Origin of the sequence: Acidibrevibacterium sp., assembly GCF_049965395.1 — a bacterium.
In the GTDB taxonomy this organism is placed as follows: Bacteria; Pseudomonadota; Alphaproteobacteria; order Acetobacterales; family Acetobacteraceae; genus Acidibrevibacterium; species Acidibrevibacterium fodinaquatile.
This window is the reverse complement of sequence record NZ_JBMFWJ010000019.1, coordinates 1-50,169: the sequence shown is the minus strand read 5'-3', so window position 1 is coordinate 50,169 and position 50,169 is coordinate 1. Positions and strand designations below refer to the sequence as shown.

48 protein-coding genes are annotated in these 50,169 nt (G+C 68.3%); 22 read left to right on the top strand and 26 right to left on the bottom strand.

Annotated elements, in window-relative coordinates; translation table 11 throughout:
- Positions 1 to 78: 78 nt before the first annotated feature.
- Together ACP5M5_RS07895 and ACP5M5_RS07890 are read right to left on the bottom strand one after the other, a co-directional pair.
- Positions 79 to 420, bottom strand: a complete 342-nt coding sequence (locus ACP5M5_RS07895) for a BrnA antitoxin family protein (protein WP_427936585.1) — start codon at positions 418 to 420, stop codon at positions 79 to 81.
- Entirely contained in the window at positions 347 to 754 is a 408-nt protein-coding gene (locus ACP5M5_RS07890) for a BrnT family toxin (protein WP_427936584.1), read from the bottom strand. Before ACP5M5_RS07890 ends, ACP5M5_RS07895 begins: the two co-directional genes overlap by 74 nt.
- A gap of 223 nt (positions 755 to 977) precedes the next feature.
- On the opposite strand from ACP5M5_RS07890, the gene nudC reads away from it, so the two are divergent.
- From nudC to ACP5M5_RS07870, 4 genes are read left to right on the top strand one after another with little or no spacing between them, the layout of a single operon-like run.
- Complete coding sequence (gene nudC / locus ACP5M5_RS07885) at positions 978 to 1,907, top strand: NAD(+) diphosphatase (protein ID WP_427936583.1); 930 nt, start codon at positions 978 to 980, stop codon at positions 1,905 to 1,907.
- A 24-nt stretch (positions 1,908 to 1,931) separates the two neighbouring features.
- Positions 1,932 to 3,671 carry a hypothetical protein gene (locus ACP5M5_RS07880; RefSeq protein ID WP_427936582.1) on the top strand — a complete coding sequence of 580 codons (1,740 nt, stop codon included), beginning with the start codon at positions 1,932 to 1,934 and terminating at the stop codon, positions 3,669 to 3,671.
- The gene (locus tag ACP5M5_RS07875; RefSeq protein WP_427936581.1) at positions 3,662 to 4,540 is read left to right on the top strand and encodes a hypothetical protein; all 879 of its coding nucleotides are present in this window, start codon (positions 3,662 to 3,664) and stop codon (positions 4,538 to 4,540) included. Before ACP5M5_RS07880 ends, ACP5M5_RS07875 begins: the two co-directional genes overlap by 10 nt.
- Positions 4,537 to 5,985 carry a hypothetical protein gene (locus ACP5M5_RS07870; protein ID WP_427936580.1) on the top strand — a complete coding sequence of 483 codons (1,449 nt, stop codon included), beginning with the start codon at positions 4,537 to 4,539 and terminating at the stop codon, positions 5,983 to 5,985. The genes ACP5M5_RS07875 and ACP5M5_RS07870 overlap by 4 nt, the downstream gene beginning before the upstream one ends.
- A 112-nt stretch (positions 5,986 to 6,097) precedes the next feature.
- On the opposite strand, the gene ACP5M5_RS07865 is transcribed toward ACP5M5_RS07870, so the two are convergent.
- Positions 6,098 to 7,735: an electron transfer flavoprotein-ubiquinone oxidoreductase gene (locus ACP5M5_RS07865; RefSeq protein ID WP_427936579.1), complete on the bottom strand. Its 1,638-nt coding sequence runs from the start codon at positions 7,733 to 7,735 to the stop codon at positions 6,098 to 6,100.
- Positions 7,736 to 7,799: 64 nt separating this feature from the next.
- On the opposite strand from ACP5M5_RS07865, the gene ACP5M5_RS07860 reads away from it, so the two are divergent.
- Positions 7,800 to 8,573 carry a uracil-DNA glycosylase gene (locus ACP5M5_RS07860; RefSeq protein ID WP_427936578.1) on the top strand — a complete coding sequence of 258 codons (774 nt, stop codon included), beginning with the start codon at positions 7,800 to 7,802 and terminating at the stop codon, positions 8,571 to 8,573.
- Here the strand turns inward: ACP5M5_RS07860 and ACP5M5_RS07855 are convergent.
- Genes ACP5M5_RS07855 through ACP5M5_RS07845 form a run of 3 tightly spaced genes read right to left on the bottom strand, consistent with a single transcriptional unit; the run spans position 8,542 to position 10,519 of the window.
- The gene (locus ACP5M5_RS07855) at positions 8,542 to 9,750 is read right to left on the bottom strand and encodes a 5-(carboxyamino)imidazole ribonucleotide synthase (RefSeq protein WP_427936577.1); all 1,209 of its coding nucleotides are present in this window, start codon (positions 9,748 to 9,750) and stop codon (positions 8,542 to 8,544) included. The genes ACP5M5_RS07860 and ACP5M5_RS07855 overlap by 32 nt on opposite strands.
- A gap of 9 nt (positions 9,751 to 9,759) precedes the next feature.
- A complete protein-coding gene (gene purE / locus ACP5M5_RS07850) occupies positions 9,760 to 10,302 on the bottom strand; it encodes a 5-(carboxyamino)imidazole ribonucleotide mutase (protein WP_427936576.1) in 543 nt (180 codons plus the stop codon).
- Between the two features lie 13 nt (positions 10,303 to 10,315).
- Entirely contained in the window at positions 10,316 to 10,519 is a 204-nt protein-coding gene (locus ACP5M5_RS07845) for a YdcH family protein (RefSeq protein WP_114911654.1), read from the bottom strand.
- 282 nt (positions 10,520 to 10,801) lie between these two features.
- On the opposite strand from ACP5M5_RS07845, the gene ACP5M5_RS07840 reads away from it, so the two are divergent.
- On the top strand, positions 10,802 to 10,975 hold the full coding sequence (locus ACP5M5_RS07840; RefSeq protein WP_114911653.1) for a DUF465 domain-containing protein: 174 nt from the start codon (positions 10,802 to 10,804) through the stop codon (positions 10,973 to 10,975).
- A gap of 56 nt (positions 10,976 to 11,031) precedes the next feature.
- On the opposite strand, the gene ACP5M5_RS07835 is transcribed toward ACP5M5_RS07840, so the two are convergent.
- Both ACP5M5_RS07835 and ACP5M5_RS07830 read right to left on the bottom strand, forming a co-directional pair.
- Positions 11,032 to 11,622: a DUF1013 domain-containing protein gene (locus tag ACP5M5_RS07835; RefSeq protein WP_427936575.1), complete on the bottom strand. Its 591-nt coding sequence runs from the start codon at positions 11,620 to 11,622 to the stop codon at positions 11,032 to 11,034.
- A 194-nt stretch (positions 11,623 to 11,816) separates the two neighbouring features.
- Positions 11,817 to 13,952 carry an acetate--CoA ligase family protein gene (locus ACP5M5_RS07830; RefSeq protein ID WP_427936574.1) on the bottom strand — a complete coding sequence of 712 codons (2,136 nt, stop codon included), beginning with the start codon at positions 13,950 to 13,952 and terminating at the stop codon, positions 11,817 to 11,819.
- Between the two features lie 138 nt (positions 13,953 to 14,090).
- On the opposite strand from ACP5M5_RS07830, the gene ACP5M5_RS07825 reads away from it, so the two are divergent.
- The gene (locus ACP5M5_RS07825; protein ID WP_427936573.1) at positions 14,091 to 14,723 is read left to right on the top strand and encodes a TetR/AcrR family transcriptional regulator; all 633 of its coding nucleotides are present in this window, start codon (positions 14,091 to 14,093) and stop codon (positions 14,721 to 14,723) included.
- Positions 14,724 to 14,835: 112 nt separating this feature from the next.
- Here the strand turns inward: ACP5M5_RS07825 and ACP5M5_RS07820 are convergent, their stop codons facing one another.
- The gene (locus ACP5M5_RS07820; protein WP_427936572.1) at positions 14,836 to 15,483 is read right to left on the bottom strand and encodes a histidine phosphotransferase family protein; all 648 of its coding nucleotides are present in this window, start codon (positions 15,481 to 15,483) and stop codon (positions 14,836 to 14,838) included.
- Positions 15,484 to 15,547: 64 nt separating this feature from the next.
- Here ACP5M5_RS07820 and ACP5M5_RS07815 point away from each other — a divergent pair, with 64 nt between their 5' ends.
- Together ACP5M5_RS07815 and moaA are read left to right on the top strand one after the other, a co-directional pair.
- On the top strand, positions 15,548 to 15,739 hold the full coding sequence (locus tag ACP5M5_RS07815) for a DUF3553 domain-containing protein (protein ID WP_427936571.1): 192 nt from the start codon (positions 15,548 to 15,550) through the stop codon (positions 15,737 to 15,739).
- 121 nt (positions 15,740 to 15,860) lie between these two features.
- On the top strand, positions 15,861 to 16,847 hold the full coding sequence (moaA, locus tag ACP5M5_RS07810; protein WP_427936570.1) for a GTP 3',8-cyclase MoaA: 987 nt from the start codon (positions 15,861 to 15,863) through the stop codon (positions 16,845 to 16,847).
- Positions 16,848 to 16,857: 10 nt separating this feature from the next.
- Here the strand turns inward: moaA and ACP5M5_RS07805 are convergent, their stop codons facing one another.
- Positions 16,858 to 17,388 carry a DUF2244 domain-containing protein gene (locus tag ACP5M5_RS07805; RefSeq protein WP_427936569.1) on the bottom strand — a complete coding sequence of 177 codons (531 nt, stop codon included), beginning with the start codon at positions 17,386 to 17,388 and terminating at the stop codon, positions 16,858 to 16,860.
- An 87-nt stretch (positions 17,389 to 17,475) separates the two neighbouring features.
- Between ACP5M5_RS07805 and nth the strand changes: the two genes are divergently transcribed.
- Entirely contained in the window at positions 17,476 to 18,174 is a 699-nt protein-coding gene (gene nth, locus ACP5M5_RS07800) for an endonuclease III (RefSeq protein ID WP_427936568.1), read from the top strand.
- 149 nt (positions 18,175 to 18,323) lie between these two features.
- Complete coding sequence (gene putA / locus ACP5M5_RS07795) at positions 18,324 to 21,965, top strand: trifunctional transcriptional regulator/proline dehydrogenase/L-glutamate gamma-semialdehyde dehydrogenase (protein WP_427936567.1); 3,642 nt, start codon at positions 18,324 to 18,326, stop codon at positions 21,963 to 21,965.
- A 226-nt stretch (positions 21,966 to 22,191) separates the two neighbouring features.
- Here putA and ACP5M5_RS07790 read toward each other — a convergent pair whose 3' ends face one another.
- The 8 genes from ACP5M5_RS07790 to wrbA form a co-directional block, all read right to left on the bottom strand.
- Positions 22,192 to 23,568: a class-II fumarase/aspartase family protein gene (locus tag ACP5M5_RS07790; protein ID WP_427936566.1), complete on the bottom strand. Its 1,377-nt coding sequence runs from the start codon at positions 23,566 to 23,568 to the stop codon at positions 22,192 to 22,194.
- Positions 23,569 to 23,644: 76 nt separating this feature from the next.
- Positions 23,645 to 24,166 carry a protocatechuate 3,4-dioxygenase subunit alpha gene (gene pcaG / locus ACP5M5_RS07785; RefSeq protein WP_427936565.1) on the bottom strand — a complete coding sequence of 174 codons (522 nt, stop codon included), beginning with the start codon at positions 24,164 to 24,166 and terminating at the stop codon, positions 23,645 to 23,647.
- On the bottom strand, positions 24,166 to 24,870 hold the full coding sequence (gene pcaH / locus ACP5M5_RS07780; RefSeq protein ID WP_427936564.1) for a protocatechuate 3,4-dioxygenase subunit beta: 705 nt from the start codon (positions 24,868 to 24,870) through the stop codon (positions 24,166 to 24,168). Before pcaH ends, pcaG begins: the two co-directional genes overlap by 1 nt.
- Positions 24,867 to 26,021 (bottom strand): 3-oxoadipate enol-lactonase, encoded by a 1,155-nt coding sequence (gene pcaD, locus ACP5M5_RS07775; RefSeq protein ID WP_427936563.1) that lies wholly within the window; start codon positions 26,019 to 26,021, stop codon positions 24,867 to 24,869. The genes pcaH and pcaD overlap by 4 nt, the downstream gene beginning before the upstream one ends.
- A gap of 83 nt (positions 26,022 to 26,104) precedes the next feature.
- Complete coding sequence (gene pheT, locus ACP5M5_RS07770) at positions 26,105 to 28,564, bottom strand: phenylalanine--tRNA ligase subunit beta (RefSeq protein WP_427936562.1); 2,460 nt, start codon at positions 28,562 to 28,564, stop codon at positions 26,105 to 26,107.
- A 3-nt stretch (positions 28,565 to 28,567) separates the two neighbouring features.
- Positions 28,568 to 29,638 carry a phenylalanine--tRNA ligase subunit alpha gene (pheS, locus tag ACP5M5_RS07765; protein WP_427936561.1) on the bottom strand — a complete coding sequence of 357 codons (1,071 nt, stop codon included), beginning with the start codon at positions 29,636 to 29,638 and terminating at the stop codon, positions 28,568 to 28,570.
- Between the two features lie 157 nt (positions 29,639 to 29,795).
- A complete protein-coding gene (locus ACP5M5_RS07760) occupies positions 29,796 to 30,902 on the bottom strand; it encodes a glycosyltransferase family 4 protein (RefSeq protein WP_427936560.1) in 1,107 nt (368 codons plus the stop codon).
- 91 nt (positions 30,903 to 30,993) lie between these two features.
- A complete protein-coding gene (wrbA, locus tag ACP5M5_RS07755) occupies positions 30,994 to 31,596 on the bottom strand; it encodes an NAD(P)H:quinone oxidoreductase (RefSeq protein ID WP_427936559.1) in 603 nt (200 codons plus the stop codon).
- 142 nt (positions 31,597 to 31,738) lie between these two features.
- On the opposite strand from wrbA, the gene ACP5M5_RS07750 reads away from it, so the two are divergent.
- From ACP5M5_RS07750 to glpK, 8 genes are all read left to right on the top strand, one after another.
- A complete protein-coding gene (locus ACP5M5_RS07750; protein WP_427936558.1) occupies positions 31,739 to 32,056 on the top strand; it encodes a hypothetical protein in 318 nt (105 codons plus the stop codon).
- A 161-nt stretch (positions 32,057 to 32,217) separates the two neighbouring features.
- On the top strand, positions 32,218 to 33,291 hold the full coding sequence (locus ACP5M5_RS07745) for an ABC transporter substrate-binding protein (RefSeq protein WP_427936557.1): 1,074 nt from the start codon (positions 32,218 to 32,220) through the stop codon (positions 33,289 to 33,291).
- A gap of 27 nt (positions 33,292 to 33,318) precedes the next feature.
- Positions 33,319 to 34,845: a sugar ABC transporter ATP-binding protein gene (locus tag ACP5M5_RS07740; protein WP_427936556.1), complete on the top strand. Its 1,527-nt coding sequence runs from the start codon at positions 33,319 to 33,321 to the stop codon at positions 34,843 to 34,845.
- Entirely contained in the window at positions 34,842 to 35,771 is a 930-nt protein-coding gene (locus ACP5M5_RS07735) for an ABC transporter permease (protein ID WP_427936555.1), read from the top strand. The genes ACP5M5_RS07740 and ACP5M5_RS07735 overlap by 4 nt, the downstream gene beginning before the upstream one ends.
- Positions 35,768 to 36,748 (top strand): ABC transporter permease, encoded by a 981-nt coding sequence (locus ACP5M5_RS07730; RefSeq protein WP_427936554.1) that lies wholly within the window; start codon positions 35,768 to 35,770, stop codon positions 36,746 to 36,748. The genes ACP5M5_RS07735 and ACP5M5_RS07730 overlap by 4 nt, the downstream gene beginning before the upstream one ends.
- A 12-nt stretch (positions 36,749 to 36,760) precedes the next feature.
- On the top strand, positions 36,761 to 37,516 hold the full coding sequence (locus ACP5M5_RS07725) for an alpha/beta hydrolase (protein ID WP_427936553.1): 756 nt from the start codon (positions 36,761 to 36,763) through the stop codon (positions 37,514 to 37,516).
- Positions 37,517 to 37,544: 28 nt separating this feature from the next.
- A complete protein-coding gene (gene glpD, locus ACP5M5_RS07720; protein WP_427936552.1) occupies positions 37,545 to 39,080 on the top strand; it encodes a glycerol-3-phosphate dehydrogenase in 1,536 nt (511 codons plus the stop codon).
- Complete coding sequence (glpK, locus tag ACP5M5_RS07715; protein ID WP_427936551.1) at positions 39,077 to 40,555, top strand: glycerol kinase GlpK; 1,479 nt, start codon at positions 39,077 to 39,079, stop codon at positions 40,553 to 40,555. Before glpD ends, glpK begins: the two co-directional genes overlap by 4 nt.
- Positions 40,556 to 40,589: 34 nt before the next feature.
- Here glpK and ACP5M5_RS07710 read toward each other — a convergent pair whose 3' ends face one another.
- Genes ACP5M5_RS07710 through ACP5M5_RS07685 form a run of 6 tightly spaced genes read right to left on the bottom strand, consistent with a single transcriptional unit; the run spans position 40,590 to position 45,029 of the window.
- Positions 40,590 to 41,135: a hypothetical protein gene (locus tag ACP5M5_RS07710; RefSeq protein WP_427936550.1), complete on the bottom strand. Its 546-nt coding sequence runs from the start codon at positions 41,133 to 41,135 to the stop codon at positions 40,590 to 40,592.
- Positions 41,132 to 42,160 (bottom strand): SAM-dependent methyltransferase, encoded by a 1,029-nt coding sequence (locus ACP5M5_RS07705; RefSeq protein ID WP_427936549.1) that lies wholly within the window; start codon positions 42,158 to 42,160, stop codon positions 41,132 to 41,134. Before ACP5M5_RS07705 ends, ACP5M5_RS07710 begins: the two co-directional genes overlap by 4 nt.
- Entirely contained in the window at positions 42,157 to 42,933 is a 777-nt protein-coding gene (locus tag ACP5M5_RS07700) for a DUF1295 domain-containing protein (RefSeq protein ID WP_427936548.1), read from the bottom strand. The genes ACP5M5_RS07705 and ACP5M5_RS07700 overlap by 4 nt, the downstream gene beginning before the upstream one ends.
- Positions 42,930 to 43,781 carry an alpha/beta hydrolase gene (locus ACP5M5_RS07695; RefSeq protein WP_427936547.1) on the bottom strand — a complete coding sequence of 284 codons (852 nt, stop codon included), beginning with the start codon at positions 43,779 to 43,781 and terminating at the stop codon, positions 42,930 to 42,932. Before ACP5M5_RS07695 ends, ACP5M5_RS07700 begins: the two co-directional genes overlap by 4 nt.
- Before the next feature lie 4 nt (positions 43,782 to 43,785).
- Positions 43,786 to 44,400: a ChrR family anti-sigma-E factor gene (locus ACP5M5_RS07690; RefSeq protein ID WP_427936546.1), complete on the bottom strand. Its 615-nt coding sequence runs from the start codon at positions 44,398 to 44,400 to the stop codon at positions 43,786 to 43,788.
- Entirely contained in the window at positions 44,397 to 45,029 is a 633-nt protein-coding gene (locus tag ACP5M5_RS07685) for a sigma-70 family RNA polymerase sigma factor (protein WP_427936545.1), read from the bottom strand. The genes ACP5M5_RS07690 and ACP5M5_RS07685 overlap by 4 nt, the downstream gene beginning before the upstream one ends.
- A 104-nt stretch (positions 45,030 to 45,133) precedes the next feature.
- Between ACP5M5_RS07685 and ACP5M5_RS07680 the strand changes: the two genes are divergently transcribed.
- Genes ACP5M5_RS07680 through ACP5M5_RS07670 form a run of 3 tightly spaced genes read left to right on the top strand, consistent with a single transcriptional unit; the run spans position 45,134 to position 48,455 of the window.
- On the top strand, positions 45,134 to 46,462 hold the full coding sequence (locus ACP5M5_RS07680; protein ID WP_427936544.1) for an NAD(P)/FAD-dependent oxidoreductase: 1,329 nt from the start codon (positions 45,134 to 45,136) through the stop codon (positions 46,460 to 46,462).
- Positions 46,459 to 47,238 carry a DUF1365 domain-containing protein gene (locus tag ACP5M5_RS07675; protein ID WP_427936543.1) on the top strand — a complete coding sequence of 260 codons (780 nt, stop codon included), beginning with the start codon at positions 46,459 to 46,461 and terminating at the stop codon, positions 47,236 to 47,238. The genes ACP5M5_RS07680 and ACP5M5_RS07675 overlap by 4 nt, the downstream gene beginning before the upstream one ends.
- Positions 47,235 to 48,455, top strand: coding sequence for a class I SAM-dependent methyltransferase (locus tag ACP5M5_RS07670; RefSeq protein WP_427936542.1), 1,221 nt, complete (start codon positions 47,235 to 47,237; stop codon positions 48,453 to 48,455). Before ACP5M5_RS07675 ends, ACP5M5_RS07670 begins: the two co-directional genes overlap by 4 nt.
- Here the strand turns inward: ACP5M5_RS07670 and ACP5M5_RS07665 are convergent.
- Both ACP5M5_RS07665 and ACP5M5_RS07660 read right to left on the bottom strand, forming a co-directional pair.
- Complete coding sequence (locus tag ACP5M5_RS07665; protein ID WP_427936541.1) at positions 48,389 to 49,321, bottom strand: SDR family NAD(P)-dependent oxidoreductase; 933 nt, start codon at positions 49,319 to 49,321, stop codon at positions 48,389 to 48,391. The two genes, ACP5M5_RS07670 and ACP5M5_RS07665, sit on opposite strands and share 67 nt — an antisense overlap.
- Positions 49,318 to 50,109 carry an SDR family NAD(P)-dependent oxidoreductase gene (locus tag ACP5M5_RS07660; protein WP_427936540.1) on the bottom strand — a complete coding sequence of 264 codons (792 nt, stop codon included), beginning with the start codon at positions 50,107 to 50,109 and terminating at the stop codon, positions 49,318 to 49,320. Before ACP5M5_RS07660 ends, ACP5M5_RS07665 begins: the two co-directional genes overlap by 4 nt.
- Positions 50,110 to 50,169 lie beyond the last annotated feature (60 nt).

The window sequence follows — 50,169 nt, the reverse complement described above, 5'->3', positions numbered from 1 at the left end:
CCGCGAATTCTTCGCCATGCTCCAGACCAGCCCGCAAAGCGGCTGCGAGGGGTGATCGGCGGCCTTCGTTCCCGGCTATCACCGCGAACGGCCGCCCGCGCCCCGCTTCTTTTCCTCGTCCATGAACGACCGCAGAACGGCGTTCATGCGCGTCTGATAACCCCTGCCCAGGCTTTTGAACCACGCGAGCAGATCGGCATCCAGCCGCACGGACACCAGTTTTTTCGGCGTCGGCATCACCGCTTGCGCCTTCAGATACCAATCCTGCGGAACCCGGTTCCAATCGGGATCGCTGGCGATGGCCTCTTCGAGTTCGCTCTCCGTCATACGACGGAGACGTTCGATTTCAGTCCGGCTTTCGCCGCGATCCGCTTTGCGCAGCGCATTGGCCGATATGCGTGTCGTAGTGTTTTCTTTCATTTTTCCGTGCTTTTCGCATTGAGATGACACGGAGTACACGCTCTCGCATGGTATAAACGATGGCAACAACAATGTCATCGAGCGCACCGATGGCTATCCAACGCTGCTCTCCGTTAATTTCTTTGGGTGGATATTCAAGATACGGATTATCGAGAACCCGAACGACATCTAGAAAATCAAGCCCATGCTTCCCAATATTGGCATTCCGCTTATTTTCATCCCACTCGAAATCGTCAAACTCCATGATAATGTCCCTTTTTATGAAATTACGCTGGATTTCATAAAGAGATGAACCAAGGCCATCGGGAATTCTAAATTCCGAATGACGGGTCATAGCCACCCCGAAAGGGGAAACGCGCCTAATCGATGGATCAATAATGCCAATCTGTGATTTCTCATGCATCCGTTTGCGAGCAGCGAGCGCTCCGCTATTATTGATACAAAGCGTAGCTACGTGTACCACACATCCCACGTGCTGCGCAAGGAGAAATTTACCAGCGGGTTGCCGCGCCGCTGGGAGCGTGGCACGCTTTGCCGGCCATCGACCGTGAGGAAACGTGATCCCGATCCGCGCCCGCCGCCCCAACCCCTACAGTGCGAGCCCGCTCGACCGCGCGAGCGCGCGGCGGGAGGATGCCGCGTTTCTCGCCGCCGCGCGCGAATCGCCGGACAGTCTCTTCGTCCCGGTCTGGCGCGGCCAGAGCCTGCTTGCCGGCGAGGCGGAGGCGGTGCGCGGGGTTTTTCTTGCTGGCGCCGAAGCCGATCCCTGGCGCGTCGACGCCCCCTGGGCGTTTCTTGGCCTATGGCAGGGGCGACCGGTCTTCGCGATCGATTGCGGCGCCGCCGAAGCGCCGCCCGCCTTTGCCGCGCCCGCGTTCGGCGAAACTACGCGCTTTGCCGATCTCCGCGCCGCCGCCGGCGCGTTACCCGAAGCCGAGGCGGCGATTCTCGCCCATGCCCGCGGCCTCCTGCACTGGCGCGCGCGGCATCGTTTTTGTGGCGTCTGCGGTGCAGCGTGCGAGGCGCGAAGCGGTGGCAACACCCTCGTCTGCACGCGCTGCGAGACGCCGCATTTCCCCCGCACCGATCCCGCCGTGATCATGCTGGTGGTGCAGGGCGATGCGGCGTTGCTCGGCCATTCGCCGCGCTTTCCGGTGCCCGAGATGTATTCGACGCTCGCCGGCTTCGTCGAGCCCGGCGAAAGCCTCGAGGAAGCGGTGGCGCGCGAGGTGTTCGAGGAAACCGGCGTGCGCGTCGGCGCCGTGACCTATCATTCCAGCCAGCCCTGGCCGTTTCCCGCCTCCCTCATGCTCGGTTTTTATGCCGAGGCGCAAAGCACCGAGATCGTGCTCGACCCCGCCGAGCTGAGCGATGCACGGTGGTTCTCCCGCGCCGACATCCGCAACCACAAGGCGCTCGGCTTTCGCCTGCCACGCGGCGACAGTATCGCGCGGCGGCTGATCGAGGACTGGCTGGAAAGCGGCTGACAACCGGGAGGAAAACACCGTCGGATGCTGGCGCTGGGTTTTTTCACGCTCCTCATGGCGCCGCTCATCGCGGGATCGGGGCTGGCGGCGTTGCCCCGGCTGCGCGCGCCACTGGCGGCGCGGCTCTGGCTGGTTCCGCTCGCCGGCGCCGTGGTCGCGCTTCTCTCTCTCCTGCTCGGAGAGCCGGCGGGCGCGCTGGCGCTGCCGTTCGGCCTGCCGGGGTTTCACCCGCTGCTGCGGCTCGACGGGCTTTCCCGGCTGTTTCTGCTCGCGCTCTGCCTCCCCTTCGCCACAGCCCTGCGCGTCGCGGCGCCGGCGCGGCCGGCAGCGGCGGGGCTGCTGTTCGCCGGGCTGTTGAACGTCATCCTCGCCGGCGACGCTTATGCCCTGCTCGTCGGTCTTGCGCTCGCGCTCGGCGCGGCTGCGCGCCTCATCGCAACGTCGCGCTTTTTCCCGATGGCGGCGTGGCTCGCGTGGCTGCTCGTGCTCGCCGCCCTCGCGCCACCCCTTCCCGATGGCACGCCTAACCCCGCCTTCGTCGCCATGCGCGCGCTCGCCTTGCCGGCGGCGGCGAGTGGCCCGGTCGCCGGGCTCGTGCTGCTCGGCGCCGGGCTTCTCGGAGCCCCCCTTTTTCGTCCGCGTGTTCTGGCGGCGGCGGAAAACGGCGCTGTGCTCGCCGCCGCCCTGGCGCCGGCGGTGGCCTATCTCGCGGCGCGTTTCCTTGGTGATCTTCTCGCGCTCGGCGCCGCCGGCCCGATCGCGGCGCTGGCGCTCGGGCTTGGGCTTGCCGGTGCGCTGAGCGCCGCCGCTGCTGCGGCATGGGCCGAAGATATCGCCGTCATCGTCGCCGCTTTCGTGCCGTTACTGCTCGGCGAGAGTTTGTTCGCGCTCGGCATCGCCATTTGGGCGCGGCGCGCCGATCTCGCGGCGCCGGGGCGGGATGCGGTCGCCGCCTTTCTCGCGCTCGCGCTGCTGAGCGCACTCGCGGGGCCGCTGTTGCTGCTGCTCGCGCGCGCGGTGACGCGTGAGGCCGGCAGCCGGCAGCTTGCGCGGCTCGGCGGCCTCCTCGCGCCGATGCCACGCGCGGCGGCGCTGGCCGGCCTCGCTCTGAGCGTGGCGCTGCCGTTTGGCCCCGGGCTTCTCGGCGGGCCACTGGCGATGACCGCGCTGCTCCGCCTGCCCGCGAACGGACTTGGCAGCGTCTTTCTCGCCGCCTTGGTCGCGCTTGCTGGGCTTCTTTTCGCGCTCGGCGGCTTCGCCGCGCTCCGGCTCTTCGGCTTGGGCTTTCTCGGCCCGCCGCGAAGCCCGCGAGCCTCGGCGGCGGCCGATCTCGCCGGGCGGGAGCGGTCATCGCTCGCCGTGCTCGCGGCCGCGCTCGCGCTGTTCGGGTTGGTTCCGGGGATTGCCGCGCGGCTGATCGCCTCGGCGATGCCGACCCTGGTTGCCGGCGATGCCGCAACGCCGACCTCGATGATCGCCGCTCCCGCCTGCGCGGCGTTGCTGCTTTTCCTCACGGCCCTGCTTTGGGCAGCCACCGGCCGGGGCGCGCGGCTCGTCGCGCGGGTGTGGGAGGAGGGGTATGGGCCGTTGCCGGGCTGGCTCCCGTTCGGTGACCCGGTGACGACGATCGCCCCCGGCGCGTTCGGCGCCGAACTGCGCGCCGCCGCCAAACTCGGCCTGGCGATACTGGCGCGCCGGCTGCGGCGGCCGCGCGCGGCATGGCGGGCGGCGCGGGACGCCTGGCGGGCGCCGCCATGCGGCTGATCGCGACGGCGCTCAATCTCGCGCTGATGCTGGCCGCGGCACCCGGTTTCGCGTGGCTTCTGGCGATGGCGGCAGCGCTTCGTGATCGCGCGCCAATGCCGGCGCCGCTGGCGATCTGGCGGCTCTGGTGGGCGCTCTGGCGGGCCGAGCAGGTGCGTCCCGCCGGGGTTTCCGGGTTTGCTGATGCTGCCATCGCCGCCGGCCTCGCCGCCGCCCTCCTCGCCGCCACCTTCATCCCGACCTTCACCACCGCCCTCGCGACCGCGCCCTTCGCCTCCGTGCCGCTGGTGGTCGCGCTGCTCGCGTTGGCGGCGATCCTGCCGCTGCTTTCGCTTATGGCGGCGGGGACGATGGCGGGAGGGATCGCGGCCGGGCGGATCCTCGGGTTTTTCTGCGCAGCCAGCCCCGCGCTTTTCCTCACCTTTTGGGCGTTGGCGCAACTTGGCGGCGGCGTCATGCTGAACGCCATCGCAACACCGGGCGGTGTGGCTTCGCCACTCGCGCCGCGCCTGTTGGCCGCAATCGCGCTCGCCGCCATCGCACGGGCGGCGCCGACGGCGGCGGCGGCGGAGAGCGGCGGCCGGGCACGGACGATGGCGCTCGCCACCACCGCCCTCACCCGGCTCGGGGCGCTGAGCCTGGTCGCGGCCCTCCTGGTGCCCTTCGGCATCGCCGGCGAAGGACAGGGTCTCCTCGCCGCCGGGATCGGGCTCCTCCTCTGGCTCGTGAAAATGGCAGTGGCCGCCGGGCTGCTCGCCTGGCTCCGCCCGGCCCGGCCAGCGGCGTCGCGGCTGCTTTCGCCAGCGCTCACGGTCGCGACACTCTGCGCGGCGCTCGCCGCCCTGCTCGCGCAAGCGCCGCTGATATGAGCCGCGCCCTTCTGGACGCGGCGCCGCGCGATGCAGCACTCCGTCCCTGGCCGTGGCGGCGCTTGGATGCCGCCGGCTGGCGGTCTCTCGCGGCAGGACCGGGCGATCTCACGCTGCTCGCGCTTTGGGGCGAGGCGGAGGGCGTGCGGGCGGTGTTTCGTGACGATGACGGCACGATCCTGCCAGTCGCCGTCCCCCTGACGGACGGGCGTTATGCGACGCTCAGCCGGCGCTGGCCGGAGGCGGCAGGGTTCGAGGCCGCCATCGCCGATCTCTGGGGATATCAGGCGGAGAGCGTGGCGGGCACGGAAAAGCGGCTCGATCACGGGGTTTGGCCGCTCACAACGCCACTCGCGCCGACCCCTGGGCCGGCGCCGATGGCGGCCGACTGGCCGGAATTTTTCGCCGCGGCCGCCGGCGAGCAATGGCCGAACGGGCCCGCCGGACCACCCTTCGCCCCGCTCGAGCATTGGCGTTTCCGTCTCGACGGCATTCGCATCGCCGCGGCAGCGCGCCGCGCCGGCTATGGCCATAAAGGCCAGATCACCTTGATGCGCGGCAAGCCGGCACGCGTCGCGGCGCGTTTTGCGGCACGATTGGCGGGGGAGGCGACGGTTGCGCATAGTCTCGCCTTTGCCGCCGCCGCCGAGGCCGCGCTCGGGCTCACCATTCCGCCCCGCGCCACCGCTCTCCGCGCCGTCATGGCGGAACTCGAGCGGATCGGAACCCATCTCTCAGACCTCGCCGATCTCCTCCGCGAAGCCGGTGCGATGCGGCGGGCGGCGGCGACGTGCGATGCGCTCGCAGCACTCCGCTCCGCGCTCGCCGCGGCGTTCGGGCATCGGTTGATGATGGATGTCGTCGTGCCGGGTGGGGTCGCCGCCGACCTCGATCCCGCGCGGAGCGAGACGCTGCGTGCCGCACTCGCCGGGATCGAGGCCTGGCGGGCGCGGTTTTCGCTGCCCGAGGCGGCGCTCGCCGGGCGCGGCGTGGTGCGTGGCGCCGGCGCCGGACTGGTCGCACGCGCCGGCGGCCGCAGCGAGGACGCGCGGCGCAGCCCGGGTTATCCACCCTATGAGCGGCTCGATTTTGTGACCCCGGAAAGCCCTGCCGGCGATGCCTTGGCACGCGCGGCGCTAAGGGTCGCCGAAATCTGGCTCAGCGTCACGCTCGTCCGGCATCTCCTCGCGACACTGCCCGCCGGCGCGATCAGCGTTGCGCTCGCGCATGGCAGCGGCGAAGGGCTCGGCGTCGCCGAGGGGCCGGCGGGTGAAATCTGGCATTTTCTCGCGATCCGCGGCGGGTTGATCGCCGAGGCCTTCCCCTGCGATCCGTTCTGGCGAAACGAGGCGACACTGATTGCCGCGTTTTCCGGCGCCGAGCGCGGCGATTGGCGCATGATCCGCGCCTCTTTCGGCGCCGGCGGCGCAGGCGCCGATCTCTGAGCCGGCTCAGAACATAACCACGGTGCGCAGGCCGAACACCGCATCGTTGCCAATGCGCCGTGTCGGGCTGAGCGGATTCGGGATGCCGCCGCCAGGCATAGAAGCGCCCGCGCTACATCCCGCTCGGATAATTCGGGCCGCCGCCACCCTCTGGCGTGCACCAGTCGATGTTCTGGGTGGGATCCTTGATGTCGCAGGTCTTGCAGTGGACGCAGTTTTGGGCGTTGATCTGAAGGCGTGGCGCGCCCTCCTCGACCCCGACCGCTTCATAGACGCCGGCCGGGCAATAGCGGCTCTCGGGTGCAGCAAAGCGCTGCCAATTGACGGCTTGCCAACGCTCTGGCTCACGAAGCTTGAGATGCGCCGGCTGGTCTTCCTCGTGATTGGTGTTACTGATGAAAACCGAAGCTAGGCGGTCAAAGGTGAGCTTTCCGTCCGGCTTCGGATAAGCGATGCGCGGCGCCTGATCGGCGGGGAGCAGCGTTGCGTGGTCGGGGTGGGGGTGGTGCAGCGTCCATGGCGCCCGGCCGCGCAGCACGTAGGTATCGAGCGCCGCGTTGACGAGCCCACCCCAGAGGCCGAAGCGGGCGAAACCGGGGCGGATATTGCGGGCTCCCCGCAATTCTTCCCAAAGCCAGCTCGCGCGGAGCCGCTCAGGGTAGCGCGTGAGCGCCGCCGGGCGGTCGCCTGCCAGTGCCTCGGCCAGCGCCTCGGCTGCCACCATGCCGGATTTCATCGCCATATGCGTGCCCTTGATCTTGGGCACGTTGAGGAAGCCGGCACTGTCGCCGATCAGGATCCCGCCGGGAAAAACGAGCTTGGGCAGGGATTGCAGCCCCCCCTCGACCAGTGCGCGCGCGCCATAGCTGATCCGCCGCCCGCCGGCGAAATGCCCGACCATCGCCGGATGGGTTTTGAGCCGCTGCATCTCCTCGAACGGCGAGAGCCAGGGATTGCGATAATCGAGCCCGACGACGAAGCCATAGGAGATGAGATTGGCACCGAAATGATAGAGGAACGAGCCGCCATAGCTGCTTCGGTCAAGCGGCCAGCCGATGGTGTGGGTGATCTCGCCGGGGCGGTGATTTTCCGCCGGCACCTCCCATAATTCCTTGACCCCGATCGCGAAGGTCGGCGGATCGGCGCCCTCGGCGAGCCCGAACCGCGCGATCGCCTGTTTGCTGAGCGAGCCGCGGCAACCTTCGGCGAGCACGGTGTAGGCCGCGCGCAACTCCATCCCCGGCTGATAATTCGGCCCTTTTTCGCCGGATTTGGTTACACCCATGTCGCCGGTGATGACCCCGGCGATGCGCCCCTCCTCCTCGATCAGGGCGGCGGCGGGAAAGCCGGGATAGATCTCGACCCCGAGCGCCTCGGCGCGCGCCGCGAGCCAGCGGCAGAGATCACCGAGGCTCGCGACGAAATTGCCACTATTGTGCATTTGCGGCGGGGTCGGCAGACGGAGCGCACGGCGAGCGGTCAGAAACAGAAACCGGTCATCGCCGGCTGGGGTGGAAAGCGGCGCGCCCTCTGCCTGCCAGTCTGGGATCAGCTCGGCGAGCGCCCGCGGCTCGATCACCGCGCCGGAGAGGATATGGGCGCCGATTTCGCTGCCTTTTTCGACCACGCAAATCGCCGTCTCGGGAGCAAGCTGCTTGAGGCGGATCGCCGCCGCCAATCCGGCGGGGCCGCCGCCGGCGATGACGACATCGAAATCCATTCTCTCACGCGCGATATCTCCCTCACCCATACGTAATCTTCCTTTCTGCTTGGGAAAGTGTAGCCGATCGGCGCTGGCTGTGCAAAATGCCGGCATGGATCTTCGAACGGCGCTCACCGCTGCGCTGCGGCTGCAACTCGAATGGGGCGCCGATGAGGCGCTGGTCGAGACGCCCCGCGATCATTTCGCACCCTCCCCGGCCGCGCCCGAGCCCGCGTCGCCGGCAATTCCCCGACGGGCAGCACCCGCGAGCGGCGTTCTGCCGCCGGCGGCCGCGCGGGCCGCCGCGCTCGCCGCCGCGTGTCACTCGCTCGATGAATTGCGCGCCGCGCTCGCCGCGTTCGATGGCTGCAGCCTCAGTGAAACCGCGACCAACCTGGTGTTCAATGACGGCAACCCCGCCGCCGGCTTGATGCTGATCGGTGAAGCCCCGGGCGCCGAGGAAGACCGCATCGGCAAGCCCTTTGTCGGCCCCTCCGGCCAGTTGCTCGACCGCATGCTGGCGAGCATCGGGCTCGACCGCGACCATTATCTGATCACCAACCTGATCCCCTGGCGCCCGCCCGGTAACCGCAGCCCGACCGATGCCGAGGTGATGCTGTGTCTTCCCTTCCTCCATCGCCAGATCGCGCTGGTAAGGCCCAAGCTTTTGCTTCTGCTCGGCGGGCTTGCGGCGAAAGCGCTGCTCGGCGGCAGCGCCGGCATCACCCGGCTGCGTGGCACCTGGCGCGAGATCGAAATCCCCGGCCTTCTCGCCCCCATCCCCGCGCTCGCGACCTACCATCCGGCTTATCTGCTGCGCTCGCCGGGTGCGAAGCGCGACGCCTGGGCGGATCTCATTTCGCTGCGGCGGAGGCTCGAGTCATAAAATTCTGGCGGCCGAGCGGCCCCAAGGCCAAGGCGATCCCCGCCTCGCCGGGCAGCGCGCCCTTGGCAAAAAGCCGGGTCACGTGGCCCATTTTTCGCCCCGGCCGGGCCTCTTTCTTCCCATAGAGATGCGGGATCAGGCCTTGGGTCGCGAGAATCTGCGGCCAGAGCGCGGTTTCCTCGGCGCCGACGAGATTTTTCATCACCGCGTCCGAATGCCGCGCCGCCAGCGGCAGAGGGAGGCCGGCGACCGCGCGAATATGCATCTCAAACTGGCTCGCGGGGCAGGCATCGATGGTCCAATGGCCGGAATTATGCGGCCGCGGCGCGATTTCATTGACGAGCACGCGCCCGTCGCGGTCAACGAACATCTCGACCGCGAGCAGCCCGACGAGATCGAGCGCATCTGCGACCCGGAGCGCGATTTCTCTCGCGGCGGCGGCGGTTTGAGGTGCGATCGGCGCCGGGGCGAGGGTGAGGTCGAGGATATGGTCGCGATGGCGGTTTTCCACCACGTCGAAAGCGCGGCTGTCACCGTTGCCCCCGCGCGCGACGATGACGCTGATTTCGCATTCGAAATCAACGAACCCCTCGAAAATCAGCGGTTTTGGCGAAAGCCGCGCGAAAGCCGGGGCGAGATCCACCTCGCTGGCGAGCCGCGCCTGCCCCTTGCCGTCATAGCCTAGCCTCGTCGTCTTCAAAATCGCCGGCAGGCCGAGTCGGGCGGCGGCGGCGCGGAGATCGTCCAGCGTCTCGATCGGCGCGAAGGGCGCGGTCGCCGCACCAGCCTCGGCATTGAGAAAGGTTTTTTCCGCGATCCTGTCCTGGCTGATCCGCAAGACGTGCGGGCCGGGGCGCACCGGCTTGCATGATGTCAGCAATTCGAGCCCGGCGGCGCTGACATTCTCGAATTCGAAGGTGATGACATCGACGGCGCTGGCGAAGGCGCGGAGCGCCGCCGGATCCTCGTAATCGCCGATCGTCGCCGCCGCCGAAACCTGCGCTGCCGGGCTGTCCTCCTCCGGCGTTAGGATATGGCAACGATAGCCGAGCCGGGCGGCGGCGAGCGCGCTCATCCGCCCAAGCTGGCCGCCGCCGACGATGCCGATAATGGCGTTGGGCGGCAGCGGGACAAAAGTTTTTTGGTTCTTTTTGTCAAAAAAGAACTCGTCTTCCATGATTTATCTTTAAGTCCCTTCTGGCGTGTCGACCGGCGCGGTCGCGACGCTTTCGGTTTGCGCGGCGCGGAACGCGGCGAGCCTTGCCGCGAGCCCAGCATCGCCGAGCGCGAGGATAGCAGCGGCAAGCAGCGCCGCGTTCACCGCCCCGGCGCGGCCGATGGCGAGGGTTCCGACCGGGATTCCGGCCGGCATTTGGACGATCGAGAGCAGGCTATCGAGCCCCTTCAGCGCCTGCGATTCCATCGGCACGCCGAGGACCGGGAGCCCCGTCCAGGCGGCGGCCATGCCGGGCAGATGCGCCGCCCCGCCGGCGCCGGCGATGATCACCCGCAGGCCGCGCGCGTTTGCCGTGCGCGCATATTCGGCGAGCCGGTCCGGGGTGCGGTGGGCGGAGACGATGCGGCATTCATGGGCGATGCCGAGCGCGGCCAAGGTGTCGCTCGCGTGGTGGAGTGTCGGCCAGTCCGACTGGCTCCCCATAATCACCCCAACGAGCGCGCCGCTCGGGGCGAGGCCGGCGGGCGTTGGGCCGGGACTATCGATCATCATGTTCTCGCGTTTGTTACGCCGTCTGGTCGGGAATGAGGCGGCTTTCAAGGCGGGTGATTTCGTCTTTTAGAAGCAGCTTGCGTTTTTTCAACCGCAGCAGATGGAGTTGGTCGGTCGCCGTCTGGCTGACCAGAAGGGCGATGACGGTGTCGAGATCACGATGTTCGCTGCGCAGTTCATGCAGTTGGCGCAACAGGGAATCGCGGTCGTTCATCATCGGCTCATATTCACCTGTTCACCTCGAATCGACGGGCGGTGCAAACGCCGCGCCGGTCAGGCAGCCCCGCTTAGAAAGCCCTTTTATCATGCTTTGCCGCCCGCTCGCCACGCCCTTGCCGCGCGCCGCCGCTGCCCGGCCGCCGCCCGCGTCATGCAATCAGGGGTGGAATCGGCCACCCGATGGCGCTATGATTAATTGGTCGCGGCGGCGGCTGCCCGAGCCCCCTCACTGCGGCTTGGAAGCATGCGGCTTGGAAGCATGAAGCATAAGGAGTGCGACATGAGTCTGGATGGACGCCTCGGTGCCCTCAAGGAGCGCCACGCTGATCTTGAGTTGCGTATCGTCGAAGAAGATCATCGTCCACGACCCGATAGCGATGCCCTGTTGCGTCTGAAGCTCGAGAAATTACGAATCAAGGAGCAGATCGAGCGCTTGCGCGAGACGCTCGACTAAAATCCCCGACAAGAAACATCAATCAAACTCGCCCTCGAGAGATGCGCGCGCGTCTCTCAGGCGGCTTCGTCTTCCTCTCTCATCTGCTCGGGGCTGGGCGGCGGCGGCACCGCTTGCCCTTCCCGCGCCAAGCGCTCATTGGCCTGCGTCACCATGGCGTGCAGATCGGTCTGGCTACAAAGGCCAAGGATCACCGGATCGCGCGGCTTGATATTGGCGCTGTTCCAATGGGCGCGGTCGCGCACCTTGTGGATGGTCTCCTTGGTGGTGCCGAGCAGCTTGCTGATCTGCGCGTCGCTGAGTTGCGGGAAATTGCGCAAGAGGAAGGCGATCGCGTCCGGACGATCATTGCGCTTGGCAACCGGCGTGTAACGGGCACCGCGGGCGCGGCGCGGCACCGGGTTGCTGACCGGCAAAAGCGTCAGCCGCGCCGTAGGATCGGCCTCGCAGCGGCGGATCTCCTCGAGCGTGACTTGGTGATTGGCAACCGGATCGTAACCGACGATCCCCTGCGCGACCTCGCCATCGGCGATCGCCTGCACTTCGAGCGGGTGGAGGCCGCAGAAATCGGCGATCTGCTCAAAGGTCAGGGCGGTTTTTTCGATCAGCCACACGGCGGTGGCTTTCGGCATCAGGGGGAGGGGCATGGCATGGCACTTTCATATCCCGGTGACCGAGGCGCGACCGATATCAGAGGATCGATCGAAATGTCGATCTTTTCGGCCCGGGCCCGGTCCGCAGCTGCGGGCGATCATGGAGAAAGCCTCGATATGACCGTGGCACGCGGTGCGGTCAAGGCCGCGCACGGCGATGCTGCGGAAAAATCCGCGCCCCATTCGGCTCACCCGCCCGCTTTCGCGACGATCAGCGCATCGACCGCGACGATCTCGCCCCCGGCGGCGATCAGCGGGTTGAGATCGATTTCGCGATAATGCGCGGCGTGGTCGGCGGCGAATTCGGAAAACCGCGCGATGATCGCAGCCAGCCGGTCGCGATCGATTGCCGGCGCGCCGCGAAACCCATCGAGCAGCCGCGCCCCACGCAGCCGCTCGAGCATCGCGCGCGCGCCGGCCGGTGAGACCGGCGCGAGATCGACGGCGCTATCGTGCAGCAATTCGACGAACACACCCCCGAGCCCGACCACGACCAGCGGTCCGAACAGCGGATCGACGCGCGCCCCGAGCATGATTTCGAGCCCGGCCGGGATCATCCGCTGCACCAGGAGCCCGGCGCCACCAACCCCCGCCCGCTTTGCCGCCGCCAGCACCTCGGCCGCCGCTTCGCGCACCGCCTCAGCATCGCGAAGACCAAGCCGCACCCCACCGATCTCGGTCTTGTGCGCAAGATCGGGCGCCGCAAGCTTGAGGGCGACCGGAAAGCCGAGCCGCTCGGCCGCCGCCACCGCGCCCTCGGCGTCATCAGCGCCCACTTCGCCGACCACCGGAATGCCATAGCGCGCGAGCAGCGCCTTGGCCGGCGCCTCGCCGATGATTGCACCCCCCTCCTTGGCCAGCGCGGTCGCGACCTCATCGCGCACCGCGGCCGCAACCAAGCGCTCAGCCGGGGCGAGCCCATGCGGCGCCGCCGGCCGCGCGAGCCAGGCGGCGAGGGCGGCGAAGCAGCGATCGGTCGAGCGAAACAGCGCGGTATGAGCGGCGGTCTCTGCTTCGCGCGCGCCGGGGCCTTCGAGATGCTCGTTGACCCAGATCGTGCAGGCGAATTTCCCCGCCGCCGCCGCCAAGGCATCGAACGCCAGAATGCGCCGCACCACCGGCTCATAGGCATAGACCGAGGGCACCACGAGCGCGGCATAGGCGGGGTCGTCGAGCAGCGCCTTGGCGCAGGCGTTGAGGCTTTCGGGATCGGTCAGCACCTGCGCGGTGACGTCACACGGGTTACGCGGCGAGCCGAATTCGGGAATGCGCGCTTCGAGAACGGCGCGGGTGGCGGGCGCTGGCTGTGGCAGCGGAACGCCATGGATTTCGGCCTTGTCGGCGGCCATGATCGCGGCCCCGCCAGAGGCCGCAACGACGGCGATGCCGGCGCCGCGCGGGGCCGGCGCTTTCGCGAAGAAGGCTGCGGTTTCCATCAAAGCCTCGAACTGATCGACGACGACGATGCCGGCGCGGGCGAAGGCGGCGCGATAGGCGGCATCCGAGCCGGCGAGCGAGCCGGTATGAGAAAGCGCCGCCGCGGCACCGCTTTCGCCGACCGCGATCTTGTGCGCGACCACCACCTTGCCACGCTCGGCGGCGCGGAGTGCTGCGTCAAGCAGCCGGCGCGGTGAGGCCATCCCCTCGAAGAGACAGGCGATGGCGCGGCAAGCCGGGTCGTCGGCGAGATAGGCGACGTAATCGGCCATATCGACGTCACAGGAATTGCCCGAGGTCAGGACATGGCTCACCGCAGTGCCGTGGGCGACGGCGAGCGCGAGCGCGAAGCCGAGCGCGCCCGACTGGCTGATGATCCCGACCGCGTGCGGCGCGACCTGGTCCTGGCGCGGCAGCGCCGAAAACGTCATCGCCGCGCCGGAGAGATAATTGACGATGCCGAGACAATTGGGGCCAATAATCGGCATCGCGCGCGTGCGCGCCAGCGCCTGAAGCCGCGCCTGCTCGGCGGCGCGCCCGGGTTTCGCGGTCTCGGCGTAGCCAGACGCGAAGACGACGGCGCCGCCGACGCCGAGCGACGCGGCCTCTTCGAGCACCGGCTCAACCGCCTCACGCGCGACCGCGCTCACGACGCAATCCGGCACCTCGGGCAGGGCGGCGAGCGAGGGATAGCAGGGCTTGCCGCCGATCTCCTGATAGCGGGCATTCACCAGATGGAGGCGGCCGCGAAACCCAGCCATATTGCTCGCCACCCGGTCGCCGAATGACCCCGCGCGCTCGCTCGCGCCGACCAGGGCGACGCTTTGCGGGTCAAGCAGCCGGCGAAGCTGGGCGTGGGTGTAGAGCGGCCGTGCGGCATCGGTCATGGATTGGCGTTCCCTCGCTGGTTTCGTGACGGCGGCGTTTCTTGGCAGGTGCGGTAAGCATAGGCGCGGAAAACCCACCCCTTCAACCACCCGCTTGCCCCCGCTTGCGAGAGATCGGCCGTCGCGTAATGATTGCTCATGCTCGACCGCGACATGCCCCCCCTCGATCACCGCCTGCCGAGCCGCCGCGCCCCCGGCTTTGACGCCCGCCGCGCGGTGATCCGCGAGCAGGCGGCGGCGCTGTTCGCGCGCGATGGCTATCAGCGCGCCTCCCTCGCCGGCCTCGCCCGCTCGCTCGGCGTGACCGCCAATGGCATCAGCAATTATTATTCCTCCAAGGAAGATCTGCTTTATGCCATCCTCGATTCGCATCTCGTGGCGCTGCTCGCCGCCGTCGAGCGGGCCGATGACGAAGCCCTGGCGCCGCGCCCGCGGCTCGAGGCGCTCGCCGGTGGCTATCTCGCGACCATCGCCGGGCCGGGTGCCAACGGCCATCGTCTGTTGCGCGAGGCGGCGCGGTTTCTCCCCGCGGCCCGACGCGAGGATCTCCGTACCCGCGAACGCTGGCTGCTCGCACTGTTCAGCGCGGCGCTGGCCGCCGCCGCGCCGCGGCGCGCTAGCGCCCTGCTGTCGCCGCTGACCTTGTCGCTATTTGCGATGCTGAACGAGGCACCCCGCTGGCTCCAGCCTCGAGACGAGGCGGCAGAGGCGCTGAGCCTTGCGGCTTACGCGTCGCTCGCCACCCGCGCCGTGCTCGCCGCCGCGCGCTGAGCCCGCCTTTAGAGCGCGATCGGTTTAAGTCGATCACGCTCTACACTTATTTTGGCGAGCAAGTTGGCCGGTTTTGATTGAACAGGGTGGTTCAATCAAAACCTACCTTGCTCTAGACGCCGGCCAGGCGGATCAACAGTGGCGCCGGACCACCGCCAGGGCCCGTTGCAAACAAAAGCGAGAGGCTCGCGCCACTGGCGCGGGCGATCAGGGCGGTGAGCACCCCTTGGATCGCGCGCGGCTGATCACACGCGGCCAGGGCCGCCACGTCATCGGCGAGCCAAGCGGCGAGACCCGGCGGCCAGGTCGCCGCCCGGCCCTCAAGCATGACGGCGAGATCGCCGTCCGGCTGCCCGGCAAGCAGAACCCCGCCACCCTCGCCGGCGGATTCCGCGGCTAGGATCAGAACATTGAGGATCACCCGCGCATCCTCGGGCGCGAAAGCGACGTCTTCGGGGATGCCGGCGCTCTCCAGCCGCACCCGGCGCGCCGCCGGCAAGGCCGCGAGCAAAGCGAAGAGATCGGGGATGGTCATCTCTTCGCTCATCCCCGTCCACGCCCCCCGCCAGAGGCGCAGCCGCAAGCCGAGCGCCGCCGCCGCCTCGCGCGCCATCTCGAGCGCCTCGTCATCCTCGGCCGTCGCCCCGCCCTCGACGCTTTCCAAAGCGCCGCCCAGCGTCCCGGTCAAGCCACTGAAATCATGGCAGAGCCGGGCCGCCACCAATTCCGCCAATAGCAGGGACGACGCATTCGCTGTCATATCACGCCTCCTCAACACCCACGCCTCGACAGGTCCACCCGGCGCGCGCATAACCCGCGCCACCATGGCGCCCCACCCGACCTCACCGATCGAACCCGGCCAATGGGTCCGCAATCCTACCCGGCCGGAATGGGGGGTCGGCCAGGTGCAATCCGCGATCGGCGATCGGGTCACGGTCAATTTCGAGCACATTGGCAAAATTCTGGTGAACATTGCCAGCGTGCCGCTCGACGTCATCGCCGAGGACGAGCACTAATTTTCGCGATATCCCGCGCCCCCTCTTGCACGGCGCCGCGTCACGGCCGAATTTGAGGAAACCGGATGCCGCCCGGCGAGGTCCGTGGCGGGGCGGGCGTTATATAAGGATTTGGCGATACATGCGCGATCCGTTCGGCCGCAATATCACCTATCTCCGCGTATCGGTCACCGACCGCTGCGACTTTCGCTGCGTCTATTGCATGGCGGAGGATATGACCTTCCTGCCGAAGGCGGACATCCTCTCGCTCGAGGAGCTGGAGCGGCTGTGCGGCGCCTTCATCGCGCTCGGTGTCACCAAACTCCGCATCACCGGCGGCGAGCCGCTGGTCCGGCGCGATGTCATGCGCCTCATCGACGCGCTCGGCGCGCGGCTCGGCCACGGCCTCGAGGAGCTGACCCTCACCACCAACGCAAGCCAACTCGCCCGCTTCGCCGAGCCGCTCCGCGCCGCCGGGGTGCGGCGGATCAATGTCAGCCTCGATACGCTGAACGCCGCGACCTTCACCGCCATCACCCGCTGGGGCCGGATCGAGCGGACGCTGGATGGCATCTTTGCCGCCAAGGCCGCCGGTCTCGCGGTCAAGATCAACATGGTCGCGCTCAAGGGGGTAAACGAGGACGAAATCGATACCATGATCGCTTGGTGCGGCGAGCACGGCTTCGACCTCTGCCTGATTGAGACCATGCCGCTCGGCGAGATCGAGGGCGACCGCACGGCGCAATATCTGCCGCTGTCGCTGGTGCGGGCACGGCTTGCCCGGCGCTGGACGCTGACGCCGAGCGAGTATCGCACCGGCGGGCCGGCGCGTTATGAGACGATCGGCGAAACCGGCCGGCGGATCGGCTTCATCACGCCGCTGACACATAATTTCTGCGAATCCTGCAACCGCGTGCGCCTGACCTGCACCGGCACGCTGTTCATGTGTCTCGGCCAGGAGGATGCCGCCGATCTCCGCGCCGTCTTACGCCGCGAGACGGGCGATGACGCGCTTTTGGATGCGATCCAAGCGGCGATCGCGCGCAAGCCCAAGGGCCATGATTTCATTATCGACCGCGATCATCGCCGCCCGGCGCTCGCCCGCCATATGAGCATGACCGGCGGCTGAGCGGCTCAGATCACGGCAGTGATTCGGGGAAATCCGGCTCGCGGAGCTGCGGATTGTCGAAACGCGGGTTGCGCCAGGCGTGCAGCGCTTCGGCCAGCGCCGCGGCGAGGTCGCGTTTTTCCGCCTCCCCCAGCCGTGCCGCGATTTCATGCCGCCGCCGCCCGCCGACGAGCAAAAGCGCCGGCACCCGCCCCGGGCGTTCCTGCAACTCGGCGCGGAGCCAGGAGGGATCGAGCGCCATCTCGCGCCGCCCGCCTTTACGGTCGGTGTGGATCACGCGCAACCGACGCTCGGAGAGCAGCACCACCTCGCTCTCGCGCGCAACCCGGGCATGGGCGCGGATCAGGATGACGGCAAGGAGAATTTCGGCGCCGCTAAATCCCGCAACCGGCCACGCCCCGAGCAGAAAGAACAGCAACGCCGTCAGCCCGCTGGCGACGGCGACGGCGACGATCAGCCCGGCAAGACCGCGCCGCGACAGGCTGCGATGCGGCACGATCACCGCTTCGAACATCGGCGCGTCCGTGACCCTCTCACTCATCTCGCCGCTCCGAAACCACAAACTTCCTCAAGACATAGACATTCCGCCGCGCTTGTCATCCCGCTTTGCCAGCGCGACAAGCAGCGAATGCCGAAGATCACGCCCAAGCCGCCAAAATCCGCGCCCGCGCGCGCGATCAAACCGCTTTCCGCCGATGAGGTGCGGCACTTCATCGGCGCCATCGCCAGCGCCAATCCCAACCCGCGCACCGAACTCCAGTATCGTGATCCCTTCACCCTCCTGGTCGCCGTCGTGCTCTCGGCGCAGACGACGGACGCCGCCGTCAACCGCGCAACCCCTGCCCTATTCGCCGCCGCCCCCGATGCGCGCGCGATGGCGGCCCTTGGCGCGGACGAGATCGGCCGCTTCATCCGCTCGATCGGGCTGTGGCAGGCCAAGGCGCGCCACCTCGCCGAACTCGCGCGCCTCCTCGTCGAGCGCCATGGCGGGCAGGTGCCGGCCGATCGCGCCGCCCTCGAGGCGCTGCCCGGGGTTGGGCGCAAGACCGCCAATGTCGTCCTCAATGTCGCCTTCGGCCAACCGACGATGGCGGTCGACACCCATATTTTCCGGGTGAGCAACCGCACCGGCCTTGCCCCCGGCAAGACGCCGCGGGCGGTCGAGGACGCACTGCTCAAGCGCCTGCCGCCGGAGATGCTGGCCGACGCCCATCATTGGCTGATCCTGCACGGGCGCTATGTCTGCCGCGCCCGCAAGCCAGAATGCTGGCGCTGCGTCGCCGCCACCTGGTGCCATTTCTCTCCGAAAACGCCGGCGCCGGGTTAGTCAGCCACAAACGACCAAGCCTCTCATGGCAGGTTTGCTCGGCGCTTCAGGTCTCGCTCATCCTTGCGCTCGCCATTCGATCTCGTCATGCTCGGGCGGCGGAGATTTCGATCAGACAATTCCCATGTGCCCCGAGGCGCGACGCTGCCATGTCTGCTGACCACATCGCCCCATCCCCTTTCGCGGCCTATGCCGCCGATGTGCACGAGCAAGCGCCGCTGCGGGCGGCGATGACCGCGGCCCATCGCCGCGCCGAGGAGGACTGCCTCGGACCGCTCCTCGCAGCCGCAGCGCTCACGCCGACCCAGGACGCCGCAGCAAGCGCTCTCGCCCGGCGTCTCATCACGGCGCTCCGCGCCCATCGCCGCGGCGGCGGGGTGGAAGCGCTGGTGCAGGAGTTTTCGCTCTCCTCACAAGAGGGTGTTGCGCTGATGTGTCTCGCTGAGGCGCTACTGCGTATCCCAGACACGGCGACGCGTGACGCGCTGATCCGCGACAAGATTGGCGGCGGCGATTGGCGTGCACATCTCGGCCACTCACCCTCGCTTTTCGTCAACGCGGCGACCTGGGGCTTGGTGGTGAGCGGCCGGCTATCGGCCACCCACAGCGAGGCCGGCCTCGGCACCGCGCTGACCCGGCTGATCGCACGCGCGGGCGAGCCGGTGATCCGGCGCGGGGTCGATCTCGCCATGCGCATGATGGGTGAGCAGTTCGTCACCGGCCAGACCATCGCGCAGGCGCTGGCCAGGAGCCGCGCTCTGGAGGCCAAGGGCTTCCGCTATTCCTATGACATGCTCGGCGAGGCGGCGATCACAGCGGCGGATGCGGCGCGCTATCTCGACGCCTATGAGAACGCCATCCACGCCATTGGCCAGGCGGCGGCCGGCCGCGGACTCCTTGCGGGGCCGGGCATCTCGGTCAAGCTTTCGGCCTTGCACCCGCGATACATGCGCGCCCAGCGCGCGCGGGTGATGGCGGAATTGCTGCCGCGCTTGGCAGCGCTTGCCGCCCTCGCCCGCCGCTACGATATCGGGCTCAATATCGACGCGGAAGAGGCCGACCGTCTCGACCTTTCGCTCGATCTCTTGGAAGCGCTTTGCCATGACGCGCGGCTCAACGGCTGGGGCGGCGTCGGCTTCGTCATTCAGGCCTATCAGCGCCGCGCGCCGTTCGTGATCGATTTCGTGGTCGATCTCGCCCGCCGCACCGGGCGGCGCATGATGGTGCGCCTGGTCAAGGGGGCCTATTGGGACAGCGAAATCAAGCGGGCGCAGCAAGAGGGGCTGGAGGGCTTTCCGGTCTTTACGCGCAAAGTCCACACCGACGTCTCCTATCTCGCCTGTGCGCGTAAGCTGCTGGCCGCACCCGAGGCGGTGTTCCCGCAATTTGCGACGCACAACGCGCAAACCGTCGCCGCCATCTACACCATGGCGGATCCCGCGGCGTGGCGGCCCGGCCAATACGAGTTCCAGTGCCTGCATGGCATGGGCGAGCCGCTCTATGAGACAGTGGTCGACCCGCAGGGCCTCGCCCGGCCATGCCGCATCTATGCGCCGGTCGGCACCTATGAGACCCTGCTCGCCTATCTCGTGCGCCGCCTGTTGGAGAACGGCGCGAATTCTTCCTTCGTCAACCGCGTCAACGACCCCGCGGTGCCGGTCGAGACCTTGGTGCGCAACCCGGTCGAGGAAGCCCGCGCCCTCTCGCCGCTCGGCCGGCCGCATGACCGCATCGCAGCGCCACCCGACCTGTTTGGACCAGTGCGCCGCAACTCGGCGGGGCTCGACCTTACGAACGAGCAGCATCTCGCTGCGCTCGCGGTCGCATTGAAGGAGGGTGCGGCGCCGCTGCGCGCCGTGCCGCGCCTCGGCGCGTGCGCGGCCGCGGGCCCGGCGCGCGAGGTTCGTAATCCCGCCGATCGGCGGGATGTGGTGGGCGAGGTCGTGGAGGCGACAGAGGCGGTCATTGCCGCGGCGCTGGCCGAAGCCGAGGCCGCCGCCAGCCCCTGGGCCGCAACGCCCCCCCGCGAGCGCGCCGCGATTCTCGACCGCGCCGCTGATCTCATGGAAGCGCGCATGGGCGCGCTGATGGCGCCGATTGTGCGCGAAGCCGGCAAATCCCTGCCCAACGCGATCGGCGAGGTGCGCGAGGCCGTGGATTTTCTGCGCTACTACGCCGCAGGCGCCCGCGACCTCGGCGCCGCGCACCGCCCCCTCGGCCCGGTTGCCTGCATCTCGCCGTGGAATTTTCCGCTCGCCATCTTCACCGGCCAAGTGGCGGCCGCGCTCGCGGCGGGCAACCCGGTGCTGGCCAAACCGGCGGAGGAGGCGCCGCTGATCGCCTCCCTTGCCGTCGGGCTGCTGCACGCGGCCGGGGTGCCGCGCGACGTCCTCCACTACCTCCCGGGTGACGGCGCGGTCGGCGCGCGGCTGGTCGCCGATCCGCGCACGCAGGGCGTGATGTTCACCGGCTCGACCGAAGTGGCACGGCGCATCCAGCGCGACCTCGCCGGCCGGCTGGGCAGCCATGGCGAGCCCATTCCGCTGATCGCCGAAACCGGGGGGCAGAACGCCTTGGTCGTCGACAGCTCCGCCCTCGCCGAGCAGGTGGTAATGGACGTGCTCGCCTCGGCTTTCGATAGCGCTGGCCAGCGCTGTTCGGCGCTCCGCGTTCTTTGCCTGCAGGAGGACATCGCCGACCGCGTCCTTTCCATGCTCAAGGGGGCGCTCGCGGAATTGTCGGTCGGGAATCCCGATCGTCTCGCGACCGATATTGGCCCGGTGATTTCCGAGCAAGCGCGCGATGGCATTCTGCGGCACATCATGGCAATGCGCGACGCCGGCCGGCCGGTGCATTCCTTACCGCTGCCCGATATGTGCTCTCATGGCACCTTCGTTCCCCCGACGATCATCGAGATCACCGGCATGGCGCAGCTCACGCGCGAGGTCTTCGGGCCGGTGCTCCATGTCCTGCGCTTCCGGCGCGATGCGATCGACGCCTTGATGCGCGACATCAACGCCACCGGCTACGCCCTCACGTTCGGCGTCCACTCACGCCTCGACGAGGTGGTGACGCGGCTTTCTGCGCAGGCGAAGGCGGGCAATATCTACGTCAACCGCAACCTGATCGGCGCGGTTGTCGGCGTGCAACCGTTTGGCGGCCACGGCCTCTCCGGCACCGGGCCGAAGGCGGGCGGGCCGCTTTATCTGCGCCGTCTTCTCTCCGCCTGCGCGCTTGAGACGGGGCTCCCGGCCACTTCGCCGGCGCCCGCCGTCACCGCGCTGATCGACTGGCTCCGCGCCCAGGGGCGAGAGGCAGCGGCGGCGTTGTGTTTGGCGCAAGCGCGTCCGGCGCGTTTCGGTTTGCAGATCGACCTTCCTGGCCCGGTCGGGGAGCAGAACCGTTATCGCCTCGATCCGCGTGGCAGCGTGTTTTGCGACGCCGACGAGCCGGACGGCGCCTTGCGCCAGCTCGCGGCCTGCCTCGCCACCGGCAATCGGGCGCGGGTCAAGCGCCCGGAGCTGTTGCCCCCGGGCCTGCCCGCGTCGATCGTCGCCGAGATCGCGCCCGCCGGCGAGGACGCGATCGCAGACTGCGACGCGCTGCTGTTTGAGGGCTCGCAAGACACCCTCCGGCGCCTCGCGCGAGCGGTTGCGGAGACGGAGGGGCCCATCCGCCCGATCATCGTGCCGCGCGACGGGCTCTATCCCCTCGATATGTTGGTGAGCGAACGCGCGATCAGCATCAACACCGCCGCTGCCGGCGGCAATGCGAGCCTGATGAGCCTGTAGACCGCCGGCAGCGACCAGCCCTCGCCTTGCGCCGCGGCGGCGATTGCGCAAAAAAAATGGCGGCCGGAAAGGCCGCCAAGTTTAGGGAGGAAACGTCCAAGAAAGCGTGAGGCCAAGCCTCGCGCAGGTCGAGATATAACGCCGCCAGGCCTGGCTTCAAATGAAATTTGTGCAATGCAACAAAATACCACTCGACGTGTTGCGTTTTTGCCACACTCGCGTCCCGTCACGGCGGTGACGTTGATGACGCGCCGAGCGCCCTTGCCGCCGTCAGCACGCGGTCGATGAAATCTGCGGTGCTGCCGAGATAATTCGCGGGATCGGTCAATTTTTCGAGCGCCGCGGCATCGAGCCGCGCGGCGATTTCGGGGAAAGCGGCGAGCGCCTTGGCGAGCGGGATTTTTTCCTCCCGCGCGCGATCGCAGGCGGCTTGCACGGCGTGATGGGCGGCTTCCCGCCCAAGCAGCGGCGCGAGCCCCATCATCACCGCCTCCGCGACGATCAGCCCGCCGGTGGCGTCGAGATTCTGGCGCATACGTGCGGGATCGACCACCATGCCTTCCGCGATGAAGAGCGCATGGCGAACGGCGCCGTGGGTGAGAACGAAAGCCTGCGGCAGCGCCAAAGGCTCGGCCTGCCAGGGGCCGGTCGCGCGCTCGAAATCCTGCGCCATCGCGCCCTGCATCAGCGGCACCAGCGCCTGCACCGCGCGCATCGCGGCGAGCACATATTCGGCGGCGATCGGGTTGCGCTTTTGCGGCATGGTGGAAGACGAGCCACGCCCCGGCGCATGCGGCTCGGCGACCTCGGCGAGTTCGGTTTGCGCGAGCAGGATGATATCGGTTGCGAATTTGCCGAGGCTGCCGCAGAGAAGGCCGAGGAACGACACCGCCTCGGCCAAGCCCTCGCGACGTACATGCCAAGGAAGCGGCGGCACGCCGAGCGCCAGCTCCTCGGCCAGGCCCGCCATCACCGCGAGCCCCTCACCGCCGAGCGAGGCCAGCGTTCCCGCCGCGCCACCGAGTTCCACCAACTCGACACGCGGGCGGAGCTGGTCCAGCCGTTCGACATGGGCGATGAGCGGCGCGAGCCAGACCGCGCATTTGAGCCCGAACGTGATCGGCAGCGCGTGTTGCAAATGGGTGCGCCCGGCCATCACCGTCGCGCGATGCGCTTGCGCCTGCTCGGCAAGGGCGGCGATCAGGTGAAGCAGATCGGACCGCAGCAGGGCTAGGCCCGCCTTGACCTGAAGGGCGACGGCGGTATCGAGAATGTCCTGCGTCGTCGCCCCCCAATGCGTCCAGCGCCCGGCCTCGGCGCCGGCAGCGCGCGAGAGGGCTGCAACCAGCCCAACCACGGGATAGCCGACATTGCGCGTGCTCGCCGGCAGGCCCGAGAGGTCGAGCGCTTCGACGCGAGCGACGCGGGTGATCGCTGCCGCCGCCGCTTCCGGGATCAGCCCGAGCCGGGCTTCGACGCGGGCCAGCGCCGCCTCGGCATCGAGCATGCGCTGGAGTAGTGCGTGCTCATCAAACACCGCCCGCATCGTCTCGGCGCCATAAAGCGTGCCGAAAATCGGGCTGTCGGCGGGGTTCACCGCCATGGCGACGGGGCCTGTGGCACCACCCAACAGACAAAAGTTTTTTGGTTCTTTTTTTCAAAAAAGAACATTTTTTCCCCTAAAGCTCGAGAAACACCGTCTCGCCGGGACCTTGGAGGCGGATGTCGAGATGCCAATGCGCAGCCGCGATCTCGTGCGCGAGCAAGGTTTCGCGGCGCGCGGGATCGGTGATGGCGGTGAGCAGCGGGTCGCTCTCGTTGCGCGGATCGCCGGCGAAATAGAGGCGCGAGAATAGCGGCTTGAGCACGCCGCGGGCATGCAGCGCGAGCGCCAGATGCGGCGCCTGCCAGGCGTTGCCGCGGCCGCGGACGGGGCCGGGTTTGAGGGTGCGGAACTGAAACCGCCCGTCTTCATCGCAGCGCGCGCGGCCAAAGCCGGGGAAGGTTGCATCCGCCGGCGGGTCGGCCTGCCAGATCTCGATGGCGGCGTCGGCCACCGGCACGCCGTCGCCGTCGACGACGCGCCCGGTCACGGTGATCACCGCGCCGCCCGCGCCAAAGCGGGTGAGATCGGCCCATTCCGGATGTTCGATCAGATGCCAGTAAGGGCCGATGGTCTGGTTCGCGGTCGCCGCCGGCATCAGGCAGTCTCCATCGGGGTCGCGCCGCGCCCGCGCAGCACGATGTCGAAACGATAACCGAGCGCCCGCTCCGGCTCGGTCAACGCGATGTCAAAGCGCGCGATCAGCCGTTCGCGCGCGCAACGATCGGCGACCGCGTGAAAGATCGGATCGAGGTCGAGCAGCGGGTCGCCGGGGAAATACATCTGGGTGATCAGGCGCTGGGCGAAGCCGCTGCCAAAGAGCGAGAAATGGATATGGTTCGGCCGCCAGGCATTGGGGTGGTTGCGCCAGGGATAGGCGCCGGGCTTGATGGTGACGAAGCGATAGCGCCCCTCCGCGTCGGTAAAAACCCGCCCCTCGCCGTGGAAATTGGGATCGAGCGGCGCGTCGTGCTGATCGCCTTGATGGTCGTAGCGGCCGGCGGCGTTGGCCTGCCAGATTTCGACCATGGTGTTGGGCACCGGCCGCCCATCTTCATCCGTAACCCTTCCTTCGACGATGATCCGCTCGCCGAGTGCGGGCTTGCCCGCAATCGTCGAAAGATCGGCGAGCGCGGGGAAGTGGCTGGGCGAGAAGCGCGGACCGGTGGCCTCGGTCAGTGTCGTCGGGACGGCGAGGAGGGGCGCTTTCGGGTGACGTTTGGTGGTGCTGGCGTAAGCTCGCGTGTCATAGGCGGGCTGGGCGCCGGCACCAGCCGGGCGGAAGGGCGCGGGGTCACTCATGGATTTTGCTCCATTTCCTTGAAAACCGCTTTCGCCTCGCGGATCGCGGCATTGGCCGCCGGCACGCCGGCATAGACGGCGACATGCAGCATCGCTTGCGCGATCTCCTCGGCATTCGCGCCGGTGTTGCGCGTCGCGCGGAGATGGAGGCGGAATTCCTCGTGCTGGCCGAGGGCGGCGAGGAGGGCGAGGGTGATCAGGCTGCGGGTGCGCCGGTCGAGATCGCCGCGCGCCCAGACCCCGCCCCAGGCGCTCCTGGTGATGAATTCCTGAAAGCCGCGGTCGAACTCGGTTGCCGCCGCCAACGCGCGCGTGACATGCGCCTCGCCAAGCACCTCGCGGCGAACGCGGAGCCCGGCTTCATACGTGTCGCTTTCGGTATTGGCGAGGAGAAAGGCGGCGATTTCGGCGCTGACCGCGCGTGGGTGCTCGATCGTCGGGATATGCGCGGCATCGGGGATGATGGCGAGCGAGGCGCCGAGCGCCGCTTGCAGCGCCTCGGCGCTGGCGAGCGGGGTCGCCTCGTCCTGCGCGCCGACGATGACATGGGCGGGAAGTTTGAGCTTCGGGGTGATCGCGGTGAAATCCGCGGTCGCGATCGCTTCGGCGGCGCCGGCATAGCCTTCGGGATCGGTGCGGAGCAGCATTTGGCGAAGGCCGAGCGCTGCCGGCTGATCGCGAAAACCCGGCGTCACCCAACGCGCCATCACCGCCTCGGCGATCGCCGCCATGCCGCCCTCGCGCACCAGCCGCGCCCGTTCGTGCCAGTTCGCGGGTGGCGGGATAGCCATGGCGGTGTCGCAGAGAATGAGGGTTTTGACCCGCCGCGGCGCGATCTCGGCCATGGCTTGGGCGATCAGACCACCGATCGAGAGCCCGGCGACATGGGCGTTCGCGACCGATAGCGCATCGAGCAGGCCGAGCACGTCACGCGCGAGGGTTGCCATGTGATAGGGGCCTTGCGAGACCGTGGTCAGGCCGTGGCCGCGTAAATCCGGCCGAATAACGCGAAACCGGCGCGCCAGCGCGTCCACCTGCGCATCCCAGACATGGAGCGAGGTGCCGAGCGAGTGGAGAAGAACCAGCGCCGGCGCCCCGGCCGGACCCGAAACCTGGACATGCGTCACAAGATCGCCAACCCGAACGAACATCGTGCTTTCCTCCCTCACCTCACCATCGCATCACGCCAGCACGCATGCAATCGGGGCGCGCGGATGGCAGCGCCAGCCTTGGTTCAGCCCCGCAATCGCGCGCCGGTCGCGGCGGTGACGGCGGTGACGATGCGCGCTGCCATCGCCTCGATCTCGGCATCCGTCAGCGCCCGCTCGCGCGGCTGCCACACCACTTCGATCGCGAGCGACGTCTCGCCCGCCGCCAGCCCCTCGCCGGTATAGACGTCAAACAGCGAGACCCCGGCGATGAGGTCTCGCTCCGCCGCGCGCGCGGCGCGCAAAACCATGTCCGCCGGCACGTCATCGCGGACGACGAAGGCGAAATCGCGACGCACCGGCTGCAGCGGCGAAAGCGCGGGTGGCACGCGCCGGCGGCGCTTGGCGGTGGGGATGGCATCGAGAAAAATCTCGAACGCCACCGCCGCGCCGGCAATATCGAGGGCGGCGGTAACGTTGGGGTGGAGTTCGCCGAAGAACGCGAGCACCGCGCGCGGGCCGAGGCGGAGTGTCGCGGCACGGCCGGGATGGTAATGCGCCGGCGCTTCGGCGACGGTCGAGAGAGAGTCCGGCGCGACACCGAGCGCCGCCAGCACCGCGAGCGCGTCGGCCTTGGCATCGAACGCATCGAAGGCGCGCGCCGGCACCGCCCAATGGCGAGGCGGGGCGCCGGCGCGAAGCCCGGCGGCGATCTCGCGCGCGCCATCGGCGGCGAAGCCGGGGCCGATTTCGAAGATCGCGACGTGCTCGGCGCCACGCGCAAGATTGCGGGCAGCCGCGTGGGCGAGCACAGCGAGCGGGGTCGGGCGCAACTGGTCGAGGTCGGCGGCGATGGGATTGAGAAGGCGCAGCCGCTCCGGTGTCTCGCCGAACCGCGCGGCATCGCGCCCGGCCATGAAGGCGAAACTCACGCACTCTGCGAGGCCGCGCGCGGCCAGCACCCGCCGCGCGAGTGCTGCGCGCGCACCAGCGGGGCTGAGGCTCGCCCGCGGGAGCGGGGCTAGCCGCGGCAGCGAGACCGCCGGCACCGCGTCCAGCCCGCCGAGCCGCAACACCTCCTCGATCAGATCGGCCTCGGGGGCGATCGCGGCGACACTGTCGGCAAGGCTTGCGGCGCGATTGGCGGCGATTCCGGGCGCGAGATCGAGGGTGCCAGGTGCGGCGATGTCGTTGCGCCAGGCGGGTACGGCGAACACCGCGCGCTCCGCGTCACGCGCCACAAGCGCGAAGCCGAGCCCTTCGAGCCGCGCGATCGCGGTCTCGGGCGCGATCTCCACCCCGCCGAGCTCACGCAGCCGGGCAAACCGCAGCGCCGCTTGCCGCTGCCAGCGCGGCTCGGCGCCGGCGGAGACGACCTCGCTCGCCTCGCCACCGCAGAGATCGAGGATCATCCGGCTCGCCGCCGCGACCGCATCAGGCAGCAAAGCCGGGTCGATGCCGCGTTCGAAGCGGCTGCGCGCATCGGAAAGAATTTGATGCCGCCGCCCGCTCTGGCCGATCCGCACCGGATCGAACAGCGCGCATTCGAGGAAAACCTCGCTGGTCTCGTCGTCACAGCCGCTCTCGACCCCGCCCATGATGCCGGCGAGCGAGCGCACACCGGCGGCATCGGCGATCACGCAATCCTCCCGCTCGAGTCGATATTCGCGGTTATTGAGCGCGCGCAGCGTCTCGCCGGCGCCGCGGCGCATCACCATCTCATGGCCGCGGATTTTTTTGATATCGAAGACATGCAGCGGCCGGCCGAGATCGAAGGTGAAGAAATTGGTGATATCGACAAGGGCGTTGATCGGGCGGAGACCAATTGCGCGCAGGCGCGCGGCCAACCAATCCGGGCTCGGGCCATTACGCACGCCGCGAAAGCTCCGCCCGAGAACGTAGGGACAAGCCTCCGGCCAGTCGATCCGCCACGCAAGCGGGCTTTTGAAAGCGGCTGCAACCTGCGGCGCCGACCAGGGCTTGAGCCGCCCCAATCCGGCGGCGGCGAGGTCGCGGGCGATGCCGCGCACGGCCAGCGCGTCACCACGATTGGGGGTGACAGCGATCTCGATCACCGGATCGTCGAGCCCCGCCCAGCCGGCATAGCTCGCCCCGACCGGCGCGGTTTCGGGCAGCTCGACGATGCCGGCATGATCCTCGCCAAGCCCAAGCTCGCGGAGTGAAAGCAGCATCCCGGCGCTTTCAACACCGCGGATCTTGCCGGTTTTCAGCGTGATCCCGGTGCCCGGAATGACGCTGCCGGGCGGCGCGAAGACGGTTTTCATCCCCGCCCGGGCGTTTGGCGCACCGCAAACCACCGAAACCGGCGCGCCCATTCCGGTCTCGACCCGGCACGCGCGCAGGCGATCGGCGTCCGGATGCGGCACCGCCTCGATCACCTGCGCGATGCGGAACGGCGCCAGCGCCGTGGCGCGGTCATCGACGCTTTCGACCTCGAGCCCGATCGCGGACAGCGTCTCAGTGAGGCGGGCAAGCGGCGCCTCGGTCTCGAGATGATCGCGGAGCCAGGAGAGGGTGAATTTCATCGCTCAAACCCCCTCATGCAGCATCGCCGGGGCGAACGGGCTGAAGCCGTAATGGCGGAGCCAGCGGAGATCGCTCTCGAAAAACGGGCGGAGATCGGAAATGCCGTGTTTCAGCATGGTGATGCGCTCGATTCCCATGCCGAAAGCGAAGCCTTGCCACTCGCGCGGGTCGATCCCGGCATTGGCGAGGACTTTCGCGTGCACCATGCCACTGCCCAGAATCTCTAGCCAATCCCCTCCCCGGCCGAGTTCGCCAGTGCGGCGATTCCAGCCGATATCGACCTCCATCGAGGGTTCGGTGAACGGGAAATAGCTCGCGCGAAAGCGCACCGGGAGATCGGGGAGGCCGAAAAAGGCGCGAAGAAAGTCGCTGAGGCAGCCCTTGAGATGGCCAAGGGTGATGGCGCGGTCGATGACCAGCCCCTCGCATTGGTGAAACATCGGGCTATGGGTCGCGTCATGGTCGGCGCGGTAGGTGCGGCCCATGGCGATGATGTGGATCGGCGGCGGCGCGCTGAGCATGGTGCGCACCTGCACCGGCGAGGTATGGGTGCGGAGCACCGGTGGCGGGGCCTCCGCCGTCTCGGGCGGAAGGTAAAACGTGTCGTGATCGGCGCGGGCGGGATGGTGCGGCGGGATGTTGAGGGCGCCGAAATTATGCCAATCGGTCTCGATGTCCGGCCCTTCTGCAACGGTAAAGCCCATCGCCCCGAAAAGGGCTGCGATTTCATCCATGCTGCGGCTGATCGGGTGGATGACACCGCTCTCCGAAGGGCGCGCCGGCAGCGTGACATCGATCCGCTCGCCGGCAAGCCGCGCCGCCAGCGCCGCGCCCTCGAGCGCCACCCGCCGCGCCGCCAGCGCCGCTGCCAGCGCCTCTTTCACGGCATTCAGGCGCGCGCCCTCCTCACGCCGCGCCTCTGCCGGCAACCCCCCGAGCGCTTTGAGCCGCGCCGTCAGCCGCCCAGCCTTGCCGAGCAGCGCAACCCGCACCGCCTCCAGGGCGCGGAGATCGGGGGCGGCGGCAATAGAGTGTTCCGCTTCATGCTGCAGGGCGGCGAGATCATCGGTCATGCGCGAGGGCCATCCTTGAGAGACTGAAACAGGCAGCCTTTTGGCGCCCAGCGCGCCGTTGATCAATCGTCTGGGTAGGGACGGGTTAAGCAAGGCCAGGGCTCCGCCCTGGACCCGCCGGCGACAGCGTCCCCAGACCCGCGTTTTCAGAGTTTCCCTAACCCCGGCCGACGATCTCGCGGCGCAAGCGATCGAGCGCGGTGAGCACGGCGGCGCAATCGAAATCTCGCGCCCGTGCGAGGCCCGCGCGCGCAAGGGTCGCGCGGCGTTCAGGGTCGCCGGCGAGCGCGATAATCGCCTGCGCCATGCCGGCGACGTCATCGGGGTCGATATAAAGAGCGGCACCGCCGGCGAGATCGGGCAGCGCGCCGCGCCGCGTCGTCATCAACGCCGCGCCGCTCGCCATCGCCTCGATCGCGGTCAGGCCGAACGGTTCATCCCAACGGCTCGGCACCGCAACGATCGCCGCCCGCGCCATCGCCGCCAGCACCTGATCATGGGTGCGATAGCCGTGCATCGTGATCCCGGCTTGCGCCGCCCGCTCGCGGATGCCGCGCAGAAATGGCGTCTCGGGGCTTGCCGCCCCAAACCGATCGGCGCCGATGATGCTCGCCCGCCAGCCCGCAAGCCGCGGCAAGGCGTCAGCGCAGGCGGCGACGAACCCGTCCACCCCTTTATCCGCGACCACCCGGCCGACATAAAGGATTTCCGGCTCGCGCGCCGTGGCCGGCAGCGGCGGCGGCAAAGCCGCGAAGTCAAGGCAGTTCGGCACCACGGAGACCCGCGCCGCCGCGTCCGGCGAAAGCCCGTCGAGAAACCGCCGGCGCAGAAAGTCAGAGGCGACGATCACCCCGCCGAGCACGCGGAGCAGCCCCTCCCGCGCCGCCGGCGTGTGGCTTGCGCGCATCGCTTGAGGATCGTTCTGCAGGCAAAGAAGCACCGGGGCTGCGCCGCGGCCGGCGAGAAAACGGGCGATATCGGGGCGGTTATGGACCGCGATCAGCGCCGGCGAGAGCGCCCGCGCCGCCCGCTGCACCCCGATCGCATACCGCATCGCGCGGCGCAGCGGGCGAAACGCCGGCCGCACCGGCTGAAACGCAACGCCCGGGAAGGCCGGCGCGGGCGGCGCCGGCCCGAGCACCAAGGGCGCGAACGCCTCGCTGCGGGCAAATAGCCGCGCCACCATCAGCGCGATGGCGCCGGCGGCGGCGGGCGAAAAAGCCTCGCTCGGCGGCAGAACCTCGATGATCCGCGGCGCTGTCATGCGCCGAGACTAAAGCGGCGGCGCCGGGCACGCCAGCGACCGTCCCGGCGGCATCCCCCGGCCACGCGGCCGGGGGAGCGGAGGTTGGGTCTCAGCCGAACAGCTTGGCCGCGATCCCCGCGACATGGGCGCCCTGGAAGCGGGCGATTTTCAGCTCGTTCGCGGAGGGCTGACGCGAGCCGTCGCCGGCGGCGATGGTGGTCGCGCCATAGGGCGTGCCGCCGCTCATCTCGCTCAGGATGGTGAGCCCGGGCTCGGAATAGGGCACGCCGACGATGATCATGCCATGATGGAGAAGCGTCGTGTGAAACGAGGTGATGGTGGTTTCCTGGCCGCCATGCTGGGAGGCGGTGGAGGCGAAAACACTGCCGATCTTGCCGATCAGCTTGCCCTGCGCCCAGAGCCCACCGGTCTGGTCGAGGAAATTGCGCATCTGCGCCGCCATGTTGCCAAACCGCGTCGGGGTGCCGAAAATCACCGCGTCATAGTCGGCGAGTTCGTCGGGTGTCGCGACCGGCGCCGCCTGGTCGAGCTTGACATGCGCCTTCTCGGCGACCTCGCGCGGCATCAGTTCCGGCACCCGCTTGATGGTGACGGCGCTACCCGCGACCGAGCGCGCGCCTTCGGCGACCGCCTCGGCCATCTTTTCGATATGGCCATAGGTCGAGTAATAAAGAACCAGGATTTTTGCCATGTATCAATTCCTTCGTAACCGGAGGGAGGGGTTAGGGGTCTCACGGGATAAGCTTCGCTACCGTAAGATAACGCAGGTTTTTATCTCGAAATCGCGCCCCCGTCGAGAGGCCATGGGGAAATCACCGGAGTCAAAAATGAACATGCCAAAGACACCCCGGCGCGCCGGCGCCATCGCCGGGTTTTTACTCACGTGGCTTGCCGCCTGCGCCGCGACCGCGCCGGTGGCGACGCCGCCCTTCCCGCCGGTGCCGCCGCCACGCCAGGAAACCATGCCCAAGCCGCCAGTCTCGGAACAGGCGCTGCTCTGGCAGCCCGGCCATTGGGACTGGAACGGCCACGGCTATGACTGGATCGCAGGAAAATGGGTGCCGCGCGACGGCCACAGCGCGATGTGGATGGAGGGCTACTGGAAACGCGAACTGGGCGCCTGGGTCTGGGTTCCTGGGCATTGGACCTGAGGACGGGGGACGTCAGGCGATGCGCGTCGGGAATTTTCCGTCTGAACGCGAAACCCGGACCTTGTCAGCGCGCCGCTTGCGCCGCGGAAAAAGTTCGCTTAGGGTGTCGTACGCGCATTGAACGAACATGACGTCGCGGGAAGCGACTCCAGGGAGGAATGATGAGATACAAATCGTTGCTGGCAGCCGCGCTTCTCGCGGGCACTGCTTTATTCGCGCCGCTCGTGGCCGCGGCTGACGACGTCGCGCTGCTGCCGAATGGGCTGATGGCGCCCTCCTCCCCGGACATGGTGCCGGCGGGCAAGTTCAAGAAGGCGCCGCCGTGGGTGATCGGCATGTCGTGGCCGGGCGTCGGCAACACTTGGATCGTGCAGACGATTGGCGAGATCAAATACGCCGCCAGCCACGATCCCGACATCAAGGAGTTTCGCTTCTCGGAGGCGAACTGGCAGCCGGCCAAGCAGGTTGCCGACATCGAGGATCTGATGGCGCATAAGGTCGATGCGCTCATCATCGTGCCGATCTCGCCGGATCTGGTGAAGGCGCAAGTGAAGGCGGCGACGGCTGCCGGCATTCCCGTCATCTTGTCCGTAACGGCCGGAACGCCCGCGCCCGATGCAACCGTCGCCGTGCAAGGCGGCGGCGAGGCGTTCGGAAAGACCGGCGGCGAGTTTCTCAGGAAGACGCTGAACGGCAAGGGGGTGATCTGGGTGTTCCGCGGCGTCGCCGGGGTGGGTGAGGAGACGGCGCGCTACAACGGCCTGCGCGAGGCCCTCAAGGGCAGCGACATCAAGATCGGCGCCGAGGTCTATGGCGATTGGAACTACGCCAAGGCCAAGGGCTTGTGCGAAAACCTCGTCGCGTCCGGCCAGCCGGTCGATGGCATCTGGTTTTCCGGCGCCGACATGACGCGCGCCTGTTTTGACGTGTTCAAGGAAATCGGCAAGCCGCTGGTGCCGATGACCGGCGAGGCCAATAACGGCTTCCTGCGCGCCTGGAAGAACGCAGGCGCCGACAGCGTCGGGCCGATCTTCACGCCTGGCCTCGGGGTCGCGACGCTGCACGCTGCCGTGGCACTGCTCAAGGGCGAGGCGCTCCACAAGACCTATCTCTCCGATCCGGCGCCGATCACAGAGGCCAATTTCGACAAATATTACCGGCCTGATCTCAACGACGCCTATTGGTTCCCCTCGACGCTGCCCGAGGACGTGATCATGAAAGAATTCAAGCGCTGATAGGAACCTCCCGAAGGCGCTGAACCCGTGACCTCGTCGCGAGCCGATGATTGCGAAATCGAGTTTCGCAATGTCTCAAAGCGCTTCGGCCCGATCCGGGCGCTGACGGATGTATCCTTCGTTGCGAGACGGGGCAGCGTGCATGCGGTGACGGGCGAGAACGGCGCCGGCAAGTCGACTTTGATCAAGATCCTCGCCGGCGTCCATTCGCCTGACGCCGGCGAGATCCTTCGCGACGGTCAGCCGATCCGCTTCCAAGGCTCGGCCGACGCGCGCGCCAAAGGTGTGGCGACCGTTTTTCAGGAGCTGACGCTTCTGCCCAATCTGACGGTCGCCGAGAATCTGTTCCTCGGCCGCGAGCCACGACGCGCCGGTTTCATCGATCGCGGCGAAATGCGCCGACGCGCGCGCGCAATTCTCGAGCGCGTCGGCGTCGATCTCGACGTCAACGACATGTGCGGCGATCTCACAATCTCCGAGCAGCATCTGATAGAGATCGCCAAAGGCGCGGCAGCGCCCTCGCGCGTCGTCATCTATGACGAGCCGAGCGCAGCACTCGACGCGCCGGGCGTGGAAAAGCTGGTGCGTCTGATCGAGGCACAAAAGGCGGCGGGCAAGCTGGTCTTCTATATCAGCCACCGCCTCGATGAAATTTTTCGGCTCTGCGACATGACGACCGTCCTCAAGGACGGCCAGCACGTGGCGACAAGGCCCACAAGCGAGCTGACGCGCGAGAGCCTGGTTTCGCTGATGGTGGGGCGCGAACTCGGGCAACTCTATCCGACGCGAAGCAAACGCGCGGGCACGCCGGCGCTCACCGTCACCGATCTCGCGCTCGAGGCGCAAGCGGCGCGGGTCAGTTTCGAGGTCAAGCGCGGCGAAATCCTCGGTCTCGCCGGGCTCGAGGGGCAGGGGCAGCGCGAGATTGTGCGCGCGCTCGTCGGCCTCGTCTCGCATGCCGCGGGCGAGGTGCGCAAACACGACGCGGCGGGCGAGACGAAGATCGGCGAGGCCATCGTCGCCTCGGTGCGGGCGGGGGTTGGCTTCGTGCCGGAGGATCGCAAGTCAGAGGGGCTCTATCTGCCGCTCTCCATCGAACAGAATATCGGCCTTGGCATGCTGCGCCGCGCCTCCCTATCGGCGCGGGCGAGGATCGACAAGGCGCGTGTGAGAGCGCTGATGCGCGAGATGAAGGTGCGGGCGCGCGATGCGAGGCAGCCGGTCGGCGCGTTGTCGGGCGGCAATCAGCAGAAGGTGATGATCGGGCGCTGGCTCGCCGCCGAAGCTGACGTGCTGATCGTCGAGGAGCCGACCCGCGGCGTCGATGTCGGCGCCAAGGCCGAGATCTACCGTCTGCTGCGCGAATTTGCCGATAGCGGCGGCGCCGTCGTCATCACATCGAGCGAGCTGACCGAGCATATCGGCCTCTGCGACCGCATCCTGGTGGTGCGTGACCGGGCGATCGTCGCCGAACTCGACGGCGCGAGTGCCACGGAGGAAATCGTCATGCGGCATGCGCTGATGAGCGCCGCGGCGAACGCGGCGCCATCATGATCGGCCGCAGCGCCCGCCGCTTCGGCCGCTCCGGGCTCGGCTATGTCGCAATCGGCCTGCCGCTCGCGATTTTCGCGTTGCTCGCGGCGTTCGCGCCGGAGTTCCTGTCGCTGCAGAACATCGTCGACGTCAACAATCAGATCACTGCGCTGATGCTCGTCGCACTCGGGCAGTTGCTCGTCGCGCTGATCGGCGGCATCGACATATCGGTCGGTTCCGTGGTCAGCCTGACGAGCGTCGTGATCGTCTCCGTCACCCCCACGTTCGCCGTGCCGGCCGCGCTCACGCTCGGCGTCGTGATTGGTCTGGCGAATGGGCTCGGCGTCGGCTTCGGCGTACACCCGCTCATCATGACGCTGGCGTCGATGACGTTTCTTCAGGGGTTGGCGCTGCTGTGGCTCGCGGGCTCCGGCGGAACCGTTCCCGCCCCGCTGGTTTTCGCGGCCAAGGCATCGCTGTTCGGGCTTCCCGCCGCGTTCCTCTGGTGCATCGCGGCGATCGCCATCACCTCCGTGCTGCTCTATTTCACCCGTTTCGGCTTGCGCCTATTTGCGATCGGCGGCAATGCCGAGAGCGCCGAGCTCAGCGGTGTGCGGGCCTTCTGGCCGCGGCTTGCCTGCTATGTGCTGTGCTCGCTGGCAGGCGTCGTCGCCGGGATTTATCTCACCGGCCGCATCGTCTCGGGTGACCCGACGATGGGCCAACCGTTCAGCCTCGATTCGGTAACAGCGATTGCGCTCGGCGGCGTCCAGCTCGCGGGCGGTGTCGGCAGCGTCGCCGGCGCGGTGCTGGGCACGATCACGCTCGGGCTCATCACCAATGGCATGAACCTGCTCGGCGTCTCGCCGTTCTTCAGCGCGGCCTTGACGGGCGTGCTGTTGCTCGCGGCGATCAGCCTGCAACGTCGCAAGGTGATCGGCATATGAGCGGCATCGCCATGGACGGGGCGCGCCCGGGATGGGCGCAGAGAGTGACCGATACGCTGCTCTCGCTGCCGATCGCCTATTACGGCACGGCCGCCCTGCTTTTGTTCGCAGCAGTGGCGCGGCCGACCCTGTTGCGGCCGTTCCTCCTGCTGCTGATCTTGCGTCAGGCGGCGCCGCTCGGCGTCGCGGTGATCGGGCAATCGCTCTGCATCCGGCTGCTGTCGCTCGACCTTTCCTTCGGTGGCGTCGCCCTCGTCGTTAGCTACATTCTGACCAGCGGTTTCTTCCCGTTCCCCGAACCCGTTCTCATCACCCTTTGCCTGCTGTTCGGCTTTGCCATTGGCGCGATCAACGCCTTCTTCATCACCCGCTTGCGTGCCTCCTCGGTGATCGTGACACTGGCGATGGTGCTTATTCTGAGCGGCGTCGTCACCGCCTTCAGCCAGTTGCGCGCCCCGGGCGATTCGCCGGCGATGCTGCGCTATATCGGCCAGACGCGGCTTGGCATATTGCCGATCACCGTCATCATTTGGGTCGCGGCGCTGATCCCGATGGCGGCGTTTCTGCGCCTTTCGGTATTCGGGCGCTATGTCGATGCCATCGGCGCCAATCCGCGCGCGGCGTTGACCTCCGGCGTGCCCTATGTGCGCGCAATCTATGTCGCGCACATCTTTTCCAGCCTTTTCGCGGTGCTCAGCGCTTTTCTGCTGGTCGGCTTCGTCGGCTTCGGCAGTCTCAGCATCGGCGCCGATCTCGCGCTCAATTCGCTGGCGGCGGTCATTCTCGGCGGCGTCGGTTTCGGCTCCGGCAAGGGCGGCGTGCTCGGGCCGGCGGTCGCCGCCTTCATGCTGATGTTCACCTTCAACCTATTGACAAGCATCGGGCTCGGCGAGCCGGGCAAGCAGATGGCGCAGGGCGCCGTCGTCGCGCTGGCCGCCATCGCCTATGCCGCGCGCGGGCAAGAGCGCACCCACTGAGGAGAAAAGACAATGGTTGACATTATGCCAGGCGCGGAGCCGTTCGCGTTCGAAGGCAACGACGTCGGCGTGCTGGTCGTGCACGGCTTCACCGGCTCGACGCAAAGCATGCGCTATCTCGGCGAGGGACTGCACCGCAAATTCGGCTTCACGGTGGTCGGGCCGCGCTTGCCGGGCCACGGCACCTCGCCCGACGACATGGAGACCACCGGCTATCTCGATTGGCTGGGCGAAGCCGAGCGCGCGTTGCACGATCTCGTGCAGCGCAAGCGCAAGGTGTTCGTAACCGGCCTGTCGATGGGCGGCACGTTGACGCTCAACCTCGCGGCGCGCTTTCCGAGCGAAGTCTCAGCCATCGCGCCGATCGCCGCCGCGGCGGGGCTGGCGAGCGAAGCTTTGTCGGACGCGCTGGCGATCAATCCGGCGCCCAAGCGCCTGCCCGGCATCGGCTCTGACATCAAGGCGCCGGGCGTGGTCGAACTCGCCTATAAGGAAACGCCAGTCGCCTGCCTGCGCGAGGTCACCGTGCTGATCTCGATGACACGCGGGATGCTGAGCCGCATCGTCTGTCCCTCGCTCGTCATCCATTCGCGCGAGGATCACGTCGTGCCGCCGCGCAACGCGATGGATATCGTCGAGATGATCCGCGCCGACGATATCAGGCTGCTCTGGCTCAACAATTCCTATCACGTCGCGACGCTCGACAACGACAAGGCTTTGATTCTCGATCGCGTCGGCGCCTTCTTCCGCGAAATGGCGACGGCGTGAGGCGCAGCGCTGGTCTTTGCGTCCAACGATGAGTGCGCCGTCCTACGATCTCGCGATCATTGGCGGCGGCGTCAATGGGTGCGGGATCGCTCGCGACGCCGCCGGGCGCGGCTTGTCGGTCTATCTGTGCGAGCAGGGGGATCTCGCCAGCGGCACCTCGTCATGGTCGACCAAGCTCGTGCATGGCGGCTTGCGTTATCTCGAATATTACGAATTCCGTCTGGTGCGCGAGGCGCTGATCGAACGCGAAGTGTTGTGGCGCGCCGCCCCCCATATCATCGCGCCCCTGCGTTTCGTGCTGCCGCATCATGCCGGGCTACGGCCCGCCTGGCTATTGCGGCTCGGGCTGTTTCTCTATGATCACCTCGGCGGCCGGCGCCTGTTGGCGCCGACGCGGGTGCTCGATCTCGATCGCGACGCCGCCGGCGCGCCGCTGAAGCCTGGCCTGTTTCATCGTGGATTCGAGTATTCCGATTGCCGCGTCGATGATTCGCGGCTGGTCGTGCTCAACGCGCGCGACGCCGCCGACCGCGGCGCGGTGATCGAGACCCGCACGCAGGCCATCGGCGCCGAGCGCGGCCGCGATGGTTGGCGGCTTGCGGTGCGGGGGTCTGGCGCCGCCGGCGCGACGCGCACGATCCACGCCAGAGCTCTCATCAACGCCGCCGGCCCCTGGGTCGCCGACGTGCTTGCCGATACGCTGCGCACAACAGCGCAGGCGAAAGCGCGGCTGGTGCAGGGCTCGCACATCGTCGTGCGCCGCCTCTACGATCACGATCGCTGCTACATCTTCCAGAATGGCGACGGCCGCGTCATTTTCGCCATTCCCTATGAGCGCGATTTCACGCTGATCGGCACCACCGACCGTGACTATCACGGCGATCCCGCGCAAGCGCGCGCAACCTCCGACGAAATCGCCTATCTCTGCGCCGCGACGAACGATTATTTCGCGCAAGCGATAACGCCGGATGACGTGGTCTGGGCATTTTCCGGCGTGCGCGCGCTTTATGACGATGGCGCGAGCGAAGCGAAAGCCGCGACCCGCGATTACGTCCTCGACCTCGACGCCAGCGTCGCGACGGCGCCGCTGCTGTCGGTGTTCGGCGGCAAGATCACCACCTATCGCCGGCTGGCGGAGGCGGCGCTGAAGAAGCTCGCACCTCATCTTAGGCCGTGCGGCGCGCCGTGGACGGCGGGCACGCCGCTGCCAGGTGGCGATTTTCCCGTCTCGGGCCGCGCCGAACTCGCGCGCAACCTTGCCGCGCGCTATGATTTTCTCGACGCGCGCGCCGCCGAGCGGCTGGTCTCGACGTACGGCGTTCTGGCGACGCGCGTTCTCGGAGAGGCGCGAAGCCGCGCCGATCTCGGGCGTGGCTTTGGCGCCGATCTCAGCGAGGCCGAGGTCGGCTATCTCATGGCGCGCGAATGGGCGCGCAACGCCGAAGACATATTGTGGCGGCGCACCAAGCTTGGGCTTAGGATGAACGCCGCCGAGGCGGCCGAACTCGACGCCTTCATGGCGCAGACGCGTCCGCGTGAGGCGCAGCGGGGAAATGCGCGATGACCTATCTGCTCGCACTCGATCAAGGCACGACTTCGACGCGGTCGATCCTGTTCCGCCAAGATGTCAGCGTCGCCGCCGTCGCGCAGCAGGAATTCCCGCAGCATTACCCAGAGCCCGGCTGGGTCGAGCACGACCCTGAGGATCTCTGGCGGAGCGCCGTCGCGACGCTGCGCGAAGCACTCGCCGGCGTCTCGGTCGACGAAATCGCGGCACTCGGCATCGCCAACCAGCGCGAGACCACAATCCTCTGGAGCCGCAAGACTGGCCAGGCGATCGCCCCCGCCATCGTCTGGCAGGATCGGCGCACCGCCGAGCGTTGCGCAGCGCTCAGGGCCCAGGGTCTCGAGCCGATGATCGCCAAAAAGACCGGGCTGCTGCTCGATCCCTATTTCTCGGGCACCAAAATCGCCTGGCTGCTCGATCACGTCGAGGGCGCGCGCGCGCGCGCTACGGCCGGAGAGCTTGCCTTCGGCACCGTTGACAGTTTCCTGATCTGGCGGCTCACCGGCGGCGCCGTTCACGCAACCGACGCGACCAACGCCGCGCGCACGCTCCTCTTTGACATCCATCGCGGCGCCTGGGACGAGGCGCTTTGCGCCGCCTTTGACGTGCCGGTGTCGCTACTGCCCGAGGTGCGCGACAGTGCCGGTGATTTCGGGACGACGACGCCTGATCTCTTCGGCCGCGCTTTGCCCATTCGCGGTGTCGCCGGCGACCAGCAGGCGGCGACCGTGGGACAGGCCTGTTTCGCGCCCGGCATGCTGAAATCGACCTATGGCACAGGCTGCTTCGCGCTGCTCAATACCGGCGATCAGCCGGTCGCCTCAAAGAACCGGCTGCTGACAACGATCGCCTATCAATTGAACGGCCGGCGCACCTACGCGCTCGAAGGCGCGATCTTCGTCGCCGGCGCCTCGGTGCAATGGCTGCGCGACGAGCTTGGGCTGTTGACGGCGGCGGCCGAGGCGGGCGAGCTTGCGGCGGCGGCCGATCCCGCACAGGACGTCTATCTGGTGCCCGCCTTCGTCGGCCTTGGCGCGCCCCATTGGGACGCCGGCGCACGCGGCGCGATCTTCGGCCTGACGCGCGGCACCACGCGCAAGGAACTCGCGCGTGCCGCACTTGAGAGCGTCGGCTACCAGACCCGCGAGTTGATCGAGGCAATGCGAGCGGATTGGCCGGGCGCGGCGCAGACGGTGCTGCGCGTCGATGGTGGCATGACGGCCTCTGACTGGACGATGCAATTTCTCGCCGACATTCTGGAGGCACCCGTCGATCGGCCGAAGATCATGGAGACGACGGCGCTCGGCGCCGCTTATCTCGCCGGCCTCGCTGCCGGCGTTCTGCCGGCGCCGGAGACGTTCGCGCGTTCCTGGGCGCTCGATCGTCGGTTCACGCCAAACCTCGCTGCGGCGGCGCGCGAACGCAAGTGGCGCGGCTGGCGCGACGCGGTCGCTCGCACCCGCAGCCGGTGATGCGGCGATCGTGGCGCGTGACAGCCCGCCAGCGTTACGCGCCCGAGCCCCGCAGCACGCCGGCCAGCCGCAATGCGATCAGCCCCATCAGGCACGCCGCGCTGAAACCGTTGAGCGCGGCGAGCCGTGCGTCCTCCGCGGGCGTCAGCGCCATGATCGGCTGCCCGAACGCCGCCAGCGGCATCAGCAACGGCAAGATCGGCAGGCCGGCCGCAGCCAAGGTCAATAGCCGCCCGGAAAGCAGTGCCGCCAGCGCGATGCAGGGCAGCAGGAACAGCCCGACGCCGCTCTCTGGCCCCAGCAGCTTCATGCACCACACCGTGTTCACCGTGCCGACCACCCATAGCGCGGTGCGTGCCGCGCCCGGCTGCCAGCGCGCCAGCGCCGGGACGGCGAGAAACAGCGGCATCGCCCCCATGGTCAGGAAGGCTGCATGGCCGCGCGCCCAGCCCACCAGCGCGATGACATAAAGCGGGTAGAACGGCCCGTTCGCCCCCAAAACCAGCGCGACGAAACACGCCACCGCCGTCACCGGATCGGGATGCGATCCATAAGCGCGCATTGCGGCGCGGAGCGTCATCGAGGTCGCAGCCGATAATGGCTGATGCCCCACTCGCGGCCCTCGCGCGCGCCGAACAGGCCGGCGGTGGCGAGGAAGAAGAGGCGCCAGCGGCGCTTCCACAGCCCCGCCTCGCGGCCATAAACGGCGCGCAGGATCGGGTCGATCGCGGCTGCGTTCGCGTCATAGCGGGCCAGCCAGTCATTGGCGGTGCGCTGATAGTGCAACCCGCTCCAGCGCCAGTCGGCTTCCAGCGTGAAGTGCTCGTCCCATTGGCGGATCAGCCGGTGGCTCGGCATGATCCCGCCGGTGAAGAAATGCCGCGCGATCCAGTCGGCCTGGTCCTCATGGTCGAAAACATAGGGCACCGCGCGGTGGCTGAAGACGTGCAGGAACAGCCGCCCATTTGGATCCAGCCATCCATGCACACGCGCCAGCAGCGCCCGCCAGTTGCTCATATGCTCCCACATCTCCACCGAAACCACGCGATCGAACCGGGATTGGCCGGGATCAAAATGGTTCATGTCGGCGGTGATGACCTCGACAGTGTCGATGCCGCGCGCCCTCGCCGCCGCCTCGATGAACGCCCGTTGCGGAGCGGAGTTTGAGACGGCAACGATCTTCGCGTTCGGATAGCGTTCCGCCATCCACAAGGTCAGCGAACCCCAGCCGCAGCCGAGTTCGAGGATCCGCTGCCCGTCGGCGAGCTCGGCATGGGCGGCGGTTGCGGCCAGCGCGCGCTCCTCGGCCGCGTCCAGCGTGTCGGCCCCCTCGTCATAGAGACAACAGGAGTATTTCCGCCGTGCGCCCAACACCTGCGCGAAGAAGGCGGCCGGCAGCTCGTAATGTTGCGCATTGGCGGCCTCGGGCGTCCGCGCGATCGGGTAGGCGCGCATGCGCCGCGCGAACGCGCGCTCGGCCTCCGGCGGGGCGCGGTCGAGACGCCGGCTGGTCCGCTCTACCAGCATGGCGATTCCGGCCCGGGTCAACGCATCCGGCAGCGGCAAGCGCTCGACAGCGCCGGTGGCGGCGGCGACCAGGTTCATTTGAGGCTCCATTTCGGTAGCGGCAGGAACGGTCGGGTGCGCGCCTGATAGGCCCGATAGGCATCACCACGCGAGCGCAGCATCGCCTCCTCGAGCGGTGGAATGCCGGAAACATGCACTAATAACCCATACATGATCGCCGGCGCGGCCAGCGCCAGCGCGCCCAGGGGATGGGCGGCAGAGATCGCGAGCAGCGGCCACGCGCACCAGGCAAGGAACTCGAAGAAATAATTCGGGTGGCGTGACCAACGCCACAGCCCGACGGCGCAGACCTGGCCGCGATTGGCCGGGTCGCGGCGGAAGCGCAGAAGCTGCTCGTCGGCGGCATTGCCACCCAGGATCGCGATCAGGAACACCGCGACACCGGCGGCGTCGCGCAGGCCAAGCGGCGCAGGGTTACCGGCCGCGAGCCCTATGGCGAGCGCCAGCACCGCCGCCACCGCCGCCTGGATCTGCAGGAAGCCGAATAGGCGGCGCTGGAATGCATCCCCCCATTCGGCGCGTAGCTTCGCATAGCGGGCATCCTCGGCGCCGTTGCGGGTGCGACGGAGGATGTAAACACCGAGCCGCAGCGCCCAGAATGCCGCGAGCGCCGCCACCAACCAGCCGCGCGGCCCGGCCGCGCCCGCCACCAGCGCGTAAACGACCCCGGCAGCCCCGAGGGCGAAGGTCCAGATCACGTCCACCCAACCAGCGTTGCCGGTGCGACGTTGCACCAACCAGGCCAGCATCATCGCCAGCGACACCCCGGCCGTGACCGCGAGCACGATCATGCCGCGCCCCCGCCCTGCGCGATGAAACGCAGCGTCTCCCGCCGCACCGGCAGCAATGGCGCGAGCGCCGAGGCGAAACCGCCGATCAGCACGCGATGCCCGAGGCCGCGAAAGAGCCGCATCTCCACCGCTGCCCCCACCGCGCGCAGCCGCGCCGCCAGGCGCTCGGTGTTGCCGGGATCGACCACCCGGTCCGCCGTGCCGGCCGCGAGCAGCATCGGCGGCGCTGCAGCGGAGGCGTAGGTGATTGGCTGGCTCGCCGGCCAGGCGGCCTCGGGGCCGAAGATCGCCTTGAGGGTAGGGCTGCGGAGCGGCAGAAAATCATACGGGCCGGCGAGGCCAATCACGCCGGCGATGCGTAGCCCACCCGCTCCCGCCGCGCGCAGATAGCGCGGGTCGAGCGCCAGCAGCGTCGCGATCTGCGCGCCGGCGGAGTGTCCCATCAGGAATAACCGCCCCGGATCGCCGCCCAGCGTTGTCAGGAACGACCGCGCCCACGCGACAGCGGCGGCGGCATCTTCCATGAAGGCGGGGAAGCGGACCTCGGGATACAAGCGATAGTCGGGCACCAGGGTCACGATGCCGCGCGCCGCCAACGCGGCCCCGACGAAACGATAAATGCCGCGATCGCCTTCCTCCCAGCCGCCACCGTAAAAGAACACCACCGCCGGGACAGGCGCCGCGGCCGCGGCGCGGGCCGGGCTATAGACATCCAGCCTATGCCGCGGCCCCGGCCCATAAGCCACGCCCTGCCGTATCGTAATGCCACGCCGCGGCGACAGCCGGTTCAGCAGGTCGACGGTGAACCCGCCGCGCGCACGCACGGGTGACGCGAGGATGGCCGACACCGCGCTACATCCCGAGCAATGGGCGCACCAGCCGGCCGAGCCAGCTATGCGGGCGCAGATGATGCGTGGTGGCGATCAGGCAGATGCAGTCTTCGCCCGGCAAGGCGCGCGGGGTGTGGTCGAGGGCGGCGTCGGCCGCCATGAAATCGCCGGTCGCGAAAGTGCCGATGCCGTCGGAAAAGGCGCCAGACAGAACGCAGGTGGATTCGGGGCCGGTATGGCCATGGGTCAATAGCGCGCGGCCGGGGGCAACGCGGATCAAATCGAGCCGGCTGTCGGTTGCGTCGCGCGCCAGCAGCTTCATGATCGCGATGCCGGGCGCGACACGGCGCCAGCGCCCGGAGGCAAGGGCGGCGAGGTCGAGCGCCGGCGCGGCGGGCGCCGATTCGGGCGCCGCCGCGTCGAGCCGCGCCAGCGCCCGGGCGAGCGCGTCAGGCGCCATCGGCGCCGGCGGCAGCGCCTCCAACAACGCGCCGCCGGCGGCCTCGGCGGCGCGCAGGCCGGACGCGCAAACCGGACAGAGCGCGGCGTGGGCTTCGATCACCCGCGCGTGTGCCACAGGCATGGTGCCGGCGGCGCAGGCGATCAGGCTCGCCTCGGCTGGATGATGGTTGATCATTTGTCCTCTTCCAGCGCCGCGCGCAACCGGGCCATGGCCAAACGCAGGCGCGATTTCACGGTGCCGAGCGGGATCGCGAGCGCGGTCTCCACCTCGCTGTGCGAACGTTCGTCGAAATAGGCAAGGCGCAGGGCCTCCGACTGCTCTGCCGGCAGGGCTGCGATGGCGTCGTGCAGGCGGCGGGCGCGTTGGTCGGCCGCCAACACGTCATCAGCCGACACGAGTGGCGGCGGATCGTCGGTAGGGTCGGGCGCGGGGGCCGCACGGCGGGCGCGGCGCTGGCAGTCGATATGAAGGTTGCGCGCGATCGCGAAGATCCAGGCGGCGGCGGTGGCACGGCCGGGGTCGAATTGCGCGGCCTTCCGCCACACCGCGAGCAACGCCTCTTGCGCCAGTTCTTCAGCCGTTGCGGCATCGGCGCCACGCCGCTGCAGGAAGGATTTTATCCGAGGGGCGTAGTGCGAGAACAATGCGGCGAACGCCGCGCGGTCGCGGCTGCTGGCAACGACGCGGATGAGGGCCGCGTGCGAGGTCTCCCCCGACATATGGGTCATCGCGTCGGCCCCCGGCCAGGACGAGCCCGCCTCGGCCGTTCGCCGCACCGCCCATGACTGGCGTGAAACATACATGCCCCTCTTACGCAGACCCGGGCGCATTGGATCACGGCTAGCGCGGTGATCCAACGTGGCGGGCAGATCGTAGTTGCCTCCGGATAGCACAGGTAGCAAGGCAGATGCGGGGCACGGAGCGGCTGCGGATTGCGGTGGTGGGAACGGGCATCTCGGGCATGGCGGCGGCCTGGCTGCTCCACCCGGCCCACGACGTCACGATCTATGAAAGCGCATCGCGGCCAGGCGGGCACAGCTACGCCGTCGCGGTGCCGGGCGTTGCCGGCCACGTGCCGGTGGATATGGGCTTTATCGTCTATAATCCGCCGGCCTACCCAAACCTGACCGCGCTGTTTCAGCACCTCGACGTGCCGACGCACGCGTCTGACATGTCATTCGCCGTCTCCTTGCGCGGTGGCGGGCTGGAATATGCCGGGAGTGATCTTGCTGGGCTGTTTGGGCAGCGGCGTAATCTGATCCGCCCGCGTTTTTGGGCGATGCTGCGCGACATCCTGCGCTTTTACCGCGAGGCCGCGGCGGATGCGCGGCATTTGGATCCGGACACCACGCTCGGCGCCTATCTCGCTGCGCGTCGCTATGGGCCGGAATTCGCGCGCGATCACCTCTTGCCGATGGCTGCCGCGATCTGGTCGGCGCCGGCCGAGCGCATCGCGGCCTATCCGGCGCTGGCATTCATCCGTTTTTGCCAGAATCACGGGCTGTTGCTGCTGCGCGACCGCCCGCAATGGCGGAGCGTGGTCGGCGCGAGCCGCGAATATGTCCGGCGCCTGACCGCGCCCTACGCCGCCGCGATCCGCCTGAACTGCCCCGTCCGGGCCATCCGGCGCTTGCCCGATGGCGTTGCCCTGCGCGCCGCGGACGGGGTGGAAACCCGCTACGATCACGTCGTCATCGCAACGCACGCCGATCAGGCCTTGGCGCTGCTCGCCGATCCCTCGGCCGCGGAGGTGGCGCTGCTGGGCGCCGTGGGCAGCACCCGCAACGAAGCCGTGATGCACCGCGATCCGACGCTGATGCCGCGGCGCCGGCGGGTCTGGGCGAGCTGGAACTATATCGGCGGCGCCTCGGGCGATGCGCTTTGCGTAACCTACTGGATGAACCGGTTGCAGCATATTCCTGGCGCCGGGCCGGTGTTCGTGACGCTGAACCCGGTGCGCCCGCCGGCGCCCGAGACCGTGCTGCACCGTGCTCATTTCGATCATCCGCTGTTTGATGCCGCGGCCTTGCGTGCCCAGCGCGACCTGTGGTCGCTGCAGGGGCAGCGCCGCACCTGGTTCTGCGGCGCTTGGCTTGGGGCCGGGTTCCATGAAGACGGGGTGCAGGCCGGCCTCACTGTTGCCGAGGCGCTCGGCAGGGTGCGCCGGCCCTGGGGCGTCGCCAACCAGTCAGACCGTTTGCCGCCCCCCTCTGAGATGCAGGTGTCGGCGGCATGAGCATCTCGGCGCTTTATACCGGCACGGTGGTGCATACCCGCATGCGCCCGGTGCGGCACCGGTTGCGCTACCGGATGATGATGCTGCTGCTCGACCTCGACGAAATCCCGGCGCTGGCGCGGCGGCTGCGGCTGTTTTCCGTTGATCGGTTCAATCTGTTCGCCTTCGCCGAGCGCGATCATCTGGTGCCCGGTGCTGGCAGTCTGCGTGCGCAAGTGGAGGCGGGTTTGGTCGCGGCGGGGATCACCCCCGATGGCGGGCCGATCCGCCTGCTCGCGATGCCGCGCGTGTTGGGCAGCGTTTTCAACCCGCTCAGCATCTTCTTCTGCCACGCCCGCTCGGGTGCGCTCTGCGCCGTGCTGTATGAGGTCAACAATACGTTCGGCCAACGCCATAGCTACCTGATCCCGGTAGCGGGGCCCGGTCTGCCGATCCGCCAGGAATGCGCCAAGGGCTTCTATGTTTCTCCCTTCATGGACATGGCGTTGCGCTACCGCTTTCGGCTGATCCCACCGAGCGAGAGGCTGGGTGTGGCGATCGAAGTCCGCGACGCAACCGGCCCGGTGCTGACCGCTGGCGTTGCGGCGCGGCGCGAGCCCCTGACGGACGGTGCGCTGCTACGCGGTTTCCTGCGCCATCCCCTGCTCGCCGCCCAGGTGTTGGGTGCGATCCATTGGGAGGCGGCGAAGCTCTGGGGCAAGGGAATGCGCGTGCGCCCGCGCCCGCCGCCACCGGCTGAGCCTGTCAGCATCGTCCTGCCGGGGAGGGTTACGTGAGCGGTCGCAGCCTCGCCGGACCGGCGCCCTGGCTCCTTTCTCCCGGCCCGGCGCTGCTTGCGCGCGCGCTGGGTAGGATCGCGGCAGGCACGCTGACCGTGATCCTGCCGGGCGGCGCGCGGGTGCGCCATGTTGGCCCGGAACCGGGACCTGACGCGGTATTGGTGCTGCATCGCTGGCGCGCACTGCGCCGGCTGGCGACCGGCGGGGACATCGGCTTCGCCGAAGCCTATATCGATCAGGATTGGTCGAGCCCCGATCCGGTGGCCTTGCTGGACCTCGCTGCGCGCAATACGGCGCGCATTCCCGGCGCCAGTGGCGGCCCGTGGCCGGTCCGGCTGTGGCACCGGCTGCGCCATCTCGCCCGCGCCAATAGCCGCGCCGGCAGCCGGCGCAACATCATGGCGCATTACGACCTCGGCAACGATTTTTACGCGCAATGGCTGGATCCGGGAATGAGCTATTCCTCGGGGATCTACACCGATCCTGCGGTCGATCCGGTGGCTGGGCTAGAAGCCGCGCAGACGGAAAAGCAGGATCAGGTCTTGGCGTTGCTCGATCTGCGCCCCGGCCAGCATGCGCTCGAGATCGGTTGCGGCTGGGGCGGGCTGGCCGAGCGCATCGCCGCCGCCGGCGCGCGCGTCACCGGACTGACCCTGTCGCCGGCGCAGTTGCACTATGCGACCTTGCGCTTGGCGCAAGCCGGCTTAGCGCCACGCGCCGATCTGCGGTTGCAGGATTATCGCGACGTCGATGGCCGCTTCGATCGTATCGTTTCGGTCGAGATGATCGAGGCGGTGGGTGAGCGCTACTGGCCCATCTATTTCGAGACGCTGCGCGCGCGCCTTGCCCCGCGGGGCGTCGCCGTGCTGCAGGCGATCACGATCGCCGACGCGTGGTTCAAGGATTATCGCCGCGGCACCGATTTCATCCAGCACGCCATTTTTCCAGGCGGGATGCTGCCCTCGCCGGAGACGATCGCGGCGCTTGCGCAACGCCATGGGCTCGCGGTGCGGGCGCGCCAGAGCTTCGGCGACAGCTATGCCCTCACCTTGGCCGCCTGGCGGGCGCGGTTCCATACCGCCTGGCCGGCGATCGCGGCGATGGGCTTCCCGCCGCGGTTCCGCCGGCTGTGGGATTATTATCTCGCCTATTGCGAGGCCGGGTTCCGTGCCGGCCGCGTCGACGTGGGGCTATGGCGGCTGGAGCCGCGCTGACGCCGGGCCGGCACGCATCGGTGAACGCTCCCCCGCTGCACGGCTGAACGAGACATCTCATAAGCGGAGGCTGTGCATTTGCTTGGTGAGAAACCAGCCCTTGGTAAGGTCAGCCGTCGCGGCGCAGCCCGCCATAAGCCTGCCAGGTGACGCCGCACAGGAAGCCCGCATCGACCGGGAGATTTGACCCCGGTGATGGCGCTCGCCGCGTCACCGAGCAGCCAAGCAACGCTGCGGCCGATTTCCTCCGGTTCGACCAACCGGCGTAGGGCCGAAAGCCCCGCCAACCGCGCCTCCTCCATCGCGCCAGCATCGAGGCCGCGTTGCAACGCCGGCGTTCGGGTGAAGCCGGGCGAAACGGCATTGACGCGCACACCGCGCACGCCCCATTCGGCGGCCAGCGTCATGGTCAAGTTCGCGACCGCCGCCTTGGCCGGACCATAGCCATGCACTGGCGCCGATGACAGCGAAACGATCGAGGCAATGTTGACGATGGCCCTGGCCCCGCGCTTGGTCATGCGGCTGCCGATCTCACGACACATGACATACGTACCGCGCAGGTCGACGGCGATCTCGCGATCCCAGTCGGACATGCGCAGCTTGTGCGGCGGCGCCATGCGACCAAGCACGCCAGCGGCATTTACCAGCCCAGCGATAGGCCCACGCTGCGTCTCGATCGCCGTTACCTCACGCGCCACCGCCTCCTCATCAGACACGTCGAACGGCGTCGGCCAGACATCCTCTGCCGCCGCCGGAAATCGCGCGAGGTCGCACAGCAACGGCTGCATTCCCGCCGCGGCCACCGCCCAGCCGGTAGCCGCACCGATGCCGGAACCGCCGCCGGTGATGAGAACGAGTTTTTTCACGCTGTCGCTCCATCACCAGGTGTCGGCAAACCACCATAGGTGAGCCAGGACGGCGCCACCAACCAGCCGCAGTCAACGGGAAGATTGACCCCCGTGATGGCGCTCGCCTCCGCGCTACAGAGAAACGCGACCGCCCTGCCGATATCTTCCGGCTCCACCATCCGGCCAAGTGCGCTGAGGGCGGTCAGGGAGGAGATGTCTCGTTCGCCGCGGTCGATCGCCGCCTGCAAGGCAGGCGTGCGAGTATAACCGGGCGAGACACAATTCACGCGCACGCCCGCGCGCCCCCACTCCGCCGCGAGGTTTTGGGTCAAAGAAATAACTGCCGCTTTGGCGGGAGCATAGGCGTGCAGGGGCATTGAGCGCATACCCGCGATCGAGGCTATGTTGACGATGACACCGCGGCGACGCTGCGCCATGCGCGATCCAAACGCAACACATGTGACGTAGGTGCCGCGCTGGTCAATGCGCACCACCTCGTCCCAGACTGCCATGGGCAAAACCTTTGGCGACACCGGACGCTGGATGATGCCGGCACTATTGACAAGAATTTCCACCGGACCATGGATTTGCTCGATCGCTTCGACCACCCGCTCGATCGCATCCGCGTCACCAACATCGCCCGCGACCGCGTGGCCGCCGAGCTCCGCTGCGACGCGATCGGCCCGCGCGATATCGCAATCCAGCACGACCACTTCGGCGCCGCGTTGATGCAGCGTGCGCGCGCACGCAGCTCCTATGCCGCTGGCGCCGCCAGTAATAACGGCGAGGCCATTCAATTTGCCCATTATGTCCTCAAGACTCCCCTCATTTTCACACCGCCCCGAACGTCTCGGCGAAGACGGGCA

Bases quoted from the DNA above. Each gene is read 5' to 3' on its own strand.
- ACP5M5_RS07895 (WP_427936585.1), bottom strand. From the start codon at position 420: ATGAAAGAAAACACTACGACACGCATATCGGCCAATGCGCTGCGCAAA.
- ACP5M5_RS07890 (WP_427936584.1), bottom strand. From the start codon at position 754: ATGACCCGTCATTCGGAATTTAGAATTCCCGATGGCCTTGGTTCATCT.
- ACP5M5_RS07880 (WP_427936582.1), top strand. From the start codon at position 1,932: ATGCTGGCGCTGGGTTTTTTCACGCTCCTCATGGCGCCGCTCATCGCG.
- ACP5M5_RS07875 (WP_427936581.1), top strand. From the start codon at position 3,662: ATGCGGCTGATCGCGACGGCGCTCAATCTCGCGCTGATGCTGGCCGCG.
- ACP5M5_RS07870 (WP_427936580.1), top strand. From the start codon at position 4,537: ATGAGCCGCGCCCTTCTGGACGCGGCGCCGCGCGATGCAGCACTCCGT.
- ACP5M5_RS07865 (WP_427936579.1), bottom strand. From the start codon at position 7,735: ATGGGTGAGGGAGATATCGCGCGTGAGAGAATGGATTTCGATGTCGTC.
- ACP5M5_RS07860 (WP_427936578.1), top strand. From the start codon at position 7,800: ATGGATCTTCGAACGGCGCTCACCGCTGCGCTGCGGCTGCAACTCGAA.
- ACP5M5_RS07855 (WP_427936577.1), bottom strand. From the start codon at position 9,750: ATGGAAGACGAGTTCTTTTTTGACAAAAAGAACCAAAAAACTTTTGTC.
- purE (WP_427936576.1), bottom strand. From the start codon at position 10,302: ATGATGATCGATAGTCCCGGCCCAACGCCCGCCGGCCTCGCCCCGAGC.
- ACP5M5_RS07845 (WP_114911654.1), bottom strand. From the start codon at position 10,519: ATGATGAACGACCGCGATTCCCTGTTGCGCCAACTGCATGAACTGCGC.
- ACP5M5_RS07840 (WP_114911653.1), top strand. From the start codon at position 10,802: ATGAGTCTGGATGGACGCCTCGGTGCCCTCAAGGAGCGCCACGCTGAT.
- ACP5M5_RS07835 (WP_427936575.1), bottom strand. From the start codon at position 11,622: ATGCCCCTCCCCCTGATGCCGAAAGCCACCGCCGTGTGGCTGATCGAA.
- ACP5M5_RS07830 (WP_427936574.1), bottom strand. From the start codon at position 13,952: ATGACCGATGCCGCACGGCCGCTCTACACCCACGCCCAGCTTCGCCGG.
- ACP5M5_RS07825 (WP_427936573.1), top strand. From the start codon at position 14,091: ATGCTCGACCGCGACATGCCCCCCCTCGATCACCGCCTGCCGAGCCGC.
- ACP5M5_RS07820 (WP_427936572.1), bottom strand. From the start codon at position 15,483: ATGACAGCGAATGCGTCGTCCCTGCTATTGGCGGAATTGGTGGCGGCC.
- ACP5M5_RS07815 (WP_427936571.1), top strand. From the start codon at position 15,548: ATGGCGCCCCACCCGACCTCACCGATCGAACCCGGCCAATGGGTCCGC.
- moaA (WP_427936570.1), top strand. From the start codon at position 15,861: ATGCGCGATCCGTTCGGCCGCAATATCACCTATCTCCGCGTATCGGTC.
- ACP5M5_RS07805 (WP_427936569.1), bottom strand. From the start codon at position 17,388: ATGAGTGAGAGGGTCACGGACGCGCCGATGTTCGAAGCGGTGATCGTG.
- nth (WP_427936568.1), top strand. From the start codon at position 17,476: ATGCCGAAGATCACGCCCAAGCCGCCAAAATCCGCGCCCGCGCGCGCG.
- putA (WP_427936567.1), top strand. From the start codon at position 18,324: ATGTCTGCTGACCACATCGCCCCATCCCCTTTCGCGGCCTATGCCGCC.
- ACP5M5_RS07790 (WP_427936566.1), bottom strand. From the start codon at position 23,568: ATGGCGGTGAACCCCGCCGACAGCCCGATTTTCGGCACGCTTTATGGC.
- pcaG (WP_427936565.1), bottom strand. From the start codon at position 24,166: ATGCCGGCGGCGACCGCGAACCAGACCATCGGCCCTTACTGGCATCTG.
- pcaH (WP_427936564.1), bottom strand. From the start codon at position 24,870: ATGAGTGACCCCGCGCCCTTCCGCCCGGCTGGTGCCGGCGCCCAGCCC.
- pcaD (WP_427936563.1), bottom strand. From the start codon at position 26,021: ATGTTCGTTCGGGTTGGCGATCTTGTGACGCATGTCCAGGTTTCGGGT.
- pheT (WP_427936562.1), bottom strand. From the start codon at position 28,564: ATGAAATTCACCCTCTCCTGGCTCCGCGATCATCTCGAGACCGAGGCG.
- pheS (WP_427936561.1), bottom strand. From the start codon at position 29,638: ATGACCGATGATCTCGCCGCCCTGCAGCATGAAGCGGAACACTCTATT.
- ACP5M5_RS07760 (WP_427936560.1), bottom strand. From the start codon at position 30,902: ATGACAGCGCCGCGGATCATCGAGGTTCTGCCGCCGAGCGAGGCTTTT.
- wrbA (WP_427936559.1), bottom strand. From the start codon at position 31,596: ATGGCAAAAATCCTGGTTCTTTATTACTCGACCTATGGCCATATCGAA.
- ACP5M5_RS07750 (WP_427936558.1), top strand. From the start codon at position 31,739: ATGCCAAAGACACCCCGGCGCGCCGGCGCCATCGCCGGGTTTTTACTC.
- ACP5M5_RS07745 (WP_427936557.1), top strand. From the start codon at position 32,218: ATGAGATACAAATCGTTGCTGGCAGCCGCGCTTCTCGCGGGCACTGCT.
- ACP5M5_RS07735 (WP_427936555.1), top strand. From the start codon at position 34,842: ATGATCGGCCGCAGCGCCCGCCGCTTCGGCCGCTCCGGGCTCGGCTAT.
- ACP5M5_RS07730 (WP_427936554.1), top strand. From the start codon at position 35,768: ATGAGCGGCATCGCCATGGACGGGGCGCGCCCGGGATGGGCGCAGAGA.
- ACP5M5_RS07725 (WP_427936553.1), top strand. From the start codon at position 36,761: ATGGTTGACATTATGCCAGGCGCGGAGCCGTTCGCGTTCGAAGGCAAC.
- glpD (WP_427936552.1), top strand. From the start codon at position 37,545: ATGAGTGCGCCGTCCTACGATCTCGCGATCATTGGCGGCGGCGTCAAT.
- glpK (WP_427936551.1), top strand. From the start codon at position 39,077: ATGACCTATCTGCTCGCACTCGATCAAGGCACGACTTCGACGCGGTCG.
- ACP5M5_RS07710 (WP_427936550.1), bottom strand. From the start codon at position 41,135: ATGACGCTCCGCGCCGCAATGCGCGCTTATGGATCGCATCCCGATCCG.
- ACP5M5_RS07705 (WP_427936549.1), bottom strand. From the start codon at position 42,160: ATGAACCTGGTCGCCGCCGCCACCGGCGCTGTCGAGCGCTTGCCGCTG.
- ACP5M5_RS07700 (WP_427936548.1), bottom strand. From the start codon at position 42,933: ATGATCGTGCTCGCGGTCACGGCCGGGGTGTCGCTGGCGATGATGCTG.
- ACP5M5_RS07690 (WP_427936546.1), bottom strand. From the start codon at position 44,400: ATGATCAACCATCATCCAGCCGAGGCGAGCCTGATCGCCTGCGCCGCC.
- ACP5M5_RS07685 (WP_427936545.1), bottom strand. From the start codon at position 45,029: ATGTATGTTTCACGCCAGTCATGGGCGGTGCGGCGAACGGCCGAGGCG.
- ACP5M5_RS07680 (WP_427936544.1), top strand. From the start codon at position 45,134: ATGCGGGGCACGGAGCGGCTGCGGATTGCGGTGGTGGGAACGGGCATC.
- ACP5M5_RS07675 (WP_427936543.1), top strand. From the start codon at position 46,459: ATGAGCATCTCGGCGCTTTATACCGGCACGGTGGTGCATACCCGCATG.
- ACP5M5_RS07660 (WP_427936540.1), bottom strand. From the start codon at position 50,109: ATGGGCAAATTGAATGGCCTCGCCGTTATTACTGGCGGCGCCAGCGGC.